Below are 57,100 nucleotides of genomic sequence, written 5' to 3' on the forward strand. Positions count from 1 at the left end.
GGGCGGCACCCCGGGTGTGGGGTGCCGCCCGCCGTGTGTGGTGCGGTGTGTCAGCGGTGGCGACGGCCGTACTGGTGGGCGACCAGCACGTACTTGCCGCTGCGGCCGACGCGGTAGCAGTCCGCGTCGTCCCACCAGTTGCGCTGCTCGCCGACCCAGGCGGCGAAGTTGCACGCCTTCTTGTTGCGGAAGGTGTCGACCACCCAGGACCGGGCCCAGCCGTTGTTGCGGCGGTGGCCGTCGAAGTTGCCGTTCCAGTGGCCGTTGCCGTTGCCGTTGTTGTTGCCGCTGCCCCCGGGCCAGTTCGGGTGGCTGTTCCCGCTGCCCCCGGGCCAGTTCGGGTTGTTCGGGTTCTGGTTCGGGTTCTGGTTGGGATTCTGGTTCGGATTCGGGTTCGGGTTGCCCGGCCGCGGCTGGACAGCGGTGGTGCTGCTGTCGGCGGCGGGTGCCGCCTGTGCCGCGGTGGCACCGATGCCGATGATTGCGCCGGCGGCGAGCGTCATGCTCGCCAGGGCCAGGAACCGTTGTGTGTTTCGCATCTCTGACTCCCCCTCGTGTCGTGATGACGCGATTACACTATGTAGTTGAAAGCCGCATTTCTCGCAAAACGCGTCATCCTTTCAGCCAAAGGCTGAAGGACGTTACGGCAGCCGGTGACCGCTTTCAGGTCAATTCGTTGTATACGGGTCGCTGCACGCAAAACACCGCCACGAGACCCGTCGCAGGAACGTTCCAAGGCCGTGCGGGAGCCGTTGCAGGGCAGGCGTCACCGGCCGTGAACGGCTCCCCGGCCGGTCACGGCGCGCCCGGATCCGCCGGGGGTCAGCGTGCGGCGTGGTCGGTGTCCAGCTGCTCCAGCACGGGCCGCACGACGTCGTCGAGGTGCCGGACCAGCACGGCGACGGCACGTTCCGCGGCGGCGTCCAGGTGCCGGTCCTCGGTCGGCGTCGGCAGCCCGTCAAGCGGCAGCGGCGTCTCCAGCAGCAGCGTGCCCCGCAGGTGCGGGTGCCGGCTGAGGTCCCGCGCGGACGGCTGCACGAACTGCCCGAACAGCTCCGGCCAGCCCCGCCACCCGCGGTCCCGCCACCAGGTGCGGGTCGCGGTCAGCGGCGCCGGCAGCGGCGACACCAGCTCGACGCGGGCGGTGAGACCACCGTCGAACGGGTTGCGCAGGCACACCGCGGACAGGACCCGCCGGTGCCAGCGCACGTATCCGGGGTCCAGCAGCGGCGGGGTGGCGGTGGCCCAGGCGACGCACGCGAACCCGACCGGCGCGATGTCGCCGATGGTGCCGGCGAAGTCGGCCGCACGGGCCCGCACGGCGCCGAGGTACCGGTCCCGGTCGCGGTCCACCCAGAACGTCTTCACACCTTGCGACGGTAGCCCGTCGAAGGTCAGCTCGTGCCCAGGACCGCGGCGGCGACGGCCCGGCGCAGGGCGGGCCGGCCCAGCAGGTCGGTGTTGTCGACGTACTGGTCGATCCCGCCGACAGGTGGCAGCGCCGCGACGGCCGGGTCGCTGATCGCGGCGGTCAACGCGGCCGCGTACCGGCCGGCGTCGATGACCTGGTACGGCCGGTCGAAGTACGCGCGGCGGGTCGCCTCGACGGTTTCGGCGAGCCCGAGCGCGTTCTGCCGCCGGCCGGTGTCCTCGTAGGCGCCGCACAGGTCGTCCAGGTCGATGCCGGCGCCGGGCAGGGCCGCGTGGGCGGTGCCGAGCCATTTGCTGTACGGCGGGTACCGGCGCGCCTGCAGCAGCCGCAGCCGCATCACATGCCGGGCGAGCCGGGCGGTGACGACGTGCCCGCCGAGGTGGTCACCGGCCTCGGCGGCGCGGCCCGGGAACGCCTCCTCCTGCGCGATGTGCGTCCACTGCGCGGCCAGGACGTACCGCCACACGTCGTCCGGATACCAGGCGGTGGCGGCGCGCAGCGCGGTCAGGTCACCGTCGTCGTCGTGGTAGACGGCACCCGCGGTCGTCTCCGCGAGGACCTGGGTGGGGGTGCCGAGCCAGTCCAGCAGGGTGCCGCGGAACGGCGCCCCGAACTGCCCGACGGTCCAGTCCGGCACGGTGGTGATGTCGACGCGGTGCGCGACCGGCCCGTCGGTCGCGGTCATCACCCGGACCCGGGCGTCCGGCGGCGTGAAGTGCGTCGGCCATCCCAGGACGTGCTTCGGCAGCCGTTCACGCAGCATCGTGTCGATGCCGGTGGCGTGCCGGGCCGCGTCGGCGGCGCTGAGGAACAGGGTGAGCCGCGGTCCCCAGTCGTGGTCGGTGGAGCGGGCGCTGTCGTAGCCGAGCACGTCGCTGCCGGGTCCGATCCGGGCGGCGGCGTGCGGCAGCCCCGGATACGCCCGGTCCAGCAGCGGCCGGACCGCGTCGCGGTAGAACACCTCGCACAGCGTGAGTCCCAGCAGGAACGCGCCGGTCACAGCACGACCGCCGGGTGGCGGGGATCGTCGGCGCGCACGACGACGTCGGCGTATTCCTGCGGCATCACCTCCTCGTCGTACCGGCGGAACGCCGGCAGTGTCCACTGCATTTCCGCCGGGACCCGCCGGGCGAGCGCCGCCGGGCTCTGCGTGAGGTGCACGGTGACGTCGAAGTCGAGGCCGGCGCCGAGCAGCATCGTCCCGGACATCACGACGACCCCACCGGCGGGCACGTCCACATACGGGGCGCGGGTCGCCCGGTCCCGGTCGGGGTCCCACAGCGACGGCAGGATCCGCCCGGTGCCGCCGGCCGCGGCTGGGGTCAGCACCTCCCGGGTGATCGCCCGCAGGTCCAGCCAGTCCTCGTAGTACGCGTCCGGGTTCGTGCGGCCACGCTCCAGCCGCAGCGACGCCGCGCGCAGGAACCCGCCGGCGGGCACGTGGACGGCGTAGCCGCCGTCGGCGCGCAGCTGCTCGACGATCCGGGCGGCGAGGACGTCCGGGCCGGCGGTCGGCGCGCCGTCGACGGCGACCCTGGTCGCGTGGGCCTTCGCGACCCGGGCGGCGATGTCGGCGGCGAGCCCGCTGACGGTGACGGGGCGGGCCTTCACGCGCTGTGGTGCCGGTGCTGCGGGTCGATCACGTCCCCTTCGATGACCTCACCTTGCAGGACCTCACCGTGCGGGCCGGGCGGGCCCGGCGAGCCGGGGCCGCCGGGTTGGGTCGGCACGTGTCCCGGTTCGGCGCGGGTCGCTTTCACGATCCGCGGCCCGAACAGGTCACCGGCGGCGGCCGCGGAGATCCGCGCCTCCGTGGCCCGGCGGACCTGCCGGCCGGTGAACGCCCGCACCGGCGGGATGAGCAGCAGCAGCCCGGCGGCGTCGGTGATGAACCCGGGCACCAGCAGCAGCAGTGCCCCGGCGAGCCCGGCGACGCCGCTGCCGGCCTCGCCACCCGGTGGGCGTCCTTCGCTGACCGCGGCCCGCAGCCGCTGCCACGCCCGGACGCCTTCCCGTTTCGCCAGGATCCCGCCCAGGACGGTGGTCACGACCCCGGCCAGGACCGCCCACCACCAGCCGATCGCGTGCGCGACCAGCACGAACACGGTGATCTCGGCGATCACCAGGAGCAGCGCACCGGCGGCGGCGAATCCGAACGTCCGCATGGCGGTGTCCTCAGCCGCTCTGCCGGGCGTCGGCGCGTGCGTCGCGGGGCCCGCCGCCGGCGACGGCGCGGCGCAGCGCCTGCCAGCGGGCGGACGCACCCCAGACGGTGACCCGCCACAACGCCTCCTGCACGATCGACGAGCTCATCTTCGAGTGCCCGCGCTGCCGTTCGGCGAACGTGATCGGCACCTCCTGGACCCGGAACCCGTCGCGGAACGACCGCCATGCGAGGTCGACCTGGAAGCAGTACCCCTGTGACGCGATCGACTCGATTTCGATCTTGCTCAGGACCGGGGTCCGGTATGCCCGGTAGCCGCCGGTCGCGTCGCGGAACGGCATGCCGAGCGCGATCCGCACGTACAGGTTGCCGCTGCGGGAGATCAGGTGCCGGTGCAGCGGCCACCCGACGGTCTTGCCGCCCCGCACATACCGGGAGCCGAGCACGACGTCGGCCTCGCCGAGCGCGTCGAGCAGCCTGGGTAGTTCCTCCGGGGCGTGGGACCCGTCGGCGTCCATCTCCACGACCGCGTCGTAGTCGTGTTCGGTGCCCCACGCGAACCCCGCCATGTACGCGGCGCCGAGGCCCTGTTTCCCGGGCCGGTGCAGCACGTGCACGGCCGGGTCGTGTTCGGCGAGGTCGTCGGCGATGCGGCCGGTCCCGTCGGGGCTGTTGTCGTCGGCGATGAGCACGTCGACGGCCGGGGTGGCGGCGCGGACCCGGTCCACGATGAGGCGCAGGTTGTCCGCCTCGTTGTAGGTGGGGATGATGACGAGGACCCTGCCGACCCCGGGGTACTGGTTCACGCCTCGGTCGGTTGCGCTCACACGTCCTCCTTGGTTGGGTGCTGCCGGGGGCGCCGGCGGACCGCTGCGGCGGCCACCAGTGCGGCAATACCCAGCATCACGATCACATACTCGGGACCGGCGCCGAGCCTTGTCGCAAGCGTACGGTCCGACGACAGGTGCAGCTCAGCGACGATGACGGCGGCCTCGTTGAACTTCGTCTCCTGCTGGGTGCCGCCGGCGGCGTCGGCGAACGCGGAGATCCCGACGGTGGATGCCATGAGCGCGTCCCGGCCGTGTTCGACGGCCCGCAGCCGCACCATCGCCAGCTGCTGCCGCGCCTCGGCCTCGTCGAACGTCGCATTGTTCGTCTGGACCGCAAGCAGCTGCCCGCCGCCGGTGACGGTGTCGCGCACGAGACCGTCGTAGGCGACCTCGAAGCAGATGACGTCACCGACGGTCGCCGGTCCGACCCGCAGCACCCCTGGGGTGTGCCCGGCGGTCATGTCGGAGACCCGGTCGACCTCCTTGCTCACCATCCTGGCGATGTCCCGCAGCGGCATCGTCTCCGCGAACGGCACCGGGTGCCGTTTCGTGTACCGCGCCGACACGCCGCCCTGGCGCGGGTTGCCGTTGGCGTCGATGTCGGGTTCCCAGACGAGGCCGGCGTTCTCGACGCCGACCTTCGGGTCGGTGAGGACGGCACCGACGAGGATCGGCACGCCGACGGCCCGGGCGGCGGTCGCGATCGCGGCGGCGGCGTCGGGGTTGCGCAGCGGGTCGATGTCGGAGGAGTTCTCCGGCCACACGACGAGGTCGGGGCGGCGGGCGCCGTCCTGGGTGACGGTGCGGCCCAGCTCCACGGTCGCGCGGACGTGGTTGTCGAGCACGGCGCGGCGCTGCTCGTTGAAGTCGAGGCCGAGCCGCGGCACGTTGCCCTGCACGACCGCGACGTACACCGGGGTCCCGGCGGGCCGCTGCACCGGCACCAGCAGCGCCCCGGCGACGACGACGGCGGCCAGGACGGGCCCGGCGAGGGCTTTCACCCGCGAATCCCACCCGGGGGTTACACCGTCCGCGGGCGCCGCCTGGGGTGTGCTGGTGGTGCGGATGAACGGCACGGCGAGGAGGGCACCGGTGAGCGCGACGGCGAACGTGACGAGTGGTGCCCCGCCGGCGGCGGCGAGCCGCAGCAGCGGTGACGTGTCCTGGCTGAACGCGAGCCGGCCCCAGGGGAACCCGCCGAACGGGGCCCGGTCCCGCAGCGCTTCCTGCGCCGTCCACAGGGCGGCGAGCGCGGGCACCCACAGCCAGGTGCGGTTGCGCAGCGGGCTGATCCAGGCGGTGGCGGCGCCGAGCAGCCCGATGAACAGTGCCTGCAGCGCCGACAGCAGCAGCCACGGGACCATGCCGGTGTGCAGGTTCGTCCACGACAGCAGCGGGGTGAAGTACAGGGCGCCGGTGAGGGCGCCGAGCCCGAACCCGGCCCGCAGCCGCCGCCCGTGCACGGACGCGGCGGCGAGCGCGACCGCGACCGGCGCCGCCCACCACCACCCGTACGGCGGGAACGCGACGAGCATCACAGGTCCGGCGACGGCGGCGAGGAGCACCGCGGCCCACAGCGGCAGCGGCCCGCGCCCCGCAATCCCGGCAGCCGTCACCGGGTCGGCCGGGCCTGCCGGGTCCGCTGCGTCCGCCGGCGGGGCCGGTGGCTCGGCGGGGCCGTCCGGGCTGTCCGGGTTGTCCGCCGCGCTGCCGGTGCTGACCAAGGTCACCTGCGCCATCCCTTGCCGTGTCGAACGGGCCGTGCGACCGCCCCCGTGCACTGGCAGGTCCGGTCCGCGGGCCCGCTACCCGGACCCGCGGCGCCAATTATGCGGCCAGGTCGCCCCGGACAAGGAATCAGAACGGCTGCCGCCGCTGTGAATGTGCTGGGATGTGGCTGGACTGTGTCCGGACCGCAACCGAACCGGCCGTCACCACACCCTCGCGACCGTTGCCGGCGACCGTCGGGATGCAACGCCCCCGCGGCTGTGCGCTTCGGGGCGGAAATCGGGGCGCGACCGAAGTCGCGCCCCGCGCTCCCAGGCCCTTGGTCCGGCCGGTGCGGCAGGAGTGTCTGGGCGCGGCCTTCGTTCCGGCGCGGCACGGGCTGGCTGCCCGGGACGTGCCGTTGTCTACTGGTCGCGTGACCCCCCTGCCCTGACACCGGTGGATGCCCGGCCCGCGGCCCCCGCCGACCCCCGCCCACTGAATCCGGTGGCGTCCCGTCGGTTGACGAGGACGTCCGATCAGTGGGCGTTGGGGAGTAGCGAACCGTGGTCACCCGCGCCGAAGTAGGACGCAAAGACGTTACGCGCTCGCCGGGGGGCCCTGTCAACCGTCGCACGCGATGTAATTCACCCGGCGCGGCGTGTCGGGTGCCCTGGGAGCGGTGTGTCGGGCCTCGTTCACCCGCGTCGAGTGACCCGCGGCCGTTGCTGTACGCCTGCTCCGCCCGTCACCCACCGTGCAGGTTGGCCCGCAGCACCGCGGCCGCGGCGGCCGGATGCTCGGCGGCGAGGAGCCCGGCGGCCGCCAGCACGTACCGGTCGTCGACGGTGACGCGCGGCGAACGCGGCAACGCCCACCCGCCGGCGTGATCACGCAGCGTCGGGCCGACCGCGGCGAGCGCGGCGGCCCGTTCAGCATGCCGGAACACGCCGCCGGACGCGACGACCGACACGACGTTGCGCAGGTCCCGGCCGCTGCGCGCGTGCCGGCGCACCGCGATCACGGCCGCGGCCGCCGCGACCCCCAGCGGCCCGCCACTGACGGTGACCTGTTCCCGGCCGGCGGCGGTGTGCACACCGTCGACGTTCCACCGCACCCCGAGGTCCCCTTCGACGGTCCTGGCCCGCCACAGCGTCCCGGCGACCCCCACCGCGCCGCCGTCGGGCACGAGCGCGGAATACACGTCGGTGGTCGCGCCGCCCACGTCGACGACGAGGAGGTCCCCGTCGGTCGTGTCGGCGAGCAGCGACACGCCGGTGAGGACCGCGTCCGGGGTCGCCATCCGGACCAGCCGCGCGAACCGCGGCCCTTTGGACAGGTGTTTGCCGCCGATGACGTGCCGCAGGAACACGTCCCGGATCGCGGCCCGCGCCGGCCCCGGCTCGGTGACACCGATGCGGGGCAGCACGTTGCCCGCACCGACCGCCGGCACGTTCCTGGCCGTGAGGACGTCGACGGCGGTGTCGCGCACGTCGATGTTGCCGGCCACGACGACCGGGACCCGCCACCGAGCCGCGGCGACCCGCCGCGCGTTGTGCAGCAGCACGTCACCGTCGCCGCCGTCGGTGCCACCGACGAGCAGCAGCACGTCCGGCGCCGCGGCCCGCACGGCCCGGATGCCGGCGCTGTCCTGCGCGCCGGCGGCGACGTGCACGACCCGCGCCCCCGCCGACAACGCGACCCGGTGCGCGGCGTCGGCGGACACCAGCGCCTCGTAGCCGATGACCGCGAGCCGCAGCCCACCCCCGGCCGACGAGCAGCAGTACACGGCGTCGACCGGCCCGGCCGCGGCCAGCAGCGCGTCGACACCGGCCAGGACGTCACCGCCGGTCGTCGGGTGCGTCCCGGTCCGCACGAGGGTGCCGTCGGCGACGTCGACGACGGCGAGTTTCGTGTCCGTCGACCCGACGTCCACGCACGCGACCAGCGTCATGACCGTTACGGCACGACGACGGTGCCGGTCGCCGACACCGCGAGCAGCGGCAGGTCCAGCACCGCGGCCGCCGACGCGCCGGCGTCCGGGGTACCGCGGCACACGACGTGGCAGGTGAAGTCGACGGTGCGGGAGCGGGTCCCGACCCTGGTGATCGTCGCGGTGACCTCGAGCACGTCCCCGGCCCGCACCGGCGCGTGGAACACCACGGACGCGTACCCGGCGAACAGGCCCTCGTCACCGTCGGTGCGGATGCACAGCTCCGTGGCGACGTCACCGAACAACGCGAGGCTGTACGCGCCGTCGACGAGGTTCCCGGCGTAGTGCGCGTGCGAGTACGGCACGTACCGGCGGTGCACCACCGACACCCCCACCGCAGCGCCGGTCGCTGCCCCGGTCACCGCGCACCCACCGCGTGCACGAGGTAGGAGGCGACCTCCCGCGGCGTGGTGCCACGGCCGAAGATCCGGTCGACGCCGAGGTCCGTGGTCTGCAGCTCGTCGAAGCGGGGCCCGCCGACGACCAGCAACGGCCGGCGCGCCGGCGGGAACGCCTCCCGGAACGCCGCCGACATCTCCCGCGTGTTGGACAGGTGCGCGTCGCGTTGCGTGACGACCTGACTGACCAGGACCGCGTCGGCCTTCTCCACCCGGGCGTGTTCGACGAGCGCGGCGACGGCGACCTGCGCGCCGAGGTTCACCACCCGGCACTCCCGGTAGTACTCCAGGCCCTTCTCACCGGCGATGCCCTTCACGTTGAGGATGGCGTCGATGCCGACGGTGTGCGCGTCGGTGCCGATGCACGCGCCGACGACGACGAGCTTGCGCCGCAGCCGCGCCCGGATCGCCGCATTGACCTCCTTCGCCGACAGCAGCGGGTAGTCCCGTTCGGCGACGATCACCTTCCCGGGTTCGACGAGGTGGTTGACGCGGCCGTACACGACGAAGAACGTGTGCTGCTCGCCGATCGGGCGGGCGTGCACGACCATCGCCGGGTCGATGCCCATCTTCCCCGCCAGTTGCAGCGCCGCGCCCTCACCGCGCTTGTCCGCGGCGAGCGGCAGGGTGAAGCTGACCTGGACCATGCCGTCGCCGGTGGTGTCCCCGTACGGCCTGACGACGGCGTTCACTGCGCTGGTCCGTCCGCGTCGAGGACCTCGATCGCCGGGTTCCAGTAGCCGGCGTCGCGTTTCGCGACCCCGTCGAGGCCTTTGCCGCGGTCGGCGGGGCGCCGCATGATCCCGAACGTGCCCTGCCCGATCGCGGTGAGCAGCCCCTGTTCACCGATCTGCCGCAGCAACGTGACCGCCTCCCCCAGCACAGTGTGCGCCCGGCCGCGGATGAACGTGCCGGGAGTGAAGTCCTCGTGCAGGTTCCCAGCCGCGGACAGGACATACCGGACGTTCTGCAACGCGATGTCGCGGTCCGACAGCCACGGCGTCACCACCGCCTCCGTCATCATCCCCACCAGCAGGATCCCCTGCCCGGTGAGGGCACCGGCGAGGTTGAAGAACCCGTCCAGGAGGTTCCCGCGGAACACGTCACCGGTCATGTGCTTCGTCGGCGGCATCCACTTCAACGGCGCGTCCGGGAACAGCTCCCGCGCCAGCAGCGCGTGCGCGAGCTCGAGCCGGAACGACTCCGGCACCTCCGGGTTGATCTCGAACGCGTGCCCCAGCCCCAGCTGCCAGTCCGCCAGCCCCGCCTCGTGCGCGAAATACTCGTTCAGCAGCTGCGACACCGTCACCGTGTGCGCCGCATCGACCGCGTCGGCCGTGGTCAGGTAGTTGTCCTCACCGGTGTTGATGATGATCCCGGCGCGGGCGTGGATCTGCCGGGAGAACCGCTGGTCGACGAACGTCCGGATCGGGTTGATGTCCCGGAACAGGATCCCGTACATGGAGTCGTTGAGCATCATGTCCAGCCGCTCCAGCCCCGCCAGGGCCGCGATCTCCGGCATGCACAACCCTGACGCGTAGTTCGTCAGCCGCACGTACCGGCCGACCTCCTTCGACGTCTCATCCAGCGCCGCCCGCATGAGCTTGAAGTTCTCCTGCGTCGCGTACGTCCCGGCAAACCCCTCCCGGGTCGCGCCCTCCGGCACGTAGTCCAGCAGCGACTGCCCCGTGGACCGGATCACCGCGATCACGTCCGCACCGGCCCGCGCCGCCGCCTGCGCCTGCGGGATGTCCTCGTAGATGTCACCGGTCGCCACGATCAGATAGATCCACGGCCGCTGCCGCGGGTCACCGTGCCGCTTGATCAGCCGGTCCCGTTCCGCCCGCCGCCGGTCGATACGCGTCAGCCCGGCCCTGACCGCTTTCGACGCTGCCCGCTTCGCCGCCGCCGGCGCGCCAGCGTGGAACGTGACGCTGCCCGCCGCCGCCTTCTGCGCCAGCAGCGTCAGGTCCTGGTGCCCGTCGCGCAGCAGCGCGTCGAACACCGGCCCGGCCACCCCGCCGCCGAGCCCGACCTGCTCCACCACCGTGTCGACCAGCCGGTTCACCCACGGGATCCCGTCCGCGTCGGCGCCGCCGATCCCGGCCAGCCGCAGCGTCGCCCGCTCCACCGACACCGTCGTGTGGCTGCGGGCCAGGTCCACGACCGGCCGGCCGGCGGCCGCCGCGAGCCGCCGCGCGGTCGCGACCGTCCGCCGGTCCAGCTTCAGCTTGCCGCTGCTCATAGAGGTTCCTGTCTGAAATGGATCGGCCGGCCACGCAGCACCGTCACCCGCGCCTGCGGGTTCGTCTCGGTGTGCAGCACCTCACTGATGTCCTCGGTCGTGTCCCACACGGTGAACGTCGCCGGCCAGCCCGGGTTCAGCACACCCTCGTCGTCGACGCCGACGGCCCGCCACCCGCCGCGGGTGTGCGCGGCGAACGCCGCCTTCGCCCCGATCCGCTGCACCGGGTTGTGGTGCCGCATCGCCGCCCGGCACGTCCCCCACGGGTCCAGGTCCGTCACCGGCGCGTCCGACCCGAACGCCAGCAGCACCCCCACGCCCGCGAGGGCACCGATCGGGTTCGACGCCAGCGACCGGGCCTTGCCGAGACGCTGCGCGTACATGCCGTGCTCGCCGCCCCACAGCCGGTCGAACGCCGGCTGCACCGACGCGGTGACACCGAAGTCGACCAGCCGCGCGATCAGCGCCTTGTCCAGCAGCTCCACGTGCTCGATCCGGTGCCGGCCGTCGCGGATCCGCTCCACCCCGACCTGCTTCGCCGCGCCCGCGAACCCGTCCAGGACCGTCGTGATCGCCTGGTCGCCGATCGCGTGGAACCCGCCCTGCATCCCGTGCCGCGCACAGTCCACGAGATGCTCCGTCACCTGCTCCACCGTCAGATATCCGTGCCCGTGCTCGTCCCCGCCGCTGTCGAGGTACGCGCTGCGCAGGTGCGCCGTGCGGGCACCGAGCGCACCGTCGGCGTACAGGTCACCGGCGGCGCCGACCGCACCGAGCTGCTTCGCCTTCGCCGCCCCGTTCGGCTCCCCCCACAGCCCGTACACCTGTGGGTACTCCTCACCGTGGGCGAGCGCGGCGACGAAGTCCGCCTCACCGGACGTGCCGGGGCCACCGCACTCGTGCACCGACGCGATCCCCAGCGACGCCGCGTGCCGCAGCGCCGCCCGCTGCGCGTCCAGGACCTGCGCGTGCGTCACGGACCCGAACGCGACCTCCCGCACCAGGTGGTGAGCGTCGCGGCGCAGCCAACCGGACTCGTCGTAGCCCGCGGCCCCCTTCACCTGCTCGGTCAGCAGGGCCGTGGACACCAGCGCCGCGTGCACGCACGCACGGGACAGGTAGACGGCGCGGCCGCCGCCGGCCCGGTCGAGCTCGGCCGCGGTCGGGGTCCGCTGGTCCGTCCATCCCGACTCGTCCCACCCGTGCCCGATCACGATCGCGTCGGCCGGCAGCGTCGCGGCGTGCGCGGCGACGGCGTCCAGGACCCGCAGCCTGGACGTGGTGCCGGCGAGGTTGAGGCCCCGCAGCGTGAACCCGGTGGCCGTGGTGTGCACGTGCGCGTCGACGAACGCGGGCGTCACGAGGGCCCCGTCGAGGTCCACGACCCGGTCGACGCGTCCCGCCCCGACGGGTGCGTCGGCGGTCGGGCCGAGCCAGGCGATCGTGTCGCCGTCGACGAGCATCGCCGTCGCGGACGGGTCGGCGGGGGTGTGGACGCGGCCGTCACGGAAGAGGGTTCGCATGCGGCTCAGTCTGCCAACCCGGGTGGTGCTTCGGTCCCCAGCCGCGCCTGAAAAAGGTCCCGGACACCCGCGTCGCCCCGCAGCAGCCGCAGCGCGTAGTCGGCGTGCCCCGGGACGTAACCGTTGCCGATGAGCATCGTCACATCCGCCGCCAGCCCTTCGGCGCCGAGCGCCGCGGCGGGGAACGACGTGGCCATCGAGAAGAAGATCACGGTGCCACCTGGCGCAGTGGCCAGGACGGCGGCGTGCTCGCAGCCGGGGACGTCGACGCAGACGACGGTGACGTCGGCGGCGCCGCCGGCCGTGCGGTCGAGGGCGGCGGCGAGCCCGACAGCGTCGCGGGCGTCGGCGATGACGACGTCGTCGGCAAGGGCGGCGGCGGTGAGCCGGGCCCGTTCGCTCTCGTCGCGGACCACCCCGACGGTCCGGACCGCGGTCGCGTCACCGCCGGCGGCGCCGCCGGTGTCTCGGGCGGTGTCTCCGGCTGTGTCTCGGGCGGTGTCTCCGGCTGTGTCTCGGGCGGTGTCTCGGGCGGTGTCTCGGGCGGCGGCGAGGGCCAGGGAGCCGCTCTTGCCCGCCGCGCCGAGGACCGCGACCGTCAGCGGCCCACTCGCAGCGGCGCGGGCGTGCAGGGCCTGGCGCACGACCCGGGCGACCAGGGCGGGTGCGCCGCACACGTCGAGCACCGCGAGGGCGAGCTGCGGGTCGAGGTCGCCGGGCAGCACCGCGGCGATCGACCGGGCGAACAGGATCGCGTGCCCGTCGCAGGGGACCTGCTCCGACAGCCCGTCCCAGTCGCGCAGGTCGTCGGCGATGCGCAGCGGGGTCAGGGTCAGCGACACCAGAGTCGCGACCCGGTCACCCACCCGCAGCCCGAGCGGCGACGCCGGACCGGCGGCCTCGACGGTGCCGATGAGCATGCCGCCGGAGCCGGTGACCGGGTTGTGCATCTTGCCGCGGCGCTCGACGATGTCCAGCACGGCCGCACGGACCTTCGCGCCGTCACCGCCGTGCTCGGTCCGCAGCTGGTGGAACGACGCGGCGTCGAGGTTGAGCCGCTCCACCCGGATGCGGACCTCGTCGGCGCCGATGACCGGGTCGGGGTCCAGCCGGTGGGCGGCCTGGGGCAGCACCCCGGCCGGTTCCAGCACCCGGTGCAACCCGATCGGCGAAGTCATTTCCCGCACTGCCACAAGTTAGCCGAAGATTTTCCGGCACACCAGCGCAGACGCGGGAAGAACTACCGCACGCGGGTAGTGGACAGCGTCAGGACGTGCTCGACCAGACCGATCAGGACCGCCTTGCTCGACTCCCGGTCCCGCGCATCACACAACAGCAACGGCACATGCCCGTCCAGATCCAAGGCCTCCCGGACCTCCACCTCCGTGTACGCCGACGCGTCATCGAAACAGTTCACCGCCACCACGAACGGCGTGTTACGCCGCTCGAAGTAATCGATCGACGGGAAACAGTCCGCCAGCCGCCGCGTGTCCGCCAGGACCACCGCACCCAGCGCACCCAGCGCCAGCTCGTCCCACAAGAACCAGAACCGGTCCTGACCCGGCGTACCGAACAGGTACAGCACCACGTCCTGCCCGATCGTGATCCGCCCGAAGTCCATCGCCACCGTCGTGGTCGACTTGCGTTCCACCCCGGTCAGGTCATCCGTGCCGATCCCCGCCGCCGTCAGCGACTCCTCCGTCTGCAACGGCCGGATCTCACTCACCGCACCCACGAGAGTCGTCTTCCCGGCACCGAACCCACCCGCGACCAGAATCTTGATCGCCGTCGGAACCGGCCTAGAGCGCCCGGAGTCCATTGATCACCGCCTTGAGGATGCTCTCGCTCGGCAGCTCGCCCGCCGCCGGAGGGTGGTACATCTCGATCAGGCCCTGACCCAGCAGGTCACCCAGCAGCACCCGCACCACACCGAGCGCCAGGTCCAGGTGCGACGCCAGCTCCGCCACCGCCAGGGGTTCCCGCGCGTACGCGAGGATCGCCCGGTGCTCCGGCTGCAGCCCGTACCCGACGTCCGACAGCGCCGCCCGGTTCGCCACCACCATCGCGACCACGTCGAACGACCCCGACGCCGGATGGACCCGCCCGCCCGTCATCGCATACGGCCGCACCACCGGACCCGCGTCCCGGTCCACCCACGTGTGATCCGTCCACGGCTCCGCCGACAGGTCACCCCGCGGCCGCTCCGGCCACGGCTGCTCACCCCGCGACGGCTCCCCGCGCGGGTCGGCCTGCTCAGGCCACGGCACCCCGCCACGACGCTGGTCCGCCCGGTACTGGTCGGCGCGCTGCTGCTCCGCCCACTGCTGCTCGACCCACAGTTGCTCGGCCTGACCCGGCTCACCATGACCCAGCTCACGACCCAGCTCGCGCCCCGGGTCGCCGCGGTCGGGCTGACCGGCGGCATGCCGGCCCGGCGGGGTCGTCATCCGCCGGCCGCCGGGCGCGCCGACGTCGACAGGTTCTGCCCCACCCGCTGCACCAGCATCGCCATCTCGTACGCGATCAGGCCGATGTCCGCGTCCGACTCCGCCAGGACCGCCAGGCACGCACCGCGACCCGCCGCCGTCACGAACAGGAACGCCGACTCCATCTCGATGATCGTCTGCCGCACCGGCCCACCACCGAAATGCCGCCCCGCACCCCGCGCCAGGCTCTGGAACCCCGCCGCGACCGCCGACAGGTGCTCCGCGTCCTCCTGCGACAGGCCCTTCGACGCGCCCATCATCAGCCCGTCCACCGACAGCACCACCGACCGCTGCACCGACGGCACCCGATCCACCAGATCGTCCAGCAGCCAGTTCAGACCGGTGTTGCTCCCCTGCGCCGCCGTCATCCCGCCACCCCGTCACGACCCGTGCCGCCAGCGCTGCCACCCGTGCTGCCACTGGTGCTGCCACTGCTGGTACTGCTCTCGTCCGCGACGGCGTCGCCACTGGCGTGCCGGCCCCGCGCGGTGCCCGCCTGGAACGACGACATCATCCGGCGCAGCTGCTCCGGCGACCGGCTCGCCGGCGGCACCTCCACGTCGTCCAGGTCACCGGACGCCGCCGTGTCCTGCTGCAGCTGCGGCGCGAGACTCTGCTGCCGCACCCGCTTCGGCAGCCCCCGCGGCCCCACGCCCTGCGCCGTCCCGGATGTCTTGGAGGTCCCGGACGCCACGGACCCGGTCTCCGCACCGGACCCGGCCGGCGCCTCCGCCCGCCCGGCCGGCCGCTGCCGCGGCAACGGCCCCGGACCGGAGCGACGCCCGTCCGGTACCACCGACAACGCCGGACGCTGCCCGATCGAGGACGCCGGCAGCACCTGCGTGTGCTCCGGAACCTCATCCGCACCGTCGCCCGGCAGCCACGAGAACGGCTCCCGCGCCACGACCTGCATCTCGTGCGTGTTCGACAGGTCCGCCGGCGCCCCCGGCGGCAGCGGAGACGGCAGCGCACCCGGCTGCGCCACCACGAGGTCCGCCGGCAGCAACGCCACCGCGGTCACCCCACCGAACGGCGAGGACCGCAGCACCACCCGCACCCCGTGCCGCGCCGCCAGCTGCGCCACCACGAACAGCCCCAGCCGCGCACTGTTCGCCGGGTCGAACTCCGGCGGCTCCGCCAGCCGCCGGTTCGCCTCCACGATCGCCTGCGCCGACATCCCCAGCCCACGGTCCTCGACCTCGATCACGAAACCGTTCGGGACCATCTGACCCGTCACGTGCACCCGCGTGTGCGGCGGCGAGTACGCCGTCGCGTTCTCGATCAGCTCCGCCAGCAGATGGATGATGTCACCGACGGCCCGCCCGACCACCGCACCCTCACCGATCTGCTGCACCTGCACCCGCGCGTAGTCCTCGACCTCCGACACCGCGCCACGCACCACGTCGATCACCGACACCGGGTTGCGCCAGCCCCGCCCGGGCGCCGCACCCGCCAGGATCACCAGGTCCTCCGCGTGCCGCCGCATCCGCGTCGCCAGGTGGTCGACCCGGAACAGGTCCGCCAGGTCGTCCGGCTCCGACGTACGCCGCTCCATGCCGTCCAGCAGCGACAACTGCCGGTGCAGCAGCGTCTGCGACCTGCGGGCGATGTTCAGGAACACCTCGTTCATCCCCTGCCGCACCGACGACTCCTCCACCGCCGAGGCCACCGCCGTGCGCTGCACCGAGTTGAACGCCTCACCCACCTGACCGATCTCGTCCGTGCCCAGGCGCAACGGCGGCGCCTCCGCCGCCACGTCCACCTGCACGCCCCGCCGCAACCGCGACACCACCGACGGCAGCCGCTCGTCGGCGAGTTCGAGGGCCGCGGCCCGCAGCCCGTCCAGGCGCCGGGCCAGGGACCGGCCGATGCGCACCGACAGCACCAGCGACAGGATCACCGCGAGGAGGCCCAGCGCACCCGCGACACCCAGCCGCAGGAAGATCGCGTCCGAGGCGTCCTGCGCCGCCTCCACGTTGTCGGCCTGCACCTCGGCCCGGAACCGCTTCAGGTCCCCGTTCACCGGGTCGAACGCCGCCCGCCACGCCTGCAGGTTGATCCCCGCCGCCTCCGCCGTCCCCGGCGGCGTCGCCAGGAGCTGGTTCTCCAACTGCGTCAGCTTCTGCATCGGGTCACCGCCGGCGAACACCCCGAACCGCGCCTGGATGTCCGGCGGCAGCAGCGTCACCCCGTACGGCAGGATCAGCCGCTTCTGCCCGATCAGCGCGACCAGCTCCGTGTGGATCGACGCGGTGAACGCGTTGCTCGCCGCCGCCTGCGTGATCAGCGCGTCCTCCTGCGAGAACAGGTCCCGGGACAGCCCCAGCACGAACACGCCGGTCGCCTCCTCGGTGACCTCGGAGTCCTGATGGTTCGTCACCGACTCGCCGATGCCGTACGTGCCGGTGATGATCGCCGAGTACGCCTGCCGCACCGCGTCCGCCAGCCCACCGTTGTCCGCCAGCTGCCGCAGCTGCGGCAACGCGTCCAGGGCCTTCGTCGACGTCGCGAGCGCCCGTTTCGTCTCCGCGCTCGCCACGTCCTGGAAGTCCTTGTCGGCGGCCAGCTCCCGGAACTCCCGGACCTCCAGGTCCGTCTTCGCCCGCTGCTCCTGGACCGCCGCGGCGTTCTTGCGGCCACCCGCGACGAACACCGTCGTCAGCTGCCGCTCGATCTGCAGCTCCTCGACCATCGCCTCGGCGGGTTCGGTGAGCTTGTCACTGACCAGCTTCGAGTTCCGCAGGTCGAGCGCCGGCTGGAGGGTGAAGCTCACCGCGAACAACCAGATCGCGACGAGCATGACGATCGGGATCGCCAGCATCGCCGTGATCTTGGCGCGGATGGACCAACGGTTGTTCATGGGACCTCAGACCTCGGGCATCGCTTACGGTGCAGTTCGGTTGCGGACCGCCACCGTAAGCGGGCCCGGCGGTGACCCACCGTCATGTCCGCGGCCCCGCTTTTCCGACCAGCCGGATGACAGACAGCAGGATCTCCCGCCATGACTCGAAGAGCCGGAGAATTTTCGCTACCCTGACGGTTCTAGCGGAGAATTTCTGGAGGTGTGCCGTGCAGCCGTACGCGTATGAACGCCACGAGCTCGTCGAGCCGGACTGGCAACGCCTCCCCGGCTGGCGCGACGTCACCCGCGACGACTGGGAATCCGCCCAATGGCAGCGGGCCCACTGCGTCAAGAACATCGCCCAGCTGCGCACCGTCTACGGCGACCTCATCTCCGCCGACTTCTACGACGACCTCGCCCTCGACCAGGCCACCCAGGCCACCATGTCGATGCTCGTCCCACCCCACATGATCAACACGATGGTGCCGACCGGCGAGATCACCGACAAAACCCTGCTCGCCGACCCCGTCCGCCGCTACATGCTGCCCGTCGCCTCCGACCGGCTCACCGACTTCGCCTCACACCCCCACGCCAGCCGCGACTCACTGCACGAGCACGACATGTGGGTCGCCGAAGGCCTCACCCACCGTTACCCCACCAAGGTCCTCGCCGAACTGCTGTCCACCTGCCCCCAGTACTGCGGCCACTGCACCCGCATGGACCTCGTCGGCAACAGCACCCCCACGGTCGCGAAACTCAAGCTCGCCCTGAAGCCCGTCGACCGCTACGACGCGATGATCACCTACCTGAAGGGACAGCCCGGCGTCCGCGACGTCGTCGTCTCCGGCGGAGACGTCGCCAACGTCCCCTGGCCCCAGCTCGAGACGTTCCTGATGCGCCTGCTCGGCATCGACACCATCCGCGACATCCGCCTCGCCACCAAGGCCCTCGCCGGACTTCCCCAGCACTGGCTGCAACCCACCGTCGTCGAAGGCCTCGAACGCGTCGCCCGCACCGCCGCCCGCCGCGGCGTCAACCTCGCCATCCACACCCACGTCAACCACGCCCAGTCCCTCACCCCGCTCGTGGCCCGCGCCGCCCACACCGCCCTCGAGGTCGGCGTCCGCGACGTGCGCAACCAGGGCGTCCTCATGCGCGGCGTCAACGCCACCTCCGCCGACCTGCTCGACCTGTGCTTCGCGCTGCAGGGCGAGGCCGGCATCCTGCCGTACTACTTCTACATGTGCGACATGATCCCCAACGCCGAACACTGGCGCGTCGCCGTCTGGCAGGCCCAGCAGCTCCAGCACGACATCATGGGCTACCTGCCCGGCTACGCCACCCCGCGGATCGTCTGCGACGTGCCCTTCGTCGGCAAGCGCTGGGTCCACATGGTCACCGACTACGACCGGGAACGCGGCATCACCTACTGGACGAAGAACTACCGCACCTCCATCGAGGACTCGTCCATGGACCTCGACCGCACCTACCCGTACTACGACCCCATCGACACCCTGCCCGCCTCCGGCATCGCCAAGTGGCGAGCCGAGGCGCAGCTCCCGCTGGTCGCCTACGCTGGGTAAGTGCGCCGTAACCTTCTGCGCCTCCTCGGGTTGAGCCTCGCCGCGGTCGCCGTCATCCTCTACATCAACTCGATCGGCGACTCCGACGGCGCGTCCGGCCCCGACCCCGCCGGCCGCCTCCAGTGCGTCAAGGGCGGCCACATCGCCGCGGCCTACGCCACCGCCGCACCCACCACCCGCGAGACCCGCACCCCGGAGCAACTGGCGACCGCCTGGGCGAAGGCCCGCTCCAACACCCTGCTTCCCGGCCTGCACAAGGTGTACGAGCAAGCCGACCGCATCGACATCGCCTTCGACGCCAAGGCGCACACGGTCGCGGTGCTGACCTTCCGCGAGCACGACCCCCTCGGCTGGCACCTCGACGCGGTCGTCGCCTGCCAGCAACCCGTGACGCAACGCCCGTCAAGCTCGCCCAGCGGTCCCTGAACGACAAAAACGGAAATCTGCCGCGCAGCGGCCTCTTTTGTTCTGACGTGGCGGTAGCCACGTCCTCTAAGGCATCCTAGGACGCTAGGATGAGAGAGATTCCGCGATCGCGCGCAGCGCCCGCACGACGTCGCCGTCCGCGGGCTGGACCTGCACACAGACGTGGTCGGCACCGGCGTCCAGGTGCGCCCGCACGGCCGCCGCCAGGACGGTGGCATCGCCGTGGGCGACCAGCCGGTCGACGAGCGCGTCGCTGCCGCCGCCGGCGATGTCCTCGGCGGTGAAGCCGGCACGCAGCATGTTGCCGGTGTAGTTCACCAGGTTCAGGTAGACGGCGAGGAACGCCCGCGCGCTGCGCCGTGCCGTGTCCGCATCGGTGTCCAGCACCACCGTCTGCTCGGGTGCGACCAACGCGTCCGGGCCGAGCGCGGCCCTGGCCTCCCGGGTCTGCGCGGGCACCGTGAGATAGGGGTGCGTGCCGGCGCTGCGCTGCGCGGCCAGGGCCAGCATGCGAGGCCCGAGCGCCGACAGCACGCGATCCCCGGCGGGAACCCCCCGCTCGTCCAGCACGTCGAGGTAACGCGCCATGGCCTCCACGGGACGCGTGCGGGCCGCGTTGGCCTCACGGTGCCCGGAGCCGATGCCGAGCAGCAACCGCCCAGGATGCCTGGCCTGGATCCGGTGATACGAGTCGGCGAGCTCGGCCGGGTCCGACGCCCAGATGTTGACGATGCCGGTCGCCACGGTGATCGTGTCGGTGCCGTCGAGCAGTGCCTCGGCGGGCCGCAGGTCCGAGCCCGGCGAGCTGCCCTGCCAGATCGTGCCGTAACCGAGCCCCTCAATGGTCCTGGCCATCGCAGGATCGACCAACCTGACACCCCGCCACACACCGACCGTGCCGAGTCGTTGGCTCCAGCTCATTGCTTCTCCTCCTGAGTGCCGCCACACATCGCCTACAGCGTCCTAGGATACTAGGTGGACGACCCACCCGCGCTGCTCCGCGTCCGTCAGGGCGCTGACGAGCACGTCGACGCCGGCGGCCCGCAGTGCGGCCATCTCGTCGGCGAGCCAGTCGCCACCGCGTGGTTTGGCCATGGTGCTCAGCCGCCCGGGACCGGGCTGCTCGACGGTGAACAGGGCGGGGCGCATCAGGCCGCACCTGCCTCTCGGGCGAGGACCACAACGCGCGGACCGCGCCACGTGGTCAGACGTGGCGCGGTCCGCAGCGTGTAGAGCTTCCTAGGACAATGTGTAGCGGGGTCAGGACACCGCCAGCGAGTGGATGGCGCCGGCGCGGGTGCCGAAGTACATGGCGCCCTTCCACACGGCCGGGGTCGACTCGATGCAGCCGCCGATCTTCAGCTCCCACAGCAGCTTCGGCTGGGCGTTGGTGTCCTTCACGTCGTACGCGTGCATGATGCCGGAGCAGTCGCCGATGAACAGCGTGTCGTCGACGACCACCGGGGACTGCCAGGTCTCGTTGCCGGGCACGTGGAACTTCCAGCGCACCGCACCCGTGGCGCGGTCCAGGCCCATGACGTCGCCGCCGGTGGTGTCGTAGATGGCGATGTCCTTGAACAGCGCCGGCGTGCCCCAGATCCCGGCGGGCTTGCTCCCCTGGTCCTTCACCGCCCACACGACCGGGTTGTCGGGCTTGGACGGGTCGAGCTTCAGCATCTGCCCGATCTGCTTGGAGCGGGCGTTGCCCTTCTCGTACTCGGAGCCGACGTAGAGGAAGCCGGCCTCGTCGATGACGATCGAGGCGTCGGTGTCGTCGCCGGTCCAGAAGCGGAACACCCGGGTCGGGGTCTTGCCCGCCTTCAGGCCGCTGATGTCCCAGCCTTGCACGAGGCCACCGGAGTTGGCGAAGTACACGGTGTCCTTGTAGATCGACACGGAGTTCTCGATGGAGACGTTGGTGTCGCCGAAGTCCTTGAGCAGCTGCGCGTCCCAGCCCGGGGTGTTGAACACCAGCTTCGGGTTCACGGTGACCTTGCCGTTGGCGTCGTAGCCGCGGTTGAGCTTCACGATGTGGAACTGGCTGTTCTCACCGCCCTCGAACAGGTAGTCGTCGATGATGAGGCCGGAGCCGTCCCAGTCGTCGTTCCACATCGTCGGCTTCACCGCGCTCGCCGACAGCTTCCACAGCTCCGTCGGCTTGCCCCGGTCCAGGGCGATGACCCGGTAGTAGTTGTCGCGGGAGCCGGAGTACAGCAGCGGGAAGCCGTCCGGGTCCATCGTCACGGTGCCCTTGATGATGTCGCCGGTCATGAAATCCGGAATGATGCGCTCGCCGGTGGCGGCGTCCAGGAAGTGGATGGCACCGTCGTAGGCGCCGAACACGACCCAGGTCCGGCCGTCCTTCTCGAACACGGCGGGCTGGCCGGTCCAGCCGTTGCCGCACCACTGCGTCGTCTTGCCCTTGTCCTCCGACATCCGGCACAGGCCGCCGGTCTTCGGGAACTGCCACTTGTGCACCGGCATCGTGCGCGGCACCGGGCCCTGGCCGTAGTAGGTGCGGGTCGGGTTGCCGCGGAACGTCAGCAGGCCCTGGACCTTCGTCCCGTACGGCTTGCCCACCAGGTCCGGATCGGACCAGCCGGCGAACGGCGGTTTCGACGGCGCCGCGGACGTCGACGCGGCGGCGGCAGCACCGTTCGCGGAGACTTCCGGTTTCTCCGAGACGGTGTCGCGCAACGCGTACGCGGTGGTGGCGAGCCCGCCCAGGACCAGGACCAGGGCGGCGGCGAGCATGAGACGGAACGTCCCCGTACGTGACATGGCGACAGTATGTCGATCCCTTGCCACTGTGGGGCTCCCCCGAACGGCGTTATGGGATCCGTGCCACCGGACTCACCCCGGCTTTTCGAAGTGCTGGTAGTCCACTCCGGTGCGCCAGGCACCGCCCCAGGCGAAGCCCTCGGCCTTGAACGCGGTCACGACCGCGTCACCGGCGACGATCATCCCGGGCCTGACGTCGCGGCGGTCCAGGTAGTCCTTGCCAGCCGGCGGCATGATCTGCTTGCCCGGCAGGTACGGGTTCTCCACGGTGTTGACGTCGATGGCCCGGCCGTAGGCGTGGTTGGACCAGTGCGTGGTGTTCGGCACGTTGCGGCAGTTGAAGCCGGACGTGTTGTCGGCGGCCATCGACGCGTCGTCGCTGCCGTCGAACGCCTCGATGGTCTGCATGCCGCGGATCGGGAAGCGCGCCGCGTAGAGCTTCGCGAAGACCCGCACGACCGCGTCGGCGATCGCCTTGTGCACGACGAGCTCCCCCACCTTCGCCGCGCCGTCGAAGTCGACGTAGGACAGCCGCAGCAGCCGCAGGTCGTCCAGGCCGACCGGGCAGCCGGGCCGCCACGACACGCCGGTCATCCGCTGCCTGGCCGCCGCCGGCAGGACCTCGACGGTGCCGACGAAGGCGGCAGGGCTCGGGGACGCCGCAACCGACGCAGCGGCGGCCGACGAGGCGGCGACGGTCGGTGACGGGGGTGCGCCGCTCGCCGCCGTGCCGCCGGTCCCGCCGCCGCAGCCCGCGAGCACGAGCAGGACCAGCACGAATGCGGGTATCGGGCGGGTCCGGGCGCGGATCGACATGGGGTCGATACTATGTGTCGTGCCGGTTGACCAGCGCAGACGACGCGCCCCGCAAGTCCTGCTCGCGATCACCGCTCTTCTGGCCGTGCTGACGGCATGTGGCGGGAAGCCATCCGCCTCGGCCCAGCCGGTCGCGTCCGCGTCGGCGACGGCGTCCGCCGAGTCGTCACCGACGGTCGATGCGTCACCGTCCGCCGCGCCGTCGGCGTCGGCGTCCAAGGCGTCACCGTCACCGTCACCGTCGGTGTCGAAGAAGGCGGCCGCCGCCGGGACCACGGCCGCGGCGAACGACGCGTCCCGGCTCAAGACGCTGCCGGCCAACACCACACAGGTCGTCATCGTGCAGGCGGCGAGCGCGTCGGCGACGACCGCGAGCCTGCGGGCGTATGCGAAGACCGGCGGGGTCTGGCAGCCGGTCCTGTCCGCGATGTCCGCCCGGATCGGTGGCAACGGCTTCAGCGGCGACAAGCACGAGGGCGACAAGACGACCCCGACCGGCGTGTTCTCCTTCGACGGCACCATGTACGGCATCGCCGCCAACCCCGGCGTGAAGTACGCCTACCACAAGGTGGTCCAGGACGACTGGTGGGACGAGAACAGCTCGTCGCCGGGCTACAACACGTTCCACCACGGCGCGAACCCGGGCGGGCCGAGCGAGCCGCTGTGGCAGATCAGCCCGCAGTACACGTATTTCGCGGTAATCCGGTACAACATGCCGGCGACGCCTGGCCGTGGCTCCGGCATCTTCCTGCACCAGGCCACCGCCGGCGCCACGCTCGGTTGCGTGAGCCTGCCGCAGGGCGACCTGGTGGCGCTGCTGCGCTGGCTGAACCCGGCGGCGAACCCGCGGATCGTACTGTCGCCGACCTCGCAGCTGTCGCGCTACTGACCCCCCGCCGGCGTCAGACGACGTGGACGGTGCCGCAGTCGGGGCAGGCGAAGACGTGCAGGTCGCCGTCGAGGCGCAGGCCGGTCGGGCGTTCGTAGGCGTCCCCGTGCGGGGCGGACCAGTCCAGGTCCTGTTCTTCGACGGGGATCCAGTGGTACGTCTCGGCGTCGTACTCGTGGTCGGTGACGACCAGCAGCAGGTCGGCCGGTGTGCCGCACTGCGGGCAGGGGGTCTCGCCGGGGCGGCGCGGGTAGCCGCCGACCTTCCAACCGGGCGCGACGAACCCGGCGGCCACCCCGGGCGGCATCCGGTCACGGACGGCCTTGGGCAGGGCGCCGGCGCTCGGGCGGTCCATGATCTGCTCCGGGTGCAGCACGCACGGCGTGAGGAGCCACTCGGCCCGCTCGACGTCGCCCTGTGGCGGGTCGGTGAGCAGGTCGGCCGGGAGGTCCGCGGCGCGGCGGCGGCGGACCTGCACGGCGGGTCCGAGGGTGTCGCGGAGGTGTTCGACCGGGCACCACAGCACCTGCAGCAGGTCGACGTCCTGCGAGTCGTGCACGGCGCCGGCGCGGTCCCTGGCGACCGGGACGGTGCGCGGCAGGTCGGGGATGTCCGAGGCCCACAGCTGCGCCACCGGCACGAGCGGGTTGGGGCGGGCGTGGCGGCGGCCGTCGCGCAGTTCGCGGGTGCAGACCGGCCACGGCTCGTCGGCGGGCCACGCGAGGGGGCCGCCGGCATGGCTGTCGCCGACGCCGGGCGTCCCGCGCCGCGGGTGCAGCCGGGTCGCGGTCCTGCCGAGCGCGGCGAGCTCCGGGTACTCGGCGAGGATCTCCGGCGCGAGCGGCGGAGTGATCATGAAGTCGAGGATAGTCATGACGAAAGTCGCGAAGCGGAAAGATCGCGCAGCTTGCTCGTTTTACGCAACCGCCTGGCAACCGAACCACAGGATGATCATGGTGGCCGGGGGCGGTTGCGGGCGCGTTGCGCAATTGTTACCGCCAACAACAATTTCGAAATCGTGGCGGCCTTGTGCCCACGGGCCGTTGGGGAATACGTTGCCGGACACAACAATCACCGTCGTCCCGAAGACACACCCCGACGGTGGACTCCCGCCCCGAACCCCCTAGCGCCCCGTCGAGGCGCATATTTGAAAGGACCCGTGCAAATGCGCAAAGGGATCCTCTCCCTGTTGGCGGTAGGCGTCCTTGCCACCGGCGGGCTCACCGCCTGTGGCGACGACAAGGCCTCCGACCCCGGCACCGGTAGCGGTAACACCAAGAAGGCGAAGATCGGCGTCATCCTGCCCGACAGCAAGTCCTCCGCCCGCTGGGAGACCGCGGACCGCAAATACCTCGAGCAGGCGTTCAAGACCGCCGGCGTCGACTACGACATCCAGAACGCGCAGAACGACAAGGCCGCGTTCCAGACCATCGCCGAGCAGATGATCACGGGCGGCGTCAACGTCCTCATGATCGTCAACCTGGACTCCGGCACCGGCAAGGCCGTGCTGGACAAGGCCAAGTCCGCCGGTGTCGCGACGATCGACTACGACCGGCTCACGCTGGGCGGGTCCGCGGCGTACTACGTCAGCTTCGACAACGTCGCGGTGGGCAAGCTGCAGGGTGAGGGCCTCGTCAAGTGCCTCACCGACGCCAAGGTCACCAAGCCGGTCGTCGCCGAGCTCAACGGCTCGCAGACCGACAACAACGCGACCCTGTTCAAGCAGGGCTACGACGGCGTGCTCAAGGCCAAGTACGACAGCGGCGAATACGTCAAGGGCCCGGACCAGTGGGTCGCGGAGTGGGACAACACCACCGCCGGCACCACCTTCGAGCAGATGCTGACCTCGACGCCGAACATCGCGGGCGTCCTGGCCGCCAACGACGGTCTCGGCAACGCCGCGATCAACATCCTCAAGAAGCAGAAGCTCAACGGCAAGGTCCCGGTCACCGGTCAGGACGCGACCGTCCAGGGCCTGCAGAACATCCTCAACGGTGACCAGTGCATGACCGTCTACAAGGCCGTCAAGCAGGAGGCCGACGCGGCCGCCAAGCTCGCCATCGGCCTGGCCAAGGGTGAGAAGGGCGCCACCTCCCAGAAGGTGACCGACCCCGAGGGCAAGCGTGAGGTCGACGCCGTCCTGCTGACCCCGAAGTCGATCACCAAGGACAACGTGAAGGACGTCATCGACGACGGCTATGTCACGGTCGCCGAACTGTGCACCGGCGACTTCGCCGCCAAGTGCGCCACGGCGGGCATCAAGTAGCAACACCGCAGCGCGCGCCCGGTGTCCGCAGTCCCCCACTGCGGGCACCGGGCCGTGCCTGTGATCGAACGCCACCCGTCGGACATGCAAGAAGGAGCATCGTGACCGACACACCTCTGCTGGAGGTCCGTGGGCTCAACAAGAGCTTCGGACCCGTCCAGGTCCTGCGGGACGTGGACTTCTCCGCGCACGCCGGCCAGGTCACCGCCCTCGTCGGCGACAACGGCGCCGGCAAGTCCACCCTGGTCAAGTGCCTCGGCGGGATCTACTCGATCGACTCGGGCGAGTACCTGTTCGACGGTAAGCCGGTCACCGTCCACGGGCCGCGCGACGCCGCCGCGCTCGGCGTCGAGATCGTCTACCAGGACCTCGCGCTCTGCGACAACCTTGACATCGTCCAGAACATGTTCCTCGGCCGCGAGATCAAGAGCGGCATCGTCCTGGACGACATCACGATGGAGCAGAAGGCCGCGGAGACCCTCGCGGGGCTGTCGGTGCGCACGGTGAGGTCGGTCCGCCAGCACGTGTCGAGCCTGTCCGGCGGGCAGCGGCAGACGGTCGCGATCGCGAAGGCCGTGCTCTGGAACAACCGCCTCGTCGTGCTCGACGAGCCCACCGCCGCCCTCGGCGTCGCGCAGACCGCCCAGGTCCTGGAGCTGGTGCGCCGCCTCGCCGACAACGGCCTCGCCGTGGTGCTCATCTCGCACAACATGAACGACGTGTTCGCGGTCGCCGACCGCATCGCCGCGCTGTTCCTCGGCCAGATGTGCGCCCAGGTGAGCGCCACCGACGTGACCCACTCGCAGATCGTGGAGCTGATCACCTCCGGTCGCAGCGGCGACCTCGGGCTCCGCCAGAACGGAGCGACGCTATGACCGGTCCCAAGCTGAGCAAGGGCGACGTCAAGACCGTGTCCACGGTTCCTCCGGAGGAGAAGGCGACCGGCGGCCAGCCGGCGACCCTGGGGCTCTACGTCAGCACCTACTTCGCGAAGGTGCGCGGCGGGGACATGGGCGCCCTGCCCGCGATCCTCGGCCTGATCGTGCTGACGATCATCTTCTCCGTCGCGCGCCCGGTGTTCTTCAGCGCGGCCAACTTCGCCAACCTGCTCTCCCAGGGTGCCGCCGTCACGGTCATCGCCATGGGCCTGGTGTTCGTGCTGCTGCTCGGCGAGATCGACCTGTCCGCGGGCTACGCCAGCGGCGTCTGCGCCGCGGTTCTGGCGACCCTGCTGACCACGCACGGCTTCCCCTGGTACGTGGCGATCCTCGGCGCCGTCGTCACCGGTGTCGTGATCGGCATCGTCATCGGCCTGCTGGTGGCGAAGATCGGCATCCCGTCGTTCGTGGTGACGCTCGCCGCGTTCCTCGCCTTCCAGGGCACGGTGCTGCTGCTCATCAAGGGCGGCACGATCATCTCCGTCGACGACCCGACCATCAAGAAGATCAACTTCGACGGCCGGTTCACCCCGCTGCAGGGCTGGATCCTCTACGGCGTCACCATCGCCGCCCTCGCCGCGCTGCAGCTGTGGAAGCGCACCAGCCGGGCCCGCCGCGGCCTGGCTGTCGAGCCGGTGTCCGTCGTCGCGCTGCGGGTCGGCGGCGTCGCCGCGCTCATGGGTGTCGCCGTGTACGTGCTCAACCTCGAGCGCGGCCGCAACATCCTGTTCTCGCAGAAGGGCGTCCCGATGGTCGTCCTGCTCATCGGCATCCTGCTGGTGATCTGGACGTTCGTGCTGGGCCGCACCGGCTACGGCCGGCACCTCTACGCCGTCGGCGGCAACAAGGAGGCGGCCCGCCGGGCCGGCATCAACGTCGACGGGATCCGCATCTCCGTCTTCGTCATCTGCTCGGCCATGGCGGCCGTCGGCGGCATCATCGCCGCGTCCCGGCAGGCGTCGGTCGACCCGAACACCGGCGGCAGCAACGTGCTGCTCTACGCGGTCGGCGCGGCCGTCATCGGCGGCACCAGCCTCTTCGGCGGCAAGGGCCGGGTCCTGGACGCCGTCCTCGGCGGCGCGGTCGTCGCCGTCATCGAGAACGGCATGGGCCTCATGCAGTACAGCGCCGGTCAGAAGTTCATCGTCACCGGTGTCGTCCTCCTCGCCGCCGCCGGCATCGACGCCCTGTCGCGGCGCCGGGCCGCGTCCGCCGGGCTGAGATAGCCGCACCGTCCTGCCGTCCGGTTCCGGGTCGCCGCAACGGCCCTGTTCCGGCCGGCAGGACGGTCGTACGGTAAGCGGCAGGCACCACCAACGAGAAAGACGAGCATGCGCGTCGGCCCCAGCCAGGAGGAGATCCGCAGGAGCAACCTCGGTGCTCTCCTGCGTTCCGTGCACCTCCACGGCGCCATGTCCCGCGCCGACCTCACCACCAGCCTGGGCCTCAACCGCAGCACCATCGGCGCGTTGACCGCCGACCTCGCCGCCGCCGGGCTCGTCAGCGAGGGCGTGCCCCGCGAGCAGCGCGGCCGGGCCGGCCGCCCGTCCCTGGTCGTGCGCCCCGAGTCCGAGCACGTCTACGTCTTCGCGTTCGCCGTCGAGGTCGACCGGATCGTCGCCGCCCGCGTCGGCCTCGGCGGCGTCGTGCTCGACCGGCACGCCGCCGTGCGGGAACGCGGCGACCGCAGCGCCGCGCAGGTCGTCGCGCCGATCGCCGACTTCGTCCGGCAGATGCAGAAGGCCGCCCCGCCCGGCGCCCGGCTCGTCGGCAGCGCCGCGGCGGTCTCCGCCATGGTGCGCCGCGAGGACGGCTTCGTCCGGCTCGGCCCCGAGCTCGGCTGGGTCGACCAGCCCCTCGGCGAGGCCCTCGCCGACGTCATCATCAGCACCGGTGTCGACCTGTTCCCGGCCACCCGGCTGCGCGCGCCCACGACCCCCGGTGCCGGCGCCATGCCCGCCCAGCGGCCGGCCCCCGACGACGACCTGGTGGACGCCGGCGACGGCCGGACGCTGCTGGCCCGGCGCGGACCGGCCGGCACGGCCAGCGCGGCCAGCGGAGCCGACGAGGCCGACCTGCCCGACGACGACGTCCCCGACACCGAGACGGACGACGGCGGCGGAGGCAGTGACGCGACGCGGCAGCTGGTGCAGGTGCGCAACAACGCCGACCTGGCCGCGCTCGCCGAACACGCCCGCGGCGCCGCCGTCGGCTGTGACAACGTCGTCTACCTGTACGGCGACGCCGGCGTCGGCGGCGGGATCATCGCCGCCGGGCGGCCCGTGACCGGCCACGGCGGCTACGGCGGCGAGGTCGGCCACATGGTCGTCAACCCCGCCGGCAAGCCGTGCAGCTGCGGCTCCCACGGCTGCTGGGAGACCGAGATCGGCGAGCACGCGCTGCTGGCCGCCGCCGGGCGCGACCCGTCCTCCGGCCGCGAGGGCATCCTGTCCGTCGTGGACGCCGCCGGGCGCGGCGACGCGTCCGCGCAGGCGGCGGTCCGGCAGGTCGGCGACTGGCTCGGGTTCGGCGTGGCGAACCTCGTCAACATCTTCAACCCCGAGATGGTGATCTTCGGCGGCACGCTGCGGGAGGTGTACCTGGCCTCCGCCGCACAGGTGCGCAGCCGCCTCAACCGCAACGCGCTGCCCGCCTGCCGCGAGCACGTCCGGCTGCGGACCCCGGTGCTCGGCGAGGACGCGGCCCTGCTCGGCGCCGCGGAACTCGCCTTCGAGCCGCTGTTCGCCGACCCCCTCGACTTCGCGTAACCCATAGCCGGGCACCGACGGCCGGGCGCTGGTCGTACACCTGCCGCCGACGCGAGCCGGGTGCGGTGAGGTTGCCGGGCAGCCCGACGTCTCAGTTCTCCTCCTTGTCACCCGATCTTGCCGGTCGCTGGACGGGAACGACTACGGGGAGGCGACATGTTGCGCAGACTGTGGCACGTCGTGGCCCCGACCCGGGGCTACGCGATCCTTTGCGGCACCGCGGCCGCCGTCACCGCGGTCCTGCTCGTCGCGCTCCTCACCGGGGCCGGCGGGCCGATCGTGGCGCAGAACACGTCCAACGTCGCCCTCTTCGCCGCCGCCCTCGCCGCCGCCTGGGGGTGCTTCGCCAAGGCGCTGCGCCCCGGTGGACGCCGGGCGCGGTCGTCGTGGACGCTGACCGGGCTGGGCGCGTTCTCCTGGGCCGTCGGGCAGATGTTCTGCATCTGGTACGAGACGATCCTGGGCACCGAGGTCCCGTTCCCGTCGCTCGCCGACGCCGGCTACTTCTGGATGATGCCGCTCACCGCCGCCGGGCTGCTGCTGCTCCCGGCCAGCCGGCAGAGCGTCGCCCAGCAGGCCCGCAGCATCCTCGACGGCCTCATGATCGCTGCGTCGCTGCTGCTCATCACCTGGGTGCTGATCCTCGGTCCGCTCGCCCGGCAGGGTGCGGACAGCTTCCTCGCGCTGCTCGTCACGCTGTGGTATCCGGGCGGCGACGTCGTCGTGCTCACCATCGTGCTGTTCATGGTCGCCCGGCTGCGCAGCGGCGGGCAGCGGCCCATGTCGCTGCCCCTGGTCGGGACCGGCCTGGCCGCGTTCACCGTGTCCGACAGCGGCTACGCGTACCTGACCCTGATCGACAGCTACGGCTCCGGCGCGGTCCTCGACCTCGGCTGGTTCATCGGGTTCGTCCTGATCCTGCTCGCCTCCCGCAAGCCCAACCAGCAGCACGAGGCCGAGAGCCCCGACGCGCTGACCCGCCCGCTCGGCGTCATGCTGCCCTACCTCGCCGTCATCGGCTCCCTGGTGACCAGCAGCCTCGAGGTGCTGCGGCACGGCACCCACGACGTGGTCGTGTCGTGGACCCGCTCCGCGATCATCCTGCTCATCGTCGGCCGGCAGCTGCTCACCCTGCTGGAGAACCGCGGCCTGACCCGCGACCTGGAGAACCGGGTCGAGGCCCGCACCGCCGAGCTGCGCGCCAGCGAGCAGCGTTTCCAGGCCCTCGTGCAGCACAGCTCCGACGTCGTCACCGTCGTGTCGCTGGACGGCATCGTCACGTACCAGTCGGAGTCGATCGCCCGGGTCTTCGGCTACGAACGCGAGCAGGTCACCGGGCAGCGGCTCACCGAGTTCCTGCCGGACGAGGCCCGCGACCGGCTGGAGGAGGCGTTCGGCGCGGTCGCCGACACCCCCTACGCCAGCCGCGTCGTGGAGATCCCGATGCGCCACGCCGACGGCCACCACCGCCTCGCCGAGATCACCGTCACCAACCTGCTCAGCGACCTCAACGTGCAGGGCCTCGTGCTCAACTCCCGCGACATCTCCGAACGCAAGGAACTCGAGGACCAGCTCGTCCACGAGGCGTTCCACGACGGCCTCACCAAGCTGGCGAACCGGGCCCTGTTCAAGGACCGGGTCGAGCTGGCGCTGCGCCGCCGCGGCGACGCCGACATCGCCGTGCTGTTCCTGGACCTCGACGGGTTCAAGGAGGTCAACGACAGCCTCGGGCACGCTGCCGGCGACCAGCTCCTGGTCCAGGTCGCCGACCGGCTCGTCGCCGCGGTGCGCCCCGGCGACACCGTGGCCCGCTTCGGCGGCGACGAGTTCGCCGTCCTCATCGACTTGACCGCCGGCACCGCGGACGGTGCCGCCGATGACGCCGACGACCTCGCGACGCGCATCATCGACGCCCTGGACCGGCAATTCGACATCGACAACACCGAGATCCACGTGCAGGGCTCCATCGGCATCGCGCTGACCGGCCCGGACGCCTCCGACGCCGACCAGCTCATGCGCAACGCCGACCTCGCCATGTACCGGGCCAAGGCCGCCGGCGAGGGCACCTTCGCCCGCTACGACCCCGCCATGCACTCCGGTCTCGTCGACCGGCTCCAGCTGGCCGCCGACCTGCGCCGCGCGCTGGAGACCACCGGCGAGCTGGTCCTGTACTACCAGCCGACGATCGAGCTGCGCTCCGGCACCATCACCGGCTTCGAGGCGCTCGTGCGGTGGCAGCACCCGGTGCGCGGCATGATCTCCCCCGCCGACTTCATCCCCCTGGCCGAGTCCACCGGGCTGATCCGGCCCCTCGGCCAGTGGGTCCTCGCCGAGGCCTGCCGCCAGGGCGTCGAGTGGGCCGCGCACGACCCGGAGCGGGTCCTCACCATGGCCGTCAACGTGTCCGGCCGCCAGTTCGACCAGCCCGACCTGCCCGCGATCGTCGCCGGGGTCCTGGCCGACACCGGGCTGCCCGCGGAACGGCTGTGCCTGGAGATGACCGAGAGCGTCCTGATGACCGACACCGAGGAGAACCTCGCGGTCCTGCTCAGCCTCAAGGAGATCGGCGTCAAGCTCGCCATCGACGACTTCGGCACCGGGTACTCGTCACTGGCGTACCTGCGCCGCTTCCCCGTCGACACGCTGAAGATCGACCGGTCGTTCGTGGAGCGCATCGGCGGCGCCACCCCCGACGCGGCCCTGGCCCGCACGATCGTGCAGCTCGGGCAGAGCCTGGGGATGGCGACGGTCGCGGAGGGCATCGAGCAGTACGCGCAGTTCCTCGCGCTGCGCCGGATGGGCTGCGACCTCGCCCAGGGCTACTACTTCTCCCGGCCGCTGCCCGCCGAGGAGGCCGGCGCCCTGCTGCGCGACCCGGCCGCGCTCGCCGCCTGAACGCCGCCACCGGATCCCCCGGCCGGGCCTCCCGGTTGCCGGGCCGTTGCGGCGCGACCCGCTCCGCCCCCGACCCGCAACGCCGCTCCCCCACGGATCCGCGGCCGCGTGCCGATCTCTGAACCGACGGCAACCACACCCACACGCACGGGACGGCGAGCACCACCCATCCCGTGGAATGTCCGCCGCTTCGCGACGGACATTCCGGATTTATCACGAGAATGGAGTGCATTACATGACGGCTGCCATTACCGACCAGGCGCGCCTCGACCTCCCCGGCCACTGGCCGGCCGCCCTCGGCCCGCGGGCCCTGGCAGCGTTCGACGTGCCCACGCCGTTCCTGGCAGTCGACCTGAACACGGTCGTGGACCGCTACACCGCGTTCGTCGCCGCGATCCCCGGCGTCTCCACGTTCTACGCGATGAAGTGCAACCCCAGCACCGACATCCTCGGCACCCTCGCCGCGCTCGGCTCCAGCTTCGAGGTCGCCTCCATCGGCGAGCTGCGGATGCTGCAGGAGATCGGCGTCGACCCCGCCGAGGTCCTGTACAGCAACCCGATCAAGCCACCCGCCGCGATCGTCGAGGCCCGCAAGGCCGGCCTGTGGCGCTTCAGCTTCGACTCCGAGGGTGAGCTGCACAAGCTCGCCCAGCTCGCGCCCGGCGCCGCCGTGTACATGCGCCTGCGGGTCGACGACTCGACCAGCAGCTTCCCGCTGTCGCGCAAGTTCGGCGCCGAGGCGCACGAGGCGCGGGCCCTGCTGCTGCTCGCCCGGGAGCTGGGGCTGCGGCCCTACGGCGTCACCTTCCACGTCGGCTCCCAGTGCGGCACCACCAGCGCGTGGCGGCAGGCGATCGCGGCCGCCGGCCGCCTGATGGCGGCGCTGGCCACCGACGGCATCCACCTGGAGATGCTCGACCTCGGCGGCGGCTTCCCGGCCCGCTACGTGGAGCGGGTGCCGTCCATCGGCCAGATCGCCGAGGCCATCGTGCCGGCCCTGGACGAGCTGCTGCCGTACCGGCCGAAACTGCTCGCCGCAGAACCCGGCCGGCACCTCGTCGCGGAGAGCTCCGTCATGGTGTCCTCGGTGCTCGGCCGTGAGGTCCGGGCCGGGGAGAACTGGCTCTACCTCGACATCGGTGCCTACCACGGCATGATGGAGACCCAGCAGACGGTGCAGCAGTGGCGCTTCCCGCTATGGACCTCGCGCACCGACCACGCGCTGGTGCCGCACCTGCCGTTCACCGTCACCGGCCCCTCCTGCGACAGCTCCGACACGATGTTCTACGGCGTCAACCTGCCCTCGACCATCGACGTCGGCGACAAGCTGTACATCGGCTCGGCCGGCGCGTACACGCTGAGCTACGCCTCGCACTTCAACGGCTTCCCGCCACCGGAGCCCGTCTTCGTCGGCGGCGTCGCCCCGTCCGCCCCGACCACGCACCTGCCGACCCACCTGCCCACGGCCCGGGTCGGCAGCACCTGATGACCACGGCCGTTGCGCCCCCACGGACGCACCGGCCCGCGCGCCCGTCCCGCCACCGCAGTGTGACCCCCGGCGGGCGTCGGCGCGCCGGGCGGTTGCGCGAGCTCATGGTGTCCGGCCTGGTCGACTCGTTCGGCCTGTCCCTGGGCTGGACGATCTTCAACCTCGTCGCCGTCGACCGCGGCGGCCTCGCCCTCGCCGGGCTGTTCAACGCTGCCATGCTCGTCGGCGTCGTGCTGTCCGCGCCCGTCACCGGCCGGCTCACCCGGCACCTGCACGGTCGCAAGCTGCTGCTGCTGGCCGGCGGCACCGAGGGCCTGCTGCGGGTCGCGACCCTGGCCGCGCTGCTCGCCGGCTACGACGGCAAGCTGATCGCGGCCGGGATCGTCCTCATGCACATCGCCGCCTACGCGGGGTTCGCCGCCATGCGCGCCGAGGTCGCCGCCGTGGACGCCCGCCCGCAGGCCATGACCCGCTACGCCCTGTCCATCGCCGCCGTCGAGGCCGCCGGAGCAGGGGTCGCGGCGTTGCTGCCCCTGCACGGCGGCTATCTGATCGCCGTTTTCCTGGTGTACGGCCTGAGCCTCGTCCCCACCATCCTGACTGCCAGGCGGGCCCGGGTGCAGGACTCGGGGGGCGTGGCGGTCTCCCCCGACGCCGGGGGCCGGGTGACGCGGGTGGCCCGGCGCGAACACGACCGCGCCCGCACCGGGCGACCCCGGCTGCCGTGGTCCGTCCTCGCCGGCGGCGGCGTCATCACCCTCCTCGCCGCCGGCCCGACCCTGCTGTCCGTCGCCCTCGCCAGCGAACTGCACGGCCACAAAGCGGTGGCGGGCGCGGCGATCGCCTTCAGCGCCGGCTGCCTGCTGTCCTCCTCCGCCGTCACCGTCGTCGACCGGCTCCGCCTCCCCACGCAGGTCACCTGGCCGCTGTGGGGCGTCGGCATGCTCATCGGGTGGTTGATCGCCCCCGCCCACCTGGCGGGCCTGTTCGTCGCGCAGTTCCTGTCCGGGCTGAGCATGACCGCGTTCGAGGGCGGCATGGACGCCCGGATCGCCCGCGACGCCACCCCGGGCACGGTGACGACGGTGCTCGCCTGGAGCGCCTCGACCCGTGCCCTGGGCGGCGCGATCGCCGTCCGGCTGCTGCCGGCGCTGGTCGCCGCGCCGGCGATCGGCCTGACCAGCGGCGTGGCGGCGGCCACCTTGGGCGCGGCGGCACTGTCCGCCTTCGTACGCCTCCGCCTCCCCCGCCGCCGCGCCACGGCCGTCACCGGTCCTGCGGTTTCCGGCCCTTGATCCACGTGTAGGCCATGGCGGAGCCGCCGGCGACGCTCACCGCCGCCAGCGCGCACGCGATCGCCTGTTGACCGGGTGAGAAGCCGTCGACGACCAGTGAGTCGACGGCCACGAAGACCTGCACGCCGGCGGCCAGGGCCGCTGACGTACCGACGATGACCTCGGCCGAGAACTGCGGATCGAACACGCGATGCAGCATCATGGGCCGCATCCTCGTCGCGATCGTGCCCGGCTCGGACGCCAGGTGGGTCCGGGCCGGCTCGACCAGTTCGAACAGCGACTCCCTGACGCGGGCGATGTCCCGGTCATACGCCAGCAGTGCCGCGCCGAACTTCCGCACACTGGCGAAGATCAGCAGGCTGATCGTGCCCAGCACGGCAGCCATGATCGACAGACCCATGGCCAGTTCCGGCCAGGTCGGCTCGCGGGAGCTGACCGCCACGAAGAATCCCACGATCGCGACGAGCAGCGTGAAGAAGAATCCCAGGAACTGATTGCGCTCCTGCTCGATGTGCCGGTAATGCAGCCAGTGCTGCTGACCTTCGTACACCAGCGCATCCGTCAGCAGGCGCTCCCGCTCGAACTCACTCAGCCCTGCGGTGTCGCCGGTCAGCGTCGCGCCCCGGCGCCGTTCTGGCTCGACTCCAGCAGCGCCGACTTGGCGCGCGCATACTCGGCCTCGGTCAGGATTCCCCTGCGCTGCAGGTCGGCGAGCTTTCCCAGCTCGTCTGCGGGGCTGGGGGCACCGGCGGCTTCACGGACGTATTCGCGCATCTCGGCGTCGTGGGCCCGGGCCCGCTCGCGGTGCCGCGCGTTCATCGACGATCCACGCGTAACGAGGTACACCAGCGCGCCCAACCATGGGAACACGATCAGGAACAGTGTCCATCCTGCTTTGCCCCAGCCGCTCACCTCCGGGTCGCGGAACACATCGGTCAGGATGCTGATCATCAGCCAGATCCATGCGAAGACCAGCATGAACCACAGCGTTCCAAGAATCACTTCACCGAACGAGAAGTCCTCCATGTTCTCAGCGTCGAACGCCGATTGCTGCCGATCATCACCTTTGTCGGGTGAGCACGTCACCTCTGCGCTTTCACGTCGGTCTTCCTGTCGTACAGGACAGAAACCGGCCTGAACGGCGGCTAGCTTCGGGGGCGCATTCCCGCTTACAGAGGAGCCACCCGACATGTCTGTCAAGGCGATCCCCGACGGCTACACGACCGTCACGCCGTGGATCATCTCCCGCGACACGGCCGCGGTCATCGACTACATCCGAAAGGCGTTCGGCGCCGAGGAACTGGGCCGGGTCATCGACGCCCGCGGGGTGATCGGGCACGCGGAGGTCCGCATCGGCGACGCGATCGTGATGCTCTTCGACGGCGACCCGAGTTGGCCGGCGACGCCCGCGTTCCTCCGGCTGTACGTCGAGGACGCCCACGCCGTGCACCGCCAGGCGGTCGAGGCGGGCGGCGTGTCCATCTCGGAGGTCACCCATCTTGCCTTCGGCGACCTGGTCGGGCGGGTGCGCGACCCGTTCGGCAACGTGTGGTGGATCCAGACCCGCATCGAGGACGTGACGCCCGAGGAGATGGAGCGACGCTTCGGCGACCCGGAGTTCACCGCGGCGATGGAGTACATGCAGCGCCCCGAGACCGAGATCTTCCCCCGGAGCTGAACCGCGACCGCCGCGTCCTGCTCGGCCCGGCGCACCGCCGCGCACCGCCGCGCACCGCCGCGCACCGCCGCGCACCGCCGCGCACCGGCCGTTTGCCGGAGCCGGAAAAGGCACTGAGGGCACCCCGTAACGGGAATGCCCTCAGTGTCGGTGGTGACGAACCTTCAATGTCCTGCCTCGGCGTGGAACCGCTCGACGAGATCCGAACGGATCCGGCCGCGGTCGGACACCTCGATGCCCTTGGACAGGGCCCATTCACGGATGGCCCGGTTCTGCTCCCGCTCGGCGCGGGCGGACAGGACCGGCCGGACCCGACCACCCGGACGAGCCGGTGCGGAGGGTGCCGGGGTGAGACGACCGACCTTCGTCGCGGCGCCGACGAACGACGCGAGGGCGTCGCGCAGTTCGGCGGCGTGCTTGGCGGACAGGTCGATCGTGTACTGCACGCCGTCGAGGCCGAAGCTGACACTCTCGTCGGCGAGTTCGCCGTCGAGGTCGTCGATCAGCTCATGGATCACGCGTCTGGCCATGGCGATGCTGCCTTCCGGTACAGGGAGTTACTTCCGAACTCGTCAGTAGCCTGAATTCCGCGTGAAAATCGGTCAGACGGGCAGTGACGGGCACGGAACGGTCGTTGGAGCGTACCCGAAGAGTAACCGCCTTCAGACGGCGGCCCGGGCCGACTGACGCGCCCTGGTGACCTCGCGCCGCTCCACGAACCGGCTCGCCTGGGCGTCCAGTTCGGTCAGGTACGTCGACAGTTCCTCGCGGGCGGCCTCGCCGTCGCCGGACAGCTCGGGCCGCTCGAACGCCTTGATCTGGCGCAGCACCGGGATGAGCACGTCGTCGTGGTGCAGGCGCAGGTCGTAGATGCCGGCCATGGCGATCTGGACCGACTTGCGGCCGAAGTTCTCGATGGTGTGGCCCGGCATCTGGAACGATTTCGCGACCTTCGTCACGGCCCGCATCGTGGCGTTCGGTGCGACGTCGAACGCGGCGTTGAGCAGGTTGCGGTAGAAGATCATGTGGAGGTTCTCGTCGTTGGCGACCTTCGCCAGCAGCGCCTCACAGAGCGGGTCACCGCTGGCGGTGCCGGTGTTGCGGTGCGACACGCGGGTCGCCAGCTCCTGGAACGACACATACGCCACCGACTCGATCAGCCCATCGTAGGCGTTGGTGAAGCCGACCTCCATGTGCGTCATCCGGGCCCGCTCCAGCGCGACCGGGTCGACGGCGCGGGTCGCGAGCAGGTAGTCACGGATGGCGACGCCGTGGCGGCCCTCCTCCGCGGTCCAGCGGTGCACCCAGGTGCCCCATGCGCCGTCGCGGCCGAAGATCGTGGCGATCTCGTGGTGGTAGCTGGGCAGGTTGTCCTCGGTGAGCAGGTTCACGATGAGCGAGGTGCGTGCCACCTCGGACAGTTTCGACTGGCCGGGCTCCCACGCCTCACCACCGAGCACCCCGTCGAAGTCGCGGCCCTGGCTCCACGGCACGTACTCGTGCGGGAACCATTCCTTGGCCGTGGCCAGGTGACGGTTGAGGTTGGCCTCAACCACCGGCTCCAGCTCGTTGAGCAGGGCCAGGGTGGCGGTGGGCTCGGTCGTCACGGAACCTCCGTTGAATTCAAGAACATGGGCGGATTCGGTAGTGAGTGAAACATGCTCAGCTAGTCGGCGGCCAATAGGGACTCGGGCGTCGGGGCGGTGCCGCCGAGGTGCGCGGGCTGCCAGAACACGCCGTCGGGCTGGTGCGGGTACTCCTTCTGGGCGCGGTCGAGCATCGTGGTCATCCGGCTGCGCAGCTCCACGGTGACCGCGTCGGCGTTGTCCTTGCGGGTCGGGTGCAGCGGCTCCCCCGCGATGATCGTGATCGGCACGCCCCGCTGGGTGAGGTCCTTCGGGTGACCTTTCGTCCAGAAGCGCTGCGTGCCCCACAGCACCATCGGCACCAGCGGGGTGCCGGTGGCGGCGGCGAGCCGGGCGGCGCCGGACTTCATGTCCTTCACGGTGAACGACTGGCTGATCGTCGCCTCCGGGAACACCCCGACGACCTCGCCGGCCTTGAGGTTCTCCAGCGCCGACTTGTATGAGGCCATGCCCGCGTCCCGGTCGACGGGGATGTGCTTCATCCCGCGCATCAGCGGCCCGCCGATGCGGTGCCGGAAGATCGAGTCCTTGGCCATGAACCGCACCAGCCGCTTGGAGCGGTTGGCGCCGAGACCGCAGAAGATGAAGTCGAGATACGACACGTGATTGCAGGCGATGACCGCACCGCCCGTGGACGGCACGTTCTCGGCCCCCTCGATGGTGATGCGCATGTTGAGCAGCCGGAACATCGTCTTCGCGAACGCGATGACCGGGGGGTACACGAGATCAGCCATGGGCATAACGCTACCGACCTTTGCTGGAGGTCACCCGGTACCCTGCCCCAAGGTCTTCTTTACTTCTTCGCGGTAGGAGTTTCGGGGTGTCGGTCGACCAGGACCTGGAGAACGACGAGCACGAAGAGAACGACGACGAGGTCATCATCGTCGTGCCGCCGCGGTTCGGCACTCCGGGGCCGCCGATGCGCCGGTCACCGCTGATCATCGGACTGTTCGGCGGGCTCGGCCTCCTGCTGGCGTACAGCCTGTATCAGGCCGTCGACCAGGTCCGCTCGATCCTGGTGCTGATCTTCATCGCGATGTTCCTGGCGATCGGCCTCAACCCGGCCGTCGTGCGGCTCACCAGGTGGGGTGTGCCGCGGGTCCTTGCCGTCGCCGCCGTCGGGTTCGGCGCGATGCTGCTGCTGTGCGGCGGCCTGCTCGCGCTCATCCCGCCGCTGGTGACGCAGACCGGGGCGCTGGTGGAGAACCTGCCGACCTACATCGACAACCTGCGCCACCAGGACCAGCTCAACAAGCTCAACGAGGACTACAAGCTGCTCGACCAGCTCAAGGCCGTGGCCACCGCCGGCAACGTCACCAAGGCACTCGGCGGCGTCTGGGGTGGTGCGCAGGTCGTGTTCAGCGCGCTGTTCAACATCGTGACGGTGGTCGTGCTCACCCTGTATTTCATGGCCGCGTTCGACCGGTTGAAGGAGGGCGGCTACAAGCTCGTGCCCGCCTCCCGCCGCGAGCGGGTCAGGCTGCTCGGCGACGAGATCCTCACGAAGGTCGGCGCCTACCTCGGCGGCGCGCTCTCGATCGCGGTCATCGCCGGCATGTCGTCGTTCGTGTTCCTGCTGATTCTCGAGGTCAAGTATTCCTACGCCCTGGCGGTCCTGGTCGCGATCACCGACCTGATCCCGCAGATCGGCGCGACCCTGGGCGCGATCGTGGTCAGCGTCGTCGGGTTCGCCACGAGCATCCCGGCGGGCATCGCCTGCGTCATCTTCTTCGTCATCTACCAGCAGGTCGAGAACTACCTGATCTACCCGACGGTGATGCGCCGGGCGGTCAAGGTCAGTGACCTGGCCGCGATCCTGTCGGTGCTGCTCGGCGTGGCCCTCATGGGCGTGGTCGGCGCGCTGATCGCGATCCCGGTCGTCGCCGCGATCCAGCTCATCGTCCGCGAGGTCGTCCTGCCCCGCCAGGACGCCCGCTAGCTACGGCTGGTTCAACTGCGGCTCAGGACCCTGGTGAAGCCGGCCGCGACGGTGGTCGCCAGGGTCCAGCCGGCGGCGATGAACAGGAACGCCACCCACTGCGCGGCGCCGCTCGGGCGGTAGGCGGACTCCTGACCGAAATCGATGATCGGCAGCAGCAGATCCAGGGTGTAGATCGCCGGGTACAGCTCGGGTGGCTGACCGGGATTGACCGGCGCCGGCCGCCACGCGCTGAACACGGCCGTGCCCACGACGAGCAGCGCCAGTAGCCACAGGGCGGCGCGCTGCGGTCGGTACCCGTAGCCGACGGTGACGTCCTGCAGCCAGCTCCACGGCCACGTCCACCACGGCCGGGTCGACCGGCGGCGGCGCTGCTTGGCGAGCAGGACGGTCCGGGCGTCCTCGTCGTGACCCAGCTGCCGGTAGACGGCGGCGAGCTGCTCGTACGGCTGCGGCGGCAGGCCGTCGGAGGTCCTGGCCAGCCACTCCAGCCGCTGCGACGGTGCCAGCAGCGGCGTCAGCGTCTGGTACGTGAGACCGTCCAGGCGCAGGTCGGCGGGCCAGGTCGCGGGGTCGTCGCGCAGCAGCGCCGTCCGCAGGTACCGCAGGTCGAACCGGCCGGCGGGGCGTTCGGCGAAGCGCAGGTCCACCTCGGCCGCCTCGGCGCCGGTGCACCACACGCCCTGCAGGTGCGCGTCGTGGAAGGAGAGCCGGCCGCCGATCCTCGCCGCGCGCATGGTGACCCGCCCGGTAGCGGTGAACCCGTCGCCGCAGTGCAGCAGCGATCCGGTGACGATGCCGGTCGCGCGCAGCGAGGTGCCGTCGGGGTTGTCCAGGCGGGCGCCCTCGAAGAAGACGGGGCCGGCGACCCGTGCCTCGAGCAGTGACACCTCGCCCGTGGCGGTGAACCCGTCGCGGCAGTCGATCGGGCCGTCGACCGTGCAGTTGTCGGCGCGCAGGGCGTGGCCGCCGGGGTTGGCGAGGGTCGCGCCGGTGAGCCGCAGGATCCGCCCGACGCGGGTGCCGACGAGGCGCAGCTCACCCTCGACCTGGCAGCCGCCGAGCAGGTGGACGCCGCCGCCGACGTCGGCCCGGTCCAGCCGCATCGCGACGCCGCCCGGGTTGCGCAGCGTCGCGCCGTTGAAGGTGGCGACGCCGCCGATCGTGGTGTGCCGCAGGCTGACCTCGCCGTGGACGGCGGCGCGGCGCCCGAACAGACCGCCGTGGACGGTGGCGCTGTCCAGGTCGATGCCCAGGGCGTCGCCCGGGCGCGCGGTGAGGGTCTCCCCGTCGCCGAGGTGGTGGAAGGTCTCCGGCGGGGCGTCCGGCGCCGCCGGCGGAGCGACGACGGTGGCGTCATTGAGGTGGATGCCGCCGGTCACGGTGGCCTGGAACAGCCGCAGCGTGCCCTCGGCGCGGAACCCGTGCTCGGCGACCAGGTCACCGCCGAGCTCCAGGCGCTCGGCCAGCAGTGCGGTGCCGCCGGGCTGCAGCAGGTGTGCCCGGTCCAGCAGCAGCCCACCGGCGATCTTGGCGCCCCTGAGGTTGACGACACCGGTACACCGGATCCCGGACAGCCGCAGGTGCCCGGCGACGGTCACCCCGGCCGCGTGCAGGCCCGGCAGGCGGGTGTTGCGGAACCCGGTGAAGGCCAGGCGCGCCCAGTACAGGTCCGGCGCCTCGAGCAACTCGCTCTCCTGCACGAGCAGGGGGCAGGTCACCTCGGCGAACGACAGGACCAGCTTGCCGGTGACCCGCGCGTCGTAGAGTCGCAGCGCCGCGCGGCGGGTGGGCAGCTCCCCCGTGAGCAGCTCCATGAGCAGGGTGGCGGGCACGTCGGCGCCGCCGAGGTTCAGTGGCTCGCCGACCGCGAACGCCTGCCGCACCCGCTCATCGACATCCACGACGGTGATCGTAATGGGGGCGTCACTCGTTCGCGGCCCGCCAGGTGGCGCGGGTGATCAGGACGCGGGCCTCGTCGGCGACCTCGGCCTCCACCGTCACCGCATACTGGCCGGCCTGCAGCGAGCTGCGGGACGTGAAGTCGCGCCGCCCGCCGGTCGCGGCGTGCGCGAGGGCGCCGAAGATGGCGCCCCACAGGCCGCCGACGAGGATCGCGGCGAGCATGATGCCGACCCACGACGACGTGCTGAACAGGGTGAACAGGATGCCCAGGAAGAGGCCGAACCAGACGCCGCTCAGCGCGCCGGCCATCGCCGCCCGGCCGGTGGTGAGGCGGCCCAGCACGTTCTCGACCAGCCGCAGGTCGGTGCCGATGATCGCGGTCCGCTCGACCGGGAACCCGTTGTCGGAGAGATAGTCCACGGCCCGCTGGGCCGAGGCGTAGTCGGAGTACCGGGCGATCGTGACCGTGCTGCGTTCGAGCCCGACGAGCTCGTCGGAAGGGGACGGTACGTTCGATTCGGGCTGTGGAGGGGTCGTCATGGCCGAAATCGTAAAGCCACCTGGACCCGCCCGCGCCGGGAGTACGGGGTGAGGAGTCAGGGATCGTTCAGGGCCTCACCCGAGGTCGTCAGGCCCTTCCAGCGGGCAACCTTGGGGACATGACCGAGATCAAGCGCCTCCGCCGTTCCCGCGCCGACCGCACCCTCGCCGGTGTGATCGGCGGCCTCGCCGAGTACTTCGGCGTCGACCCGACCATGGCCCGTGCCGCCTTCCTGCTCGCCGTCCTGCTCACCGGCGGGACCGCGGTCCTGGCGTACCCCATCCTCTGGATCGTCATGCCCGACACACCCGCCGACGTCAAGCCGGTGAGTCCTGCGTCCGGCGATCATCTGCCCTATGGTGCGTGAGTGACCGCGTTGTGCGTGCCGGTGCTGGGCGGCACCATGGAGGTCCGGGTGGTGTCGCCGGCCGGCGGCGCGCACGTGGTCCTCGTCGCGCACGACGGACCCGCCTACGAGGACGGCGCCGCGCTGACCCGCGTCGCGAGCGGCGCACACGTGGCGCTGCTGTCCCCCGGCGACCGCAACGAGTGGTATTCGGCGAACCCCGCCTACGCCGACGCCCTCGTCGACCGGGTCCTCCCGCGACTGCCGTCCGGCCGCCTGGTCGGGCTCGGCGCGAGCCTCGGCGCCCTGGCCCTGCTGCACGCCGAACACCGCCGGCCCGGCACCTTCGACGGGCTGTTCTTGCAGTCGGGGAGCTTCTTCACCGCTGAGCTGGACCCGCAGGAGTCCGGCTTCCCCCGGTTCCGGCGGATCCTGGACTTCGTCGACGTCGCCGCCCCCACGGCGGCCCGCACGGTGTTGACGTGCGGGCAGGACGAGGAGAACCTGCACAACAACCGGGCGATGGCGCGGCGGCTCGGTGTGCCGCTCGTCGAGGTGCCCGGCGGTCACACGATGACGACCTGGCGCGACGCACTCCGCCCGCACCTGCCACCGCTGCTCCGGGAGTTCACGGATGGACCATCTCATCGGCCTGCTGCTCGGCACGGAGCAGGACTGGCCACGGGCCTTCGAGACGTTGATCGGCCGGATCGGTCCGATCCGCGGCCGTGACGGCGTCGCGCACGACCTGCGCACCGCGAGGGTGAGCATCGAGCCGTTCAACCTGCGCGACAAGCCTTCCCATGACCTCGTCATCGACCGGCTGGCCTACTGGTACTACCACCCGCGCGAGTGGCTGAAGAAGATCGCGCTGATGGACGACGTGTACCTGCTCAACAGCCCGTTCACGTTCCAGTCGATGGAGAAGCACGCCGCCTACTGCGCGATGATGCGCCTCGGCCTGCACGTGCCGGAGACGGTCCTGGTGCCGTACAAGAACCCGGTCGACCACGCGAAGTGGGCGTACACCGCGGAGCGGTACAACCAGCCGTTCGACCTCGACGCGGTCGCCGAGGACATCGGGTATCCCATGTTCATGAAGCCGTACGACGGTGGCGCGTGGGTCGGGGTGTCCCGGATCGCGGACTCGACCGCGCTGCACGCCGCCTACGACCAGTCCGGCGAGCGGCTCATGCACCTGCAGCAGTCGATCGAGGGCTACGACGTGTTCACCCGGTCCCTGACGATCGGGCCCGAGACGATGGTCATGAAGTTCCGCCCCGAACTGCCGATGCACGAGCGGTACGCGGTCGAGCACGACTTCCTCGACGCGACCGTCGGCGACGAGGTCATCACGATCTCCCGCCTGGTGAACGCGTTCTTCCGGTGGGAGTTCAACTCGTGCGAGACCCTGGTCCGCGACGGGGTCGTCCACCCGATCGACTACGCGAACGCGTGCCCCGACGTCGCCCTCACCAGCCTGCACTACTACTTCCCGTGGGCGATGACGGCGCTGGTGCGCTGGTCCGCGTTCTGCGTCGTGACCGGCCGCCGGCCCAGCCTGGACCTGGACACCGCGCGCTACTTTGCCGTCGCCGACGACCCCGATCTGGACTACCGGGGCAAGCTCGCCGCGTACCGCCGCATCGCCGACGACTACCTCGCCGTCGAGGAATACCGCGAGTTCTGCGACACGGCGCTGCCGCACGTGCCGTCGGTGGTCGCCGAGTGGGTGGCCTCCCAGGACTTCGACGACCTGCTGGTGGACACGGTACGTGGCACCTACCCGCCGCACGAGCACGACCGGTTCATCGCGCACTTCCGCGGCCTCATCGACCTGTGGAAGCGCGACACGATCAGCTGACCAGCTCCGCCTGCAGCAGCGGGGTGAGCAGCTTGACGTAGCTGGTCGTGACGTGGCTGCCGTCGCGGTACACCAGCGCGTTGCCGACGATCACGGGGCAGACCGTGGCGGTGCAGAACCACGCGGTCGGGTCGATGACCGTGAAGCCCGCTTCCTTGGCCGCGTCGGCGTTCGCGGTCACGCGGGTAGCGTAGACGGCGGTGGCGACCTTCAGCGCGCACTGCTGCACCGCGTCGGGATGCGCGGCGACGCAGTCCGGGACGCTGGCGCCACGCGGGTCCGGGGTGTCCTGCATGATGACCGGCCGGGCACCGAGCTGCTGGATCCGCTTCGCGGAGCGGATCAGGGCCTTCGCCCACGCGTCGTCCGCCTCGGCCTTGCCGACCGTCACCGCACCGGATTTGTCGACGGGCGGGTCCGTGTAGGTGCGGGTCGACAGCAGTACCAACGCCGGTTTGAGCTCTTTGATCTTCGCGAACGCCTCTTCGCGCCAGGACGCGCACTCCGTGAACGCCCGGCGCGCGTTGACCTTGATGGTGTACGCGTCGGCGGGCGTGCACCCGGACTTCGCGAGCACGACGAGCCGCCAGTGCCGGCGTTTCGCGACCGCGTCCACGGCGTCGAACCACTGCTCGGTGTGCGAGTCGCCGAACAGCACCATCGTCGTCGTGCCCTGCGGGTCGCCGTGCTGGTCGCAGCCCTGGCCCAGCGCCGGCTTGATCGACGTCTCGTCCAGCGAGGCGAGGCAGCCCTTCGACGCCTGCGGCCGGTCGTTGGTCGCGGCGGTCACGGGCGGCGTCAGGTTCTGCGGCATCGCGGTCAGCGTCGCGCTCGTCTCGATCAGGTCGAGCAGCTGCTTGCGGGCGTCGGCGAGCTGCTGCGACTCGGAGATCACCGCCGCGGTGTCCTGCGCGGTGCCCTTGCCCTCGACCTCGTTCGGCAGCCCCAGGAAGATCACCGCGGCGCCGCAGGCCAGGGCGGTGAGGGTCGCGCCGAGGCCGAGCCCGCGGCGGGGGCGGCGCTTGAACACCGGGTTGAACCGGACCCGGTTCTCCACCAGCCGCAGCGACAGCCACGCCGGGATGAGGCTGCCGACGGCGACCGCGGCCTTCGTCCACGTGCCGAGCTCGTGGCCGGCGACGTGCGGGGCGAGCATGAGCGCCGGCCAGTGCCACAGGTACCAGCTGTAGGAGAGCTTCCCGATGGCTTGCATCGGCGCGGTGCCCAGCAGCTTGACCGCGCCCCAGCTGGGCTTTGCGCAGCCGCCGGCGATGACGAGGAGCGCGCCGGCGACCGGGAGCAGCGCCGCCGCGCCGGGGAAGCGGGTCGTCTCGTCGAACAGCAGGGCGGCGCCGACGATGGCGGCGAGGCCGAGCCAGGTCGCTCCTGCGGTGAGTCGTGCGTTCTTCAGGCGTTCCGCGGCCAGGGCAACCAGGGCTCCGGCGGCCAGTTCCCAGGCGCGGGCCTGGATGCCGAAGTACGCCCACGGCTGCGAGTGCCCGGTCTGCCACACGCACACCGCGAACGACACCACGGCCAGCAGGGTCAGGGCGATCGCGGCGCTTTTCCGGCTGGCTCTGCGGGTGGCGGCCACGACCAGCAGCAGCGGCCAGATGAAGTAGAACTGCTCCTCGACCGCGAGGGACCAGAAGTGCTGCAGCGGCGACGGCTCCAGCTCCGCGGACAGGTAGTCGGTGCCGAGCACGGACAGCCGGACGTTGATCCCGTACGCGGAGGCGGCCAGCGCGTCGTACACCACCGCCTTCGCCTGGACCGGCGACATCCACGTCCACGCGGCCGCGACGGTCGCGATGACGACCACGGTCGAGGCGGGCAGCAGGCGCACGATCCGCCGCCCGTAGAACGCGCCGAAGCCGATCTTGCCGGTGCGCTGCAGCTCCCGGAACAGGTGCAGGGTGATGAGGAACCCGGAGATGACGAAGAAGACGTCGACGCCGACGTACCCGCCGTGCACGAGGCCGAGGCCGGCGTGGTTGGCGACCACGAGCAGCACCGCGACCGCCCTCAGTCCCTCGATGTCCGGCCGGAAGCGGTCTTCGCTCGGCGGCCGTTGCGGCGCTGGGACCTGCGGTGCCGTCCGGTAGGGCTGATAGGTGGTCACACGCCCCTCCTCCGGCTCGGCACCGGGACACGGTAGCGGGTGCCTCATTGCCACCGGATCCCAGGTGACGCGGCTCACCGGGACGGGTCCCCCGCAGGCGTGACGCGACGGTAGCGCGCGTCACAATCCGTAGTCGGTGCTGCTCGGGGCCTCGTAGCGTCGACGGTGTTGGTTTCCTGCTTTTTGGAGGTTTGCCCTATGCGCCCGTACGACCACCCCGAATGGTGCGCCCGTGGACACCGGTGCGGTCTCGGCGAGCACCGCGCCCACCCGGTCGTCATGGAGGTCGACGGCGTGGGCAAGGTGCTGCTGACCCGGGTGCTCGGCACCAACGGCCGCGAGCGGATGGAGCTGACCGGCTCCGCGTACGTGACCGGGAAGGGCCCCGCCGCCCGCCGCCAGGTCGACCGCACGCTGCGCGGCTTCGCCAACGTCCTGTCCAACGAGGCGACGCTCGCGGGCGTCTGACGGGCGATGCTCGCGTCTACCGGGGCGACGCTCGCGTCTAGCGGGGCCACGCTCGCAAGCGTTGGCGGAGCTCGCTGACCCGCTCCGGGGTCAGCCCGTAGTAGGCGAACCGGCCGTCGTCGAGCCGGTCCAGGTAGCGACCCGCGGCGTGCACGTCGTCGTCCTCGAGGGCCGGGTCCTGCCGCCGGGCAAGCTCCAGCAGCTGCCCCACGTCATAGTGTTGCAGCGCCGCGGCGACGTCGATGTAGTCGCGGACCTCCCGCCGGTTGACCAGCGCCGCAACCTTCGTGGCGATCAGGTCGTCGCGGTGCATGACCGGCCCGACGTCCATCATGACCGGACTCTCGGTCCGGTCCAGCCGGCTCAACGTCAACCGCACGGTCCTGCCGCCGTCACCGACGGTGAACTCCCGCTGGTCGAAACCCGCGAACAGCTCGAGGAGGTCGTCGGCCTCCTCTTCCTCGACGGTGTATCCGGCCTTCCGCAACGCCTGGCACACGGCGTCCGCGGCCCGGCCCGCCCCACCGTCGGTGTCGGTGAACAGGTCCACGTCCTCGGTCGGCCTGCTGACGAGCCCGCTCATCAACCACGCGAACCCACCGCCGAGCACGAACCCGTGCCGCTCCCCCACCGCGAGGGCGATCCTGGCGACCTCGGTGTAGAACGGATCGGTCGTGCTGTCGCTCACCTGAGGCGGAGCTGCTGGTGACGGGCCTCCCACGCCAGGCGGACCCCGCGGGGCAGGTTCAGCTCCGGCCACACCCTGACCAGGGCCTTTCCGTTGACCCAGCGGCGCAGCTCCTCGAGGCGGATCGCCTCGCGCAGCACATTCTCATACATCCACAGCAGCAGGTCGGGGTTGTCGAGGTCGAAGTCACGCCGCGGATTCCACATCAGCCGCTGCGGCAGCTCGACCACCCCTCGGACCGGCCCGCGCAACTCGGTCAGCGTCCGCGAGACGAGCGCGGGACGGTGCGGCCGCGCAAGAAACGCGACGCGTCCCGGATCCGTCTCGTCCTGCATGCCCGGCCCTCTCCTGGTGCCTGTTTGGCCGTAGTGTACCGCCGGTCACCACCCGAAGCCCCCGCGTGCCATCCGGCGTGCCACCTTGCCGCCCGCCGCTGGTCTATTCTGGGCGGGTGCTGACGCTGGTGTACGACACCGCACACCCCTGTTTATGGGCCGCACCCTGCGGCCCTGAATCGGGGTCAACCCATGTCACGCACCGACCGCGACGCCCCTTCCTGGACGCGCGCCGCATGGTGGGAACCGCTGCACCGATGCGCGGCCCTCTACTCCACTAAATACCCGGGTCCGGCCCGCCTCACCCAGCGCCGCCCGGCCGCGCCCACCTTCGCGCCGACCTTCGTGCCGTGGGTCATGCGGGCGTACGCCCAGCCGACGCCCCGCTGCGACCTGCCCGCCGCGCCGGACCTGTGGCAGTACCTCGCCCCGCAGCCTTCCACCCACTGCGTCTGGCACCCGCGCATCGAGCCCCGGCCGTGGTTCCAGGACGGCCCGACCCGCAGGTTCATCCTCACCACGTGGACGAGACCACAGCGCGTCCGCGTCCGCGACGAATGCCACCTGGCCATCCAGCACCACCGCGCCACCGGCACCGTCGACGTCGACCCCACCACCACCGACCACCGCCACACCTCCCGCTGGCTCTGGTGACCCGACAACCCGGTGGATTGCGGTCACCCCAGAACACCAATCCACCGGGTCGTGGGAGTCCGGTCCTGCCACTCCCCGCGACACAGCACCCCGCTGCCGACTCCGACCACCAAACTTCGGCGGCACGGCGGGTTGATCGCGCCCGCCGCGACGGAAACCCGCGCGGCGAGCAGGACGACGGACGAAGCGGGGAACGGCGGGGCCCCGCATCGCCGCGGACAGGAGCTTCGCCGTCAGCCTCGGGTGCGCTGGTGCTCTCGTGGGGTGGCGTGGTGCGTGCGAGGCGTGATCGGCGCAAGGTTCGGTGACGCCGTCCGTAGCGCGAGCCTTTGTGTGCACCCGTTCATCGCACGGCGGCACCTAGCGGGCGCCGACGGCGTGATGTGGCAGCGCGGCGGGAGTATGGAGTCAGCGGCAATGTCCCAGCACGGGGCAACCACAAATGTCCGCGTGACGCGACGTCGGCCAGGACGCCGTCGCCCGGGACAACGGCCAGGCACCCCGTGGGCCGGGTCTGCGGAGCGGACACCATTCGGTCCGGCGCAACCCGAAGTGTTTCCGGTGTCCCGGAACCAGTTGCGATTGTGGTTGGTCGAAGGGCGGAAATCGTGCGATTTGTTCTTGGATGAAGCTTTTGCGGATAGGTGTGAGCCGGGGCTGCCGGTCGGTGCCGTGGCCTTGGAGCGGTGACGGCTGGCAGCCTCGACGGCGGCGGGTCGTGCCGCCGAGCTGGGTTGTCCGCAGGGTGGATTGTTCCGACAACCCGAAGGATCCGCGGTGCCCCCACCCCTCGGATCCTTCGGGTTGTTCGGCGGCTGCCGGTTGCGGGCGCGGCGGGTGCAACGGTGTGCCGGGTCGTGGGTCAGGCGGTCTCACGTCTGGACCCAGGCGTGATCGGCGCCAGGTTCGGTGACGCCGTCCATGGCGTGAGCCTTTGCCGTGCGCCGGTTCATCGTGCGGCACCACCTCGCGCAGGCGCCGACGGCGTGGTGCACAGCGCGGCGGAAGTTGGAGTCAGCGGCAACGTCCCAGCACGGGCATGCCCCAAATGTCCGCGCGATGGGACGTGGCGTGACGTCGACGCCGGCCAGACGGCGGTCAGTCGCTCAGGGGGCAACGGCCAGGCATCCCATCGGGCCGCGACAACAGCCGGATATTCCGTCGGCTGAGACAGCGGCCGGGCGTTCCGTCGGCTGAGACGGCGGCGGGGCGTTCCGTCGATCAGGGCGACGGCCGGGTGTTCCGTCGGCCGGTCCGCGGAGTGGACACCCAGCCGGGCCTCCACAACCCGACGGATTTTCCGGTGTCCCAGCACCGGGGGATCCGTCGGGTTGTGGAACAGGTGCTGCGATCAGCGGGAGTGGCGGGGCTCCGCTTCGTCGTGCGTGTCGGCCTCGCCGTCGGCTTCGTGTGCGCCTACCGCGTGGTGTGGCGTGTGTCCGGTGTGGGGTGCGGCGACGCCGTCCGCGGCGTGGGCGCCTGACGTCGCTCCGTCCGCGGCACCGGAGTGGGATGTGCCCCCGCCGGCCGTGGCAGGGCCGAAGCTGGACACTCCAGAACTCGGCCGCGCTCCCGAGTCCGCGCCAGCGGCCCCATCACCGCTGACAGCCGTGCCGGCGTCGATACTGCCGCTCGGACCCGATCCGTTACCGGCGACAGCGTGCATGGACGCGGCATCAGCAACCGCATCAGCGCTGATGGCCGTGCCGGCGTCGACGTCAGCGCTCGGACCCGATCCGTTACCGGCGGCGTGCTTGGACGCGGTGCCAGCAACCCCGTCACCGCTGATGGCCGTGCCGGCGTCGATACTGCCGCTCGGACCCGATCCGTTGCCGACGACGGCGTGCGTGGACGCGGCGCCCGTGGCCCCGTCTGCGCCTGCGGCGCCACTTGCTCGCGAGGCGCCACCTAGCGAAGCACCAGCAGGCGACACGCCCGCAGGCGATCCAGCGGGCGAGGCACCAGCAGGTGACGCGGCGGGGGTGGAGGGGGCGGCGTCGTGGGCGTCTTCTTGGGCTCGTTGTTGGGCGGCGGACAGGGAGCGCAGCGGGACTTCGGGCAGGAACAGGATGACGATGAAGCCGACGACCATGATGGCGGCGGCGACCATGAAGACGATGCTCATCGAGTCGGAGAAGCCGACCTTGAACGGGTGGGCGAGGGCGTTGGCGAGGCGGTTGACGAACGAGGTGTCGTTGAGGGCGCTGGCGCTGCCTGAGGTGCCGGCCTTCTGGATGAGCTGGATCTGGTCGGGGTGGGCGCGGGCGGCATCCTGGAACTCGGGGGTTGCCTGGGCGGCGGTGAAGGCGCCCTTGATCTTGTCGGGCAGGAGGCTGAACAGGACCGAGAGGAAGACCGCGGCGCCGACGGTGCCGCCCATTGAGCGGAAGAAGGTCACCGTCGAGGTGGCGACGCCGATCTCGCGTGGGTTTGCGGCGTTTTGCGCGGCGGTGATGACCGGCTGCATGTTGCCGCCGAGGCCGAGACCCATGAGGGCCATGACGAGCATCGTCTGCCAGGTCGGGGTGTCGGCGCCGATGCGGGAGAACAGGGCGAGCGCGGCGACCATCAACAGCGAGCCGATGATCGGGAACTTGCGATACTTGCCGGTGCGGGCGATGACCTGGCCGGACACGATCGAGCCGGTCATGATGCCCAAGACCAGTGGCAGCAGCATGAGGCCGGCCTTGGTGGGGCTGGCGCCCTTCACGATCTGCAGGTAGAGCGGCAGGGTCAGCAGGCCGCCGAACATGGCGATGCCGAGGATGAAGCTGCTGGTCGAGGCGACCGAGAAGGTGCGGCCCCGAAACAGGCGCAGCGGCAGCAGCGCCTCGTCCTGGTAGCGCCACTCGGCCAGGAGGAACAGGACCAGGCCGACGGCGCCGATGCCGTAACACAACAGGGAGCGGCCGGAGCCCCAGCCCCACTCGCGGCCCTGCTCGGCGACGGTGAGCAGCGGCACCAGGCAGATGACCAGCGCGACGGCGCCGGGCCAGTCGATGCGGTGCTCCTGGCGGCGGTGCGGGATGTGCAGCACGCGCATGACGACGAGGAACGCGGCGAGGGCGATCGGCACGTTGATGTAGAAGATCCAGCGCCAGCCGGTGACGCCGAGGATCTCGTCGGTGCCGGCGAAGAAGCCGCCGAGGACCGGGCCCAGGACGCTGGACGTGCCGAACACGGCGAGGAAGTAGCCCTGATACTTGGCCCGCTCGCGGGGCGGGACGACGTCACCGATGATCGCGAACGCGAGGGAGAACAGGCCGCCGGCGCCGATGCCCTGCACCGCGCGGTAGGCGGCGAGCTGGTAGACGGAGCCGGCGAGGCCGCACAGCACGGAGCCGAGGATGAAGATGCCGATGGCGAAGAGGATGAACGGCTTGCGGCCGTAGATGTCCGACAGCTTGCCATAGAGCGGGGTCGCGATCGTGGAGGTGATGAGGAACGCCGTGGTCGCCCACGCCTGGATGGAGAAGCCGTCCAGGTCGTCGGCGATGGTGCGCATGGCCGTGGACACGATGGTCTGGTCCAGGGCGGCGAGGAACATCGCCATCATCAGACCGCCGAGGATCGCGAGGATCTGGCGGTGGGTCAGGGCCGTGTCGTCGGCGGTCGTTGTGCTCAAGACATCACTCCCGTTACGAGCCGATCGCGTTTCATAATCACGCTACTCCCGGCGGAGAAGACCGGCGCGCTCAAACACGACCCGGCGCGCTCAGACACAATATGCCCGGGGTACGACAAGACAGCGGAGGTAACTGGTGAGCGCCACGCTCGTGGTGAAGGAGCTCGCGGCCGGTCACGGCGATCGGGCGTTGTTCTCCGGACTGGACCTGGTCGTCGCGCCGGGCGACGTGATCGGCCTGGTCGGGGCGAACGGGGCGGGCAAGTCGACGCTGCTGCGCACCCTCGCGGGGCTGCTGCCGACGGAGGCGGGCAGGTTCGGGCTCAACCCGCCGACCGCGATCATCGGGTACCTGCCGCAGGAGCCGGACCGCCGCGAGGGCGAGACGCTGCTGCAGTTCCTGGCCCGCCGCACCGGCGTCGCCGACGCGCAAAAGCGGATGGATGCCGCGGCGGAGCACATCGAGCAGGATCCGGACGAATACGGCGACGCGCTGGAGCGCTGGCTCGCCCTCGGCGGCGCCGACCTCGACGAACGCGCCGCGGCGGTGGCCGCCGACCTGGGCCTCGCCGTGGACCTGGACCTGCCGATGACCGCGCTGTCCGGCGGGCAGGCCGCCCGGGCCGGGATGGCGTCGCTGCTGCTGTCGCGGTACGACGTGTTCCTGCTCGACGAGCCGACCAACGATCTGGACCTCGACGGCCTGGAGCGCCTGGAGCGGTTCGTGCAGGGCCTCAAGGCCGGCGCGGTGATCGTCAGCCACGACCGGGAGTTCCTGGCCCGCACCGCCACGGGCGTGCTGGAGCTGGACCTCGCCCAGCAGCAGGTGAACTTCTTCGGCGGCGGCTACGGCGCCTACCTGGAGGAGAAGGCGATCGCGAAGCGGCGGGCCCGGGAGGCGTACGAGGACTACGACGACAAGAAGTCCGACCTCGAGGCCCGGGCACGGATGCAGCGCGCGTGGATGGAGAAGGGCGTGAAGAACGCCCGCCGCAAACAGCCCGACAACGACAAGGTCAGCAAGGGCAAGAAGATCGAGGGGACCGAGAAGCAGGCGGCGAAGGCCCGCCAGACCGACCGGATGATCGAGCGGCTCGAGGTGGTCGAGGAGCCCCGCAAGGAGTGGCAGCTGCGGATGGAGATCGCCGCCGCGCCCCGGGCCGGCGCGATCGTGGCGACGCTGAACCAGGCCGTGGTGACCAGGGGCTCGTTCACACTCGGACCGGTCAACCTGCAGGTCGACTGGGCCGACCGGGTCGCGATCACCGGCGCCAACGGCGCGGGCAAGTCCACGCTGCTCGGCGCGATGCTGCAACGGATCCCGCTGACCAGCGGCACCGCGGCGCTCGGCCCGGGGGTGGTGGTCGGCGAGGTCGACCAGGCCCGTGGCCTGTTCCTCAACGACCAGCCGCTGCTGGACGCGTTCTGCGCCGCCGTGCCGGACCTGCTGCCGGCGGACGTCCGCACGCTGCTGGCGAAGTTCGGGCTGAAGTCGCACCACGTGCTGCGCCCCGCGGCGAGCCTGTCCCCCGGCGAGCGGACCCGGGCGGCCCTGGCGCTGCTGCAGGGCCGTGGGGTCAACCTCCTGGTCCTGGACGAGCCGACGAACCACCTGGACCTGCCCGCGATCGAGCAGCTGGAGACGGCCCTGGACGGGTACCCGGGCACGCTGCTGCTGGTCACCCACGACCGGCGGATGCTGGAGGCGGTCCGCACGACCCGCCACATCGACGTGCACGACGGGAGGGTCAGCGTCCGGTGAGCGACGAGTTCTGGACCGAGCGGCACCTGTGCACGATCACCACGATCCGCGCCGACGGGACCCCGCACGTGGCGCCCGTCGGCGTCACGTACGACCCGGCGGCCGGCGTCGCCCGGGTGATCACGTCGGGCACGTCGCAGAAGGTCCGCAACGTCCGCGCCAACCCGCGGGTGGCGGTCTGCCAGGTCGACGGGCGCCGCTGGACGACCCTCGAGGGCACCGCCGTCATCGACGCGGACCCCGATGCCGTCGCGGACGCGGAGCGCCGGTACGCCCAGCGCTACCGGACCCCACGGCCAAACCCGGCGCGGGTGGTCATCGTGATCACGGTGACGAGGGTGCTGGGCACCGAGCGGCCCGCGGTGCCGGTAGGTTCGCCGGATGGGGATTCCTGACTACATCCGGGTCATGCGCACGCACATCGGTCACGATCTGCTGCTCCTGCCCGGCGTCGGCGCGATCGTGGTCGACGAGCACGGCCGGCTGCTGTTCGGGCGGCGCAGCGACACCGGCCGGTGGGCCGTCGTCGCGGGGATGGTCGAGCCCGGCGAGCAGCCCGCCGAGACCGTCGTGCGGGAGGTACGCGAGGAGACCGGCGTCGACGTCGTGGTCGAACGGCTCCTCGGCGTGGCCACGCACCCGGTGGAATATCCGAACGGCGATCGCTGCGAATACCTCAGCCTGACGTTCCTGTGCCGGGCGGTCGGCGGCACGGCGCGGGTCAACGACGACGAGTCGCTCGACGTCGGCTGGTTCGCGCCGACCGAGCTGCCGGAGCTGGAGCCGTATTCGCGGCTGCGGGTCGAGCTGGCGTTGCGCGACGCGAAGGAAGCGTGGTTCGCCCCCGTCGGCTCGCACCACTCCGCCCTGGTCGAGCCTTCCATGTGACGGCGTGAGGGCGGCGACAGCTCGCCGCCCCTCACGAAATCACGGTCAGTTCTGCGGGGGCCAGCTCGGCGGCGGGGTCTGCGGATAGCCGGGCGGCGGTTCGGCGCTCGGCGGGCCGCTGACCGGGGGCGAGACCGGCTGCGACGGGACCTGCGGCGACCCGCCCGCGCCGGGGACCGTCCACGGCTGCGGAATCATGGCGCCGGGCGGCGGGCCACCGTACTGCGCGCCCGGCGGATACCCCGCCGGCGGCGGCGCGCCGTACTGCGGGCCGGCCGGGTACCCGGGGGTACCCGGCGGCGGAGCCGGATACGTCGGCTGCCCGAACGCCGGCCCGCCCGAGGTCGGCGGCGGTGGCGGCGGGTACCCACCGGGCGGCGCCGACACAGGCCCGGTGGACTGCGACGGGATCCCCGACGGCGAACCAGGCGGATAGGTGGGCTGGTTCGCCGGGACCGGCGACGACGTCCCGGCCGGCACGAACCCGGGCGCCCCCGACGTCGGCGGCACGAACACCGGCGGCCCGGAAACGGGCACCGGCGACGGCCCGGACTGCGGGAACCCGCCCGGCGCCCCAAACCCACCCGGCGCAGGGAACCCGCCCGGCGCCGGGAACGGACCCGGCGCCGGGAACGGGCCCGGGAAGGCACCCGCGGGCGCGACGGCCGGTGCGGTGGCCGACAGCGGCGCGACCCGGCGGCCGATGAGCTCCAGCAGCCACACCGCGATCAACCCGACCACCGCCAGTACGCCGGTCGTCAGCATCGCCGTCGCCGCGTCGGTGCCCTCGATGGCTTGCCAGCGGCGTACCCCGTCAACAATCACGACCCCGAGGACGACACCGAACACGCCGGCCCGGCGACCGAGGACGCT

54 protein-coding genes (1 of these 54 cut by a window edge) are annotated in these 57,100 nt (G+C 71.6%); 20 read left to right on the forward strand and 34 right to left on the reverse strand.

Going from position 1 to position 57,100, the window contains the following annotated elements; genetic code table 11:
- Nucleotides 1–50: 50 nt before the first annotated feature.
- From AB0K00_RS42705 to AB0K00_RS42785, 17 genes are all read right to left on the reverse strand, one after another.
- The gene (locus AB0K00_RS42705) at nt 51–539 is read right to left on the reverse strand and encodes a hypothetical protein (RefSeq protein WP_363533643.1); all 489 of its coding nucleotides are present in this window, start codon (nt 537–539) and stop codon (nt 51–53) included.
- A 283-nt stretch (nt 540–822) separates the two neighbouring features.
- Nucleotides 823–1,368, reverse strand: coding sequence for a hypothetical protein (locus AB0K00_RS42710; RefSeq protein ID WP_363533646.1), 546 nt, complete (start codon nt 1,366–1,368; stop codon nt 823–825).
- 26 nt (nt 1,369–1,394) lie between these two features.
- Nucleotides 1,395–2,432, reverse strand: coding sequence for a DUF4037 domain-containing protein (locus AB0K00_RS42715; protein WP_363533649.1), 1,038 nt, complete (start codon nt 2,430–2,432; stop codon nt 1,395–1,397).
- Nucleotides 2,429–3,043, reverse strand: a complete 615-nt coding sequence (locus AB0K00_RS42720) for a uridine kinase (protein ID WP_363533652.1) — start codon at nt 3,041–3,043, stop codon at nt 2,429–2,431. Before AB0K00_RS42720 ends, AB0K00_RS42715 begins: the two co-directional genes overlap by 4 nt.
- Nucleotides 3,040–3,597, reverse strand: a complete 558-nt coding sequence (locus AB0K00_RS42725) for an FxsA family protein (RefSeq protein WP_363533654.1) — start codon at nt 3,595–3,597, stop codon at nt 3,040–3,042. The genes AB0K00_RS42720 and AB0K00_RS42725 overlap by 4 nt, the downstream gene beginning before the upstream one ends.
- Before the next feature lie 10 nt (nt 3,598–3,607).
- A complete protein-coding gene (locus tag AB0K00_RS42730; protein WP_363533657.1) occupies nt 3,608–4,423 on the reverse strand; it encodes a polyprenol monophosphomannose synthase in 816 nt (271 codons plus the stop codon).
- Entirely contained in the window at nt 4,420–6,042 is a 1,623-nt protein-coding gene (lnt, locus tag AB0K00_RS42735) for an apolipoprotein N-acyltransferase (RefSeq protein ID WP_363533874.1), read from the reverse strand. The genes AB0K00_RS42730 and lnt overlap by 4 nt, the downstream gene beginning before the upstream one ends.
- Before the next feature lie 839 nt (nt 6,043–6,881).
- On the reverse strand, nt 6,882–8,087 hold the full coding sequence (locus AB0K00_RS42740) for a glutamate mutase L (RefSeq protein ID WP_363533660.1): 1,206 nt from the start codon (nt 8,085–8,087) through the stop codon (nt 6,882–6,884).
- 5 nt (nt 8,088–8,092) lie between these two features.
- Nucleotides 8,093–8,488 carry a hotdog domain-containing protein gene (locus tag AB0K00_RS42745; RefSeq protein WP_363533663.1) on the reverse strand — a complete coding sequence of 132 codons (396 nt, stop codon included), beginning with the start codon at nt 8,486–8,488 and terminating at the stop codon, nt 8,093–8,095.
- Nucleotides 8,485–9,216, reverse strand: a complete 732-nt coding sequence (locus tag AB0K00_RS42750) for an OAM dimerization domain-containing protein (RefSeq protein WP_363533666.1) — start codon at nt 9,214–9,216, stop codon at nt 8,485–8,487. Before AB0K00_RS42750 ends, AB0K00_RS42745 begins: the two co-directional genes overlap by 4 nt.
- Complete coding sequence (locus AB0K00_RS42755; RefSeq protein ID WP_363533669.1) at nt 9,213–10,769, reverse strand: lysine 5,6-aminomutase subunit alpha; 1,557 nt, start codon at nt 10,767–10,769, stop codon at nt 9,213–9,215. Before AB0K00_RS42755 ends, AB0K00_RS42750 begins: the two co-directional genes overlap by 4 nt.
- On the reverse strand, nt 10,766–12,301 hold the full coding sequence (locus AB0K00_RS42760) for an amidohydrolase (protein ID WP_363533876.1): 1,536 nt from the start codon (nt 12,299–12,301) through the stop codon (nt 10,766–10,768). Before AB0K00_RS42760 ends, AB0K00_RS42755 begins: the two co-directional genes overlap by 4 nt.
- The gene (locus tag AB0K00_RS42765; protein WP_363533672.1) at nt 12,298–13,470 is read right to left on the reverse strand and encodes a zinc-binding alcohol dehydrogenase; all 1,173 of its coding nucleotides are present in this window, start codon (nt 13,468–13,470) and stop codon (nt 12,298–12,300) included. Before AB0K00_RS42765 ends, AB0K00_RS42760 begins: the two co-directional genes overlap by 4 nt.
- A gap of 62 nt (nt 13,471–13,532) precedes the next feature.
- Nucleotides 13,533–14,111, reverse strand: coding sequence for an ATP/GTP-binding protein (locus tag AB0K00_RS42770; protein WP_363533674.1), 579 nt, complete (start codon nt 14,109–14,111; stop codon nt 13,533–13,535).
- On the reverse strand, nt 14,092–14,406 hold the full coding sequence (locus AB0K00_RS42775) for a DUF742 domain-containing protein (protein ID WP_363533879.1): 315 nt from the start codon (nt 14,404–14,406) through the stop codon (nt 14,092–14,094). The genes AB0K00_RS42770 and AB0K00_RS42775 overlap by 20 nt, the downstream gene beginning before the upstream one ends.
- 329 nt (nt 14,407–14,735) lie before the next feature.
- Nucleotides 14,736–15,146, reverse strand: a complete 411-nt coding sequence (locus AB0K00_RS42780; RefSeq protein ID WP_363533677.1) for a roadblock/LC7 domain-containing protein — start codon at nt 15,144–15,146, stop codon at nt 14,736–14,738.
- On the reverse strand, nt 15,143–17,638 hold the full coding sequence (locus AB0K00_RS42785) for a nitrate- and nitrite sensing domain-containing protein (RefSeq protein ID WP_363533680.1): 2,496 nt from the start codon (nt 17,636–17,638) through the stop codon (nt 15,143–15,145). Before AB0K00_RS42785 ends, AB0K00_RS42780 begins: the two co-directional genes overlap by 4 nt.
- A gap of 161 nt (nt 17,639–17,799) precedes the next feature.
- On the opposite strand from AB0K00_RS42785, the gene AB0K00_RS42790 reads away from it, so the two are divergent.
- The gene (locus AB0K00_RS42790) at nt 17,800–19,203 is read left to right on the forward strand and encodes a lysine 2,3-aminomutase (RefSeq protein WP_363533882.1); all 1,404 of its coding nucleotides are present in this window, start codon (nt 17,800–17,802) and stop codon (nt 19,201–19,203) included.
- On the forward strand, nt 19,204–19,629 hold the full coding sequence (locus tag AB0K00_RS42795) for a hypothetical protein (RefSeq protein ID WP_363533683.1): 426 nt from the start codon (nt 19,204–19,206) through the stop codon (nt 19,627–19,629).
- 84 nt (nt 19,630–19,713) lie between these two features.
- Here AB0K00_RS42795 and AB0K00_RS42800 read toward each other — a convergent pair whose 3' ends face one another.
- The 4 genes from AB0K00_RS42800 to AB0K00_RS42815 form a co-directional block, all read right to left on the reverse strand.
- Nucleotides 19,714–20,550, reverse strand: coding sequence for an LLM class F420-dependent oxidoreductase (locus tag AB0K00_RS42800; RefSeq protein ID WP_363533686.1), 837 nt, complete (start codon nt 20,548–20,550; stop codon nt 19,714–19,716).
- A 42-nt stretch (nt 20,551–20,592) separates the two neighbouring features.
- Nucleotides 20,593–20,778: a hypothetical protein gene (locus AB0K00_RS42805; RefSeq protein WP_363533689.1), complete on the reverse strand. Its 186-nt coding sequence runs from the start codon at nt 20,776–20,778 to the stop codon at nt 20,593–20,595.
- Nucleotides 20,779–20,889: 111 nt separating this feature from the next.
- Entirely contained in the window at nt 20,890–22,410 is a 1,521-nt protein-coding gene (locus tag AB0K00_RS42810; protein ID WP_363533692.1) for a PQQ-binding-like beta-propeller repeat protein, read from the reverse strand.
- 72 nt (nt 22,411–22,482) lie between these two features.
- Complete coding sequence (locus AB0K00_RS42815) at nt 22,483–23,226, reverse strand: M15 family metallopeptidase (protein ID WP_363533695.1); 744 nt, start codon at nt 23,224–23,226, stop codon at nt 22,483–22,485.
- 19 nt (nt 23,227–23,245) lie between these two features.
- On the opposite strand from AB0K00_RS42815, the gene AB0K00_RS42820 reads away from it, so the two are divergent.
- Complete coding sequence (locus tag AB0K00_RS42820) at nt 23,246–24,115, forward strand: L,D-transpeptidase family protein (RefSeq protein ID WP_363533698.1); 870 nt, start codon at nt 23,246–23,248, stop codon at nt 24,113–24,115.
- A gap of 13 nt (nt 24,116–24,128) precedes the next feature.
- Here AB0K00_RS42820 and AB0K00_RS42825 read toward each other — a convergent pair whose 3' ends face one another.
- Nucleotides 24,129–24,971, reverse strand: a complete 843-nt coding sequence (locus AB0K00_RS42825) for a hypothetical protein (RefSeq protein ID WP_363533701.1) — start codon at nt 24,969–24,971, stop codon at nt 24,129–24,131.
- A gap of 309 nt (nt 24,972–25,280) precedes the next feature.
- On the opposite strand from AB0K00_RS42825, the gene AB0K00_RS42830 reads away from it, so the two are divergent.
- The 7 genes from AB0K00_RS42830 (at nt 25,281) to AB0K00_RS42860 (ending at nt 35,766) form a co-directional block, all read left to right on the forward strand.
- The gene (locus tag AB0K00_RS42830; RefSeq protein ID WP_363533704.1) at nt 25,281–26,381 is read left to right on the forward strand and encodes a substrate-binding domain-containing protein; all 1,101 of its coding nucleotides are present in this window, start codon (nt 25,281–25,283) and stop codon (nt 26,379–26,381) included.
- A gap of 101 nt (nt 26,382–26,482) precedes the next feature.
- On the forward strand, nt 26,483–27,256 hold the full coding sequence (locus tag AB0K00_RS42835) for an ATP-binding cassette domain-containing protein (RefSeq protein WP_363533706.1): 774 nt from the start codon (nt 26,483–26,485) through the stop codon (nt 27,254–27,256).
- Between the two features lie 134 nt (nt 27,257–27,390).
- Nucleotides 27,391–28,545 carry an ABC transporter permease gene (locus AB0K00_RS42840; RefSeq protein ID WP_363533885.1) on the forward strand — a complete coding sequence of 385 codons (1,155 nt, stop codon included), beginning with the start codon at nt 27,391–27,393 and terminating at the stop codon, nt 28,543–28,545.
- A 105-nt stretch (nt 28,546–28,650) separates the two neighbouring features.
- Nucleotides 28,651–30,087 carry an ROK family protein gene (locus tag AB0K00_RS42845; protein ID WP_363533709.1) on the forward strand — a complete coding sequence of 479 codons (1,437 nt, stop codon included), beginning with the start codon at nt 28,651–28,653 and terminating at the stop codon, nt 30,085–30,087.
- Nucleotides 30,088–30,243: 156 nt separating this feature from the next.
- Nucleotides 30,244–32,982, forward strand: a complete 2,739-nt coding sequence (locus tag AB0K00_RS42850) for a bifunctional diguanylate cyclase/phosphodiesterase (protein ID WP_363533712.1) — start codon at nt 30,244–30,246, stop codon at nt 32,980–32,982.
- A gap of 235 nt (nt 32,983–33,217) precedes the next feature.
- Nucleotides 33,218–34,468, forward strand: coding sequence for a type III PLP-dependent enzyme (locus tag AB0K00_RS42855; RefSeq protein ID WP_363533715.1), 1,251 nt, complete (start codon nt 33,218–33,220; stop codon nt 34,466–34,468).
- Nucleotides 34,468–35,766, forward strand: coding sequence for a hypothetical protein (locus AB0K00_RS42860; protein ID WP_363533718.1), 1,299 nt, complete (start codon nt 34,468–34,470; stop codon nt 35,764–35,766). The genes AB0K00_RS42855 and AB0K00_RS42860 overlap by 1 nt, the downstream gene beginning before the upstream one ends.
- Here the strand turns inward: AB0K00_RS42860 and AB0K00_RS42865 are convergent.
- Complete coding sequence (locus tag AB0K00_RS42865) at nt 35,738–36,316, reverse strand: hypothetical protein (protein ID WP_363533721.1); 579 nt, start codon at nt 36,314–36,316, stop codon at nt 35,738–35,740. The two genes, AB0K00_RS42860 and AB0K00_RS42865, sit on opposite strands and share 29 nt — an antisense overlap.
- 59 nt (nt 36,317–36,375) lie before the next feature.
- Nucleotides 36,376–36,792, reverse strand: coding sequence for an SHOCT domain-containing protein (locus AB0K00_RS42870; RefSeq protein WP_363533724.1), 417 nt, complete (start codon nt 36,790–36,792; stop codon nt 36,376–36,378).
- Nucleotides 36,793–36,955: 163 nt separating this feature from the next.
- Between AB0K00_RS42870 and AB0K00_RS42875 the strand changes: the two genes are divergently transcribed.
- Nucleotides 36,956–37,444: a VOC family protein gene (locus AB0K00_RS42875; protein ID WP_363533727.1), complete on the forward strand. Its 489-nt coding sequence runs from the start codon at nt 36,956–36,958 to the stop codon at nt 37,442–37,444.
- 164 nt (nt 37,445–37,608) lie between these two features.
- On the opposite strand, the gene AB0K00_RS42880 is transcribed toward AB0K00_RS42875, so the two are convergent.
- The 3 genes from AB0K00_RS42880 to AB0K00_RS42890 all read right to left on the reverse strand — a co-directional run bounded on the left by AB0K00_RS42880 (nt 37,609) and on the right by AB0K00_RS42890 (nt 39,824).
- Complete coding sequence (locus tag AB0K00_RS42880; protein ID WP_363533730.1) at nt 37,609–37,974, reverse strand: Lsr2 family protein; 366 nt, start codon at nt 37,972–37,974, stop codon at nt 37,609–37,611.
- A 132-nt stretch (nt 37,975–38,106) separates the two neighbouring features.
- Nucleotides 38,107–39,051 (reverse strand): acyl-ACP desaturase, encoded by a 945-nt coding sequence (locus tag AB0K00_RS42885; RefSeq protein ID WP_363533733.1) that lies wholly within the window; start codon nt 39,049–39,051, stop codon nt 38,107–38,109.
- 59 nt (nt 39,052–39,110) lie between these two features.
- Nucleotides 39,111–39,824 (reverse strand): lysophospholipid acyltransferase family protein, encoded by a 714-nt coding sequence (locus AB0K00_RS42890; RefSeq protein WP_363533736.1) that lies wholly within the window; start codon nt 39,822–39,824, stop codon nt 39,111–39,113.
- A 143-nt stretch (nt 39,825–39,967) separates the two neighbouring features.
- Between AB0K00_RS42890 and AB0K00_RS42895 the strand changes: the two genes are divergently transcribed.
- Nucleotides 39,968–41,029, forward strand: coding sequence for an AI-2E family transporter (locus tag AB0K00_RS42895; protein ID WP_363533888.1), 1,062 nt, complete (start codon nt 39,968–39,970; stop codon nt 41,027–41,029).
- An 11-nt stretch (nt 41,030–41,040) separates the two neighbouring features.
- Here the strand turns inward: AB0K00_RS42895 and AB0K00_RS42900 are convergent, their stop codons facing one another.
- Together AB0K00_RS42900 and AB0K00_RS42905 are read right to left on the reverse strand one after the other, a co-directional pair.
- Nucleotides 41,041–42,933, reverse strand: coding sequence for a hypothetical protein (locus AB0K00_RS42900; protein ID WP_363533739.1), 1,893 nt, complete (start codon nt 42,931–42,933; stop codon nt 41,041–41,043).
- A gap of 22 nt (nt 42,934–42,955) precedes the next feature.
- The gene (locus AB0K00_RS42905; RefSeq protein WP_363533742.1) at nt 42,956–43,474 is read right to left on the reverse strand and encodes a general stress protein; all 519 of its coding nucleotides are present in this window, start codon (nt 43,472–43,474) and stop codon (nt 42,956–42,958) included.
- Between the two features lie 119 nt (nt 43,475–43,593).
- Between AB0K00_RS42905 and AB0K00_RS42910 the strand changes: the two genes are divergently transcribed.
- The 3 genes from AB0K00_RS42910 to AB0K00_RS42920 are packed head-to-tail and all read left to right on the forward strand — an operon-like array spanning nt 43,594 to nt 45,685.
- The gene (locus AB0K00_RS42910; RefSeq protein WP_203853190.1) at nt 43,594–43,842 is read left to right on the forward strand and encodes a PspC domain-containing protein; all 249 of its coding nucleotides are present in this window, start codon (nt 43,594–43,596) and stop codon (nt 43,840–43,842) included.
- Entirely contained in the window at nt 43,843–44,553 is a 711-nt protein-coding gene (locus AB0K00_RS42915) for an enterochelin esterase (RefSeq protein WP_363533746.1), read from the forward strand.
- The gene (locus AB0K00_RS42920; RefSeq protein ID WP_363533749.1) at nt 44,456–45,685 is read left to right on the forward strand and encodes a hypothetical protein; all 1,230 of its coding nucleotides are present in this window, start codon (nt 44,456–44,458) and stop codon (nt 45,683–45,685) included. Before AB0K00_RS42915 ends, AB0K00_RS42920 begins: the two co-directional genes overlap by 98 nt.
- Here the strand turns inward: AB0K00_RS42920 and AB0K00_RS42925 are convergent.
- Nucleotides 45,678–47,807, reverse strand: coding sequence for an acyltransferase family protein (locus tag AB0K00_RS42925; RefSeq protein ID WP_363533752.1), 2,130 nt, complete (start codon nt 47,805–47,807; stop codon nt 45,678–45,680). The two genes, AB0K00_RS42920 and AB0K00_RS42925, sit on opposite strands and share 8 nt — an antisense overlap.
- A gap of 198 nt (nt 47,808–48,005) precedes the next feature.
- Here AB0K00_RS42925 and AB0K00_RS42930 point away from each other — a divergent pair, with 198 nt between their 5' ends.
- The gene (locus AB0K00_RS42930) at nt 48,006–48,275 is read left to right on the forward strand and encodes a hypothetical protein (protein WP_363533755.1); all 270 of its coding nucleotides are present in this window, start codon (nt 48,006–48,008) and stop codon (nt 48,273–48,275) included.
- A 37-nt stretch (nt 48,276–48,312) separates the two neighbouring features.
- On the opposite strand, the gene AB0K00_RS42935 is transcribed toward AB0K00_RS42930, so the two are convergent.
- On the reverse strand, nt 48,313–48,963 hold the full coding sequence (locus AB0K00_RS42935; RefSeq protein WP_363533758.1) for a nucleotidyl transferase AbiEii/AbiGii toxin family protein: 651 nt from the start codon (nt 48,961–48,963) through the stop codon (nt 48,313–48,315).
- Nucleotides 48,960–49,298, reverse strand: a complete 339-nt coding sequence (locus tag AB0K00_RS42940; RefSeq protein ID WP_363533761.1) for a hypothetical protein — start codon at nt 49,296–49,298, stop codon at nt 48,960–48,962. The genes AB0K00_RS42935 and AB0K00_RS42940 overlap by 4 nt, the downstream gene beginning before the upstream one ends.
- A gap of 192 nt (nt 49,299–49,490) precedes the next feature.
- On the opposite strand from AB0K00_RS42940, the gene AB0K00_RS42945 reads away from it, so the two are divergent.
- Nucleotides 49,491–49,952, forward strand: a complete 462-nt coding sequence (locus AB0K00_RS42945) for a hypothetical protein (RefSeq protein WP_363533764.1) — start codon at nt 49,491–49,493, stop codon at nt 49,950–49,952.
- A 1,351-nt stretch (nt 49,953–51,303) separates the two neighbouring features.
- Here AB0K00_RS42945 and AB0K00_RS42950 read toward each other — a convergent pair.
- Entirely contained in the window at nt 51,304–53,577 is a 2,274-nt protein-coding gene (locus AB0K00_RS42950; RefSeq protein ID WP_363533767.1) for a DHA2 family efflux MFS transporter permease subunit, read from the reverse strand.
- Nucleotides 53,578–53,713: 136 nt separating this feature from the next.
- On the opposite strand from AB0K00_RS42950, the gene AB0K00_RS42955 reads away from it, so the two are divergent.
- From AB0K00_RS42955 to AB0K00_RS42965, 3 genes are read left to right on the forward strand one after another with little or no spacing between them, the layout of a single operon-like run.
- A complete protein-coding gene (locus AB0K00_RS42955) occupies nt 53,714–55,339 on the forward strand; it encodes an ABC-F family ATP-binding cassette domain-containing protein (RefSeq protein ID WP_363533770.1) in 1,626 nt (541 codons plus the stop codon).
- A complete protein-coding gene (locus AB0K00_RS42960) occupies nt 55,336–55,734 on the forward strand; it encodes a TIGR03618 family F420-dependent PPOX class oxidoreductase (RefSeq protein ID WP_363533773.1) in 399 nt (132 codons plus the stop codon). The genes AB0K00_RS42955 and AB0K00_RS42960 overlap by 4 nt, the downstream gene beginning before the upstream one ends.
- Nucleotides 55,721–56,227, forward strand: a complete 507-nt coding sequence (locus tag AB0K00_RS42965; RefSeq protein ID WP_363533776.1) for an NUDIX domain-containing protein — start codon at nt 55,721–55,723, stop codon at nt 56,225–56,227. Before AB0K00_RS42960 ends, AB0K00_RS42965 begins: the two co-directional genes overlap by 14 nt.
- Before the next feature lie 45 nt (nt 56,228–56,272).
- Here the strand turns inward: AB0K00_RS42965 and AB0K00_RS42970 are convergent, their stop codons facing one another.
- On the reverse strand, nt 56,273–57,100 hold the 3' portion of the coding sequence (locus tag AB0K00_RS42970) for a hypothetical protein (RefSeq protein WP_363533779.1). The gene runs 756 nt beyond the window's last position; the window shows 828 of its 1,584 coding nt (coding positions 757–1,584); its start codon lies beyond the right edge, outside the window; it ends in the stop codon at nt 56,273–56,275.

Origin of the sequence: Dactylosporangium sp. NPDC049525, assembly GCF_040676755.1 — a bacterium.
Taxonomy (GTDB): Bacteria; Actinomycetota; Actinomycetes; order Mycobacteriales; family Micromonosporaceae; genus Dactylosporangium.

Bases quoted from the DNA above. Each gene is read 5' to 3' on its own strand.
- AB0K00_RS42705 (WP_363533643.1), bottom strand. From the start codon at position 539: ATGCGAAACACACAACGGTTCCTGGCCCTGGCGAGCATGACGCTCGCC.
- AB0K00_RS42725 (WP_363533654.1), bottom strand. From the start codon at position 3,597: ATGCGGACGTTCGGATTCGCCGCCGCCGGTGCGCTGCTCCTGGTGATC.
- AB0K00_RS42740 (WP_363533660.1), bottom strand. From the start codon at position 8,087: ATGACGCTGGTCGCGTGCGTGGACGTCGGGTCGACGGACACGAAACTC.
- AB0K00_RS42755 (WP_363533669.1), bottom strand. From the start codon at position 10,769: ATGAGCAGCGGCAAGCTGAAGCTGGACCGGCGGACGGTCGCGACCGCG.
- AB0K00_RS42765 (WP_363533672.1), bottom strand. From the start codon at position 13,470: ATGACTTCGCCGATCGGGTTGCACCGGGTGCTGGAACCGGCCGGGGTG.
- AB0K00_RS42770 (WP_363533674.1), bottom strand. From the start codon at position 14,111: ATGGACTCCGGGCGCTCTAGGCCGGTTCCGACGGCGATCAAGATTCTG.
- AB0K00_RS42775 (WP_363533879.1), bottom strand. From the start codon at position 14,406: ATGACGGGCGGGCGGGTCCATCCGGCGTCGGGGTCGTTCGACGTGGTC.
- AB0K00_RS42780 (WP_363533677.1), bottom strand. From the start codon at position 15,146: ATGACGGCGGCGCAGGGGAGCAACACCGGTCTGAACTGGCTGCTGGAC.
- AB0K00_RS42785 (WP_363533680.1), bottom strand. From the start codon at position 17,638: ATGAACAACCGTTGGTCCATCCGCGCCAAGATCACGGCGATGCTGGCG.
- AB0K00_RS42800 (WP_363533686.1), bottom strand. From the start codon at position 20,550: ATGAGCTGGAGCCAACGACTCGGCACGGTCGGTGTGTGGCGGGGTGTC.
- AB0K00_RS42805 (WP_363533689.1), bottom strand. From the start codon at position 20,778: ATGCGCCCCGCCCTGTTCACCGTCGAGCAGCCCGGTCCCGGGCGGCTG.
- AB0K00_RS42810 (WP_363533692.1), bottom strand. From the start codon at position 22,410: ATGTCACGTACGGGGACGTTCCGTCTCATGCTCGCCGCCGCCCTGGTC.
- AB0K00_RS42815 (WP_363533695.1), bottom strand. From the start codon at position 23,226: ATGTCGATCCGCGCCCGGACCCGCCCGATACCCGCATTCGTGCTGGTC.
- AB0K00_RS42825 (WP_363533701.1), bottom strand. From the start codon at position 24,971: ATGATCACTCCGCCGCTCGCGCCGGAGATCCTCGCCGAGTACCCGGAG.
- AB0K00_RS42830 (WP_363533704.1), top strand. From the start codon at position 25,281: ATGCGCAAAGGGATCCTCTCCCTGTTGGCGGTAGGCGTCCTTGCCACC.
- AB0K00_RS42840 (WP_363533885.1), top strand. From the start codon at position 27,391: ATGGGCGCCCTGCCCGCGATCCTCGGCCTGATCGTGCTGACGATCATC.
- AB0K00_RS42845 (WP_363533709.1), top strand. From the start codon at position 28,651: ATGCGCGTCGGCCCCAGCCAGGAGGAGATCCGCAGGAGCAACCTCGGT.
- AB0K00_RS42850 (WP_363533712.1), top strand. From the start codon at position 30,244: ATGTTGCGCAGACTGTGGCACGTCGTGGCCCCGACCCGGGGCTACGCG.
- AB0K00_RS42855 (WP_363533715.1), top strand. From the start codon at position 33,218: ATGACGGCTGCCATTACCGACCAGGCGCGCCTCGACCTCCCCGGCCAC.
- AB0K00_RS42860 (WP_363533718.1), top strand. From the start codon at position 34,468: ATGACCACGGCCGTTGCGCCCCCACGGACGCACCGGCCCGCGCGCCCG.
- AB0K00_RS42870 (WP_363533724.1), bottom strand. From the start codon at position 36,792: ATGGAGGACTTCTCGTTCGGTGAAGTGATTCTTGGAACGCTGTGGTTC.
- AB0K00_RS42875 (WP_363533727.1), top strand. From the start codon at position 36,956: ATGTCTGTCAAGGCGATCCCCGACGGCTACACGACCGTCACGCCGTGG.
- AB0K00_RS42880 (WP_363533730.1), bottom strand. From the start codon at position 37,974: ATGGCCAGACGCGTGATCCATGAGCTGATCGACGACCTCGACGGCGAA.
- AB0K00_RS42890 (WP_363533736.1), bottom strand. From the start codon at position 39,824: ATGGCTGATCTCGTGTACCCCCCGGTCATCGCGTTCGCGAAGACGATG.
- AB0K00_RS42905 (WP_363533742.1), bottom strand. From the start codon at position 43,474: ATGACGACCCCTCCACAGCCCGAATCGAACGTACCGTCCCCTTCCGAC.
- AB0K00_RS42910 (WP_203853190.1), top strand. From the start codon at position 43,594: ATGACCGAGATCAAGCGCCTCCGCCGTTCCCGCGCCGACCGCACCCTC.
- AB0K00_RS42920 (WP_363533749.1), top strand. From the start codon at position 44,456: ATGGACCATCTCATCGGCCTGCTGCTCGGCACGGAGCAGGACTGGCCA.
- AB0K00_RS42930 (WP_363533755.1), top strand. From the start codon at position 48,006: ATGCGCCCGTACGACCACCCCGAATGGTGCGCCCGTGGACACCGGTGC.
- AB0K00_RS42940 (WP_363533761.1), bottom strand. From the start codon at position 49,298: ATGCAGGACGAGACGGATCCGGGACGCGTCGCGTTTCTTGCGCGGCCG.
- AB0K00_RS42945 (WP_363533764.1), top strand. From the start codon at position 49,491: ATGTCACGCACCGACCGCGACGCCCCTTCCTGGACGCGCGCCGCATGG.
- AB0K00_RS42965 (WP_363533776.1), top strand. From the start codon at position 55,721: ATGGGGATTCCTGACTACATCCGGGTCATGCGCACGCACATCGGTCAC.